Here is a 57,671-nt window from a genome sequence, read left to right on the forward strand (position 1 = left end):
GTTCCAAATGATCGTTGACGAAGTATCACCACCGGATGCAGATCCTGAAGGTGACTTCCAAATGCAGATTTCTCAGCTTGATTACAACTCTTATAAAGGTGTAATCGGTATCGGCCGTATCAAACGTGGTTCTGTTGTGCCTAACCAGCAAGTAACGATTGTTAGTGCTGATGGCTCTACGCGTAACGGCAAAATTGGTTCAGTACAAAGCTACCTAGGTCTTGAGCGTATCGAAACAGATAAAGCTTACGCTGGTAACATTGTAACGGTAACAGGTCTTGGCGAGCTTAAGATTTCAGATACTGTTTGTTGTCCTAACAACGTTGAAGCATTACCACCACTAAGTGTTGATGAGCCAACAGTAACAATGACGTTCTCTGTAAATAACTCTCCTTTCTGTGGTAAAGAAGGTAAGTTTGTAACCTCACGTAATATTCGTGAGCGTTTAGACAAAGAATTAGTACATAACGTTGCACTTCGTGTTGCTGATACTGACAACCCAGATAGCTTCCGCGTATCGGGCCGTGGTGAATTACACCTTGGTATCTTAATCGAAAACATGCGTCGTGAAGGTTATGAGCTAGCTGTATCTCGTCCAGAAGTAATCTTACGCACTGTTGATGGCGTATTAGAAGAACCGTATGAAACACTAACAATTGACTGTGAAGAAGAGCATCAAGGTTCTATCATGGAGCAAATTGGTCTTCGTAAAGGTGAACTTACTGATATGGCACCAGATGGTAAGGGCCGTATGCGTTTAGACTTTATGATCCCAAGCCGTGGCTTAATCGGTTTCCAAACTGAGTTCATGACGTTAACTTCAGGTTCTGGTTTACTTTACCATACATTCGATCACTACGGTCCGCACAAAGGTGGCGAGCTAGGTGTTCGTAAGAACGGCGTAATGATTGCAAATGCTACAGGTAAAGCACTTACTAACGCATTATTTAACTTACAAGAGCGTGGTAAATTATTCATCGGTCACGGTGTTGAAGTTTACGAAGGTATGGTTATCGGTATTCATAGCCGCGATAACGACCTTACAGTTAACGCCCTTAAAGGTAAGCAACTTACTAACGTTCGTGCATCTGGTACAGATGAAGCACAAACATTGACGCCACCATTGAACTACACACTAGAGCAAGCGCTTGAGTTCATCGATGATGACGAGTTAGTAGAAGTAACACCTGAGAACATTCGTATTCGTAAGCGTCACTTAACTGAAAGTGAGCGTAAGCGTGCGGGTCGTGCTCCAAAATCATAATCTATTAATTTAGAGTAATGGTTTAAAAGCCGCTGTATTGCAAAATACAGCGGCTTTTTTGTGGGTTAAAACAAGAGTTGTCAGCTATAAGTTATCAGCGGTCAGTTTAGTGATCTGACCCCGATAAAGTAGACACGGGGTTTTAATTCATTGATTCATATTGTATGGGGCTAACATTTCCAATCGTCCCATGCATTCGCACTGAGTTGTAGTAATTCTCAATATAAAAACGACTTTGTATTGTCATTTCGCTACGACTCAGTTCATTTAGATTACTCATCCATTCTTTTTTGTACTGAGCAAAAAAACTTTCTGAACAGGCATTATCCCAGCAGTTCCCCCTTCTCGACATGCTAATCGTTACACCTCGCTTGTTCAACCACGATATAGTCTCTTTAGCTCGATACTGGCTCCCTTGATCTGAATGAAACAGTAAACGTTGCCCGTTCGGCTTGCGCACATTCCAAGCCTTCTTTAGTGTTTTAATCACTAAAACCGCATTATTAATTCGACTTGTTGCCCAGCCCACAACTTTGCGTGAGTATAAATCTAAAATGACACATAAGTACTGCCAGCCTTCTTTACAGCGCACCTGAGTTATATCCGATACCCATACACTATTAGGCTCTTCAACATCAAATTGACGAGCAAGTAGATTCTCTGTCGTTATAAAACCCTGCTTTTTATTACCACTGGTGTAGCGACGCTTACCTGATTTAGAGCGATAACCTACGCTTTGTAATAAACGCTGCACTCGGCCTTTACTGCAATCATATCCGTCGGCTATGGCGGCTTGCCACAATTTTCTGTAACCAGGTATGCAGTGCTCTTCATTACTTCTTTTTATTAAAAACTGAAGTAAAAAATCATTTTTTCTTTCAACTGGATTCGACGACTGTTTCAACCATTTGTAATACCCAGCCTTAGAAACAGATAATAACTTACATAACTTGCTTACTGTTTTCTTCACCGTCGTGGTCTTATGAATATATTGAAACCTTATTCTTTTAGACTGTCGAAGTAGGCCCTCGCCTTTTTTAGTACGTCGTTCTCCAACTGTACGTCCTCAAGCTGCTTTTCAAGGTTACGAACTTGACGTTCAAGGTCTTTATATGACTTTTCTGGACCATGGTTTTTAAGTGGCTTAGGCTCTTTTCTTGAGGTCATTTTACTTCTCCAACTTGACAGCATATCGGGATGAATACCGTATTTATTAGCGGTCATTTTAACGGTACCGTGTGAGTCTAGTGATTCCTGCACCACTTTTCTTTTAAATTCCTCTGTATGTTTACGAAACGCTTTTACTTTCATGAGAACTGACTCCTAAATAGGTGTCTACTTTTATGGAGTCAGATCATAGAACGGCGCAGCTAAATAGGCTGGTCTAAGCTGAAAGTCAGTAGGCTATATAAACCTGCAACAATGCATAGTGGTAGTGCGTGTTGGTAGGGTGCTTTTTCGTTGGGTTTCGCTACGCTCAACCCAACCTACTTCTCAACTATTTATTAGTAGTTACTTTTTGGAAGTAGAGTGGCTTTTCCAAATACGTCTGTGTTTATAGTTCGTTCTATAGTGAAACTGCCACAATGTATTTATCTCTAAAAGCGCAGCGCCTCTTATTCTCTTTGTGAATAATTTACTTAAAAAATATTTGCACAAGGAGACGGGAATGAGAAGTAAAAGAGTCAGATCTTAATCAATCGATAATGCAAAGCATCTGTCATTGTTGGTAGGGTATTTTTTCGTTGGGTTTCGCTACGCTCAACCCAACGTTTTCAATTATTTTATTGGTAGTTACTTACTTTTTGGTAGCAGGGTAATTTTGCCAAAGACATCTGCGTCTATAAAACCGCGGTTTCTGTCGCCATTGACTGGCTGTACTTCGTGAGAGCCCATAAAGTGCTCGCGTACTTCGCTGCCATCGTTATCGCAATACGCGAGCATAAAACCAATGACTTGTTTTTCATTAAGCGTAATGGGCGTGTTTACAGCGCCTTCTTGGTAATCGTTAGGGTAGAGCTTTATAGCAACTTCCCAGGTGATGTTATAAGGGGCTTGGGTATTACGCTTCCAGTTACTTGTTAAGTGGTCGGTGTATAAATGGGCTTTTTTATCGGGGCCGTAATCGGCGGCTTGGTTATCAAGGCCAATATGATATGCCAACGCGGTATGGTTAAACTGGTGAATACCACCTGACGCGTCGCTATCGATAAAAATTTCCAGCGCATCGTCATCCCAATATTTTACGGTCGGGTCTGGGTGCGTATCAATAAGTACATCGTCAGTTATATCAGCTTGTAAATACAGGTAGTTTTTATCCCACAGCAGGCGGTAGCGGCCTTTAAAGTCGGCATCTGATGAGGGCAAGGTGCCATCCATTAAATGCGGCATATCATGCCACGTTGCTTTATCCCATGCGCTTTCAGATACGCCATCAATAGTAATAGGGGTCGATGTGTACGCTACATCAATGGCCATTACTGGGGCGCTTAATAAACAGCTTAAAACTAATGCGTGTTTTTTCATTAATTTCTCAATGTTAATATGTATTTAGATATTACAATCATCCTAAAACAGTTCAGCAATGAGTTACAGTGAAATACTTTCGCCTTCGTTTAAAATATATAAAGGTGTGGTTGAAGCCATTTTATTGTGCATATAAAGCAACCTTAACAGTGCTGAATGGCTTGTCCGGTCGCCCATTTTCCAGCTTGAGTTACCATAGCCCCACGGTATCATTACTTTACAGTTAAGATCACTAGCTGCATTTACAGCATCCTCTGGTGTGGTGTGTACATAACGATACCAAGTAGGGCTGTCTTCACTGTAATACGAGGCTATGGGCAGTAGGCATATGTCTATATCGCCATACTTTTGCTGAATGTCTTTAAAGTGTTTTGAGTAGCCGGTATCGCCTGCAAAAAACACGGTACTGCCGTTTTGCTCAAGCAACCAGCCATTCCATAGGTCTTTATCGTTATCTTCGTAAATAAAGGGCACCAATACACGGCTACTAAAGTGGTGCGCTGGTAGGGCATGAATCGTTAAATCATCAAGCTGTGTTTTTGCATACCAGGCCATTTCGCTAATGTTATAGCCACCAGTAGGGAAGTTGTCGGCCATACCTAATGGCGTTAAGTATCGAGGTTTATTACCAAGCTCTTCTATATCGGCTTTATTAAAGTGATCGTAATGAATATGCGAGTACATCACTGCACTTAAGTTTTTAAGCTCGTTTTGTGTAAGCCAATCGCCGGGTTGCCTGTAAAACCCTGAGGCTAACCTAAAGGCTAAATCAACAGGTGAGTCGAACTGCTCTTTTACAGGGTCAAATAGCACGTGTTGTCCGTTAGGTGTGCGAATCATAAATCCTGCGTGTCCTAGCCAGCGCACGGTAAAGCCCGTATTTAAATTAATTGGCTTTTGCTCAGCAATAAATTGGCAATCTTCAGCGTCTTGTTTGCATTGTAATTTAGGGCTTGGCGGGTAGCAGCCGGTTTCGCAGGTGGTGGGGTAGGTTTTTTTGCCAGGGTAGAGGTTATAAAAGCGTCCTTTTCGCTCGCCTGTTTGATGCTGCGGGGTAAGCGTGCTTTCCTCTGCAATCACCTCAATGCGATTAGCGGTTTCGCAAGCGCTAAGCAATCCACAAATAAATACAAGGCTGGTGGTTTTTAGTTTCATTGTTGCTATCTATTATTATTTTTATAAAAGTATAACAACATCAAAAGATTAACAAATAGTTCAAAGGTAACAAAACGTAACAACAAAAAAGCCTGCAATATGCAGGCTTTGTTAGGCAGATTTTAATTGATTAGCCAGCGCTATTCATTTGCTCTATAAACTTGTTTGAATCGGCAATTGATTTATTCATGTCGTTCATCAGTACTTGAATATCACGCTTTAAATTAGTGAATTCGCCTTTAATAGCGGCAACCGCTTGTGCGTTTAAGTTATGCTTTAGGTACAGTACGTTATCTTGTAAAGACGATAGCACTGGTTCCATTTTGCTTTCTGCACTGCGCATAGAGCGAAGTAACTGGCTAAATTGGCGTTGTGTAGCCGCTAGTTTTTTACTGCTTTCGCGTTTAAGCGACGCGCTTTTGTATTGCTCAAGCTCATCGCTCCATTCGTCAAATAAAGCTTCTGCTACATCTTCAACTTTATTAATATTGCTCGACACTTCATTAGCGGCTGCTAAGCTCGACTCATAATCGTCGTTAAGTTGATTGTAGGCATCTTGTAACTCGCCGCCATCAAAATTAATTAAGGTCGTTAGGCGCTCAAGTGCTGATTGAAATTCTTCTTGCGACTCTTCTTGTGAATCTTTGGTTTCTTCTACGCGGTCAATAAGAATGTCGCGCTTATGTACACCTACTTTTTCCATTGCAGAATAATAGGCCGACTGACAGCCCGATAAAGTAAGCGTAATGGCCAGTACCGAGGCGCTAAGTAATGTTTGTTTTTTCATTTGGATCCCTATTTACCAGTAAGTGCTGTAAATTATGGTGCTGATTGCTATCATAATCAAAATTCGATTAGCACAAGTCAATTGTATGAATGATAAGCTCTCCCTTTATAAACAGCAAGCTATCTCCTTTTTAAGGCAACAGCCAAGCTGGTGGATGCAGTACGTTAACCGCTGTATAGACGATCAAATTACAGTAAATGCGGGCTACCTTGCCTATGTTACTTTGCTTTCTTTAGTGCCTTTGATAGCGGTAGGCGTGGCAATATTTTCGGCCTTCCCGGGGTTTGAATCGACCCGCATAGCCATAGAAAGCTTTTTGTTTACTAACTTTGTACCTACCTCATCTGATGTTATTAAAGAGCATATAAGCTCCTTTGCTGGCAATGCGAACCAAATGACCGCGGTGGGTATTGGCTTTTTAGCGGCGATTGCATTGCTGCTTATACGTAATGTTGATGCCACGCTTAATCGCATTTGGCGTATTAAGAAAAAACGCCCCATGATGATCTCTTTTGCGGTTTATTGGATGGTATTGAGCTTAGGCCCCGTACTGCTGGGCGCAAGTATTGGTGTTACATCGTATATTGTTTCGTTAGTGTCGTTTGCCGATCAGGGCATTCCTGGGTTTAGTGGCTTTTTGTTAAAGCTGGTGCCTTATGGCTTTTCGATGATTGGCTTTTTAATGTTATACACTTTAGTACCTAACACGCCTGTATCTATTCGGGCTGCGCTACCTGGGGCTCTTTTTGCGGCAGTATTATTTGAGCTGACTAAAAAAGGCTTTGCGCTTTATATTAGCCATTTTCCTTCGTACGAAGTAATTTATGGCGCTGTTGCGACCATTCCTATTTTATTTGTGTGGGTGTATTTGTCGTGGGTGGTGGTGCTATTAGGGGCCGAATTTACCGCCTGTATAAGCCCTAATCATGTACCACAAACACCAGAGATAGACATTGATGAAGAACTAAAAACAGAGGAACGCAGTTAAATGCAAGGCTTAATACAACGTGTAAAAAGTGCCAAAGTAGAAGTTAACGACCAAGTTATAGGTGAAATTGGCCAAGGTATTTTATTGTTACTCGGTGTTGAAAAACCAGACGATGAGCAAGCCGCCGACAAGCTGTTGCATAAAGTAAGTAATTACCGAATATTTACCGATGAAAACGACAAAATGAACTTAAGCCTAAAAGATATAGGCGGTGAGTTACTCGTGGTGTCGCAATTTACATTAGCGGCTGATACTAAAAAAGGCATGCGCCCAAGCTTTTCATCTGCAGCCACACCTAGCCAAGCTAACGCGCTTTACGAGTATTTTGTAACTCAAGCTAAAGCGCAAGGTATCAGTGTGGCAACGGGAGAGTTTGGCGCCGATATGCAAGTGAGCTTGTGTAACGATGGGCCTGTTACGTTTAACTTATCGGTTTAATTACCAGCTTTAGTAACAATAATAATATGATTCACAAAGCCCGCAATTTTATGCGGGCTTACTTTTACGCCAAACACATTAAATAGTAATTGCTGTAACTGAATTAACTGCGACTCATGTTGCGATAAAAAGTTAATAAATAACGTGCCACCTGCGTTTAGCGCATCGTATATTTTTTGATAAAAAGCGCGTTCAAACAAAAATCGTGGTGCATCTATCTGGCTAAATAAATCAAGAATAATCCAGTCATGGCTATGTGCCTTGCTAAGTACATTTTGCGCGTCATCACACTGCACGTCACTTTGGTTTTTAAGAGCGAAAAAATCTGTATAGCAGGCAATTATATCTGCATTTTTTTCAACTGATGTTACGTGTGTCTGCGGGTAAGTGTATTGTAAGTAATTACGTATAGCGCCACCGCCAAGGCCAAGTTCTAACACATGATTTGGTGGTGCTAAGGTTTGCCACTGCTTAGCTAAATAGGTTAAATGTGGAAATAGTAAGCGCTGTGGATTGTTAAGCTCTATCACCGATTGCAACGTATCGTTAATCAGCAGCCAGCGAAGCTGCCCGAATTGGCGAACCTGTATGTGATCGCCTGCATATTTATGCCAGTAAACTAGTTGCCCAATATCTTGGCTGTGACTAATAAAGTGGCTACTCACTACACCCGTTAAAGGGTTTATAAAATCGCTCATAACATTAAGGGCCTGTTGACCTTTCAGGATTAAAGTTTGTTCAATCTAGGGGGCGATTTAATCGCGGCGCGAGATTTGTAACCTAGTGGGCTCGGTAACTGCTCCTGCGTTACTCTACTGGCTTACACCCATGTAGGCAACAAAGAGTAAATTTCCCCTAGGCAGAACCCTTCGCTCAGTGCATGTTCAATCTCTAAAGGCCCAGCATAAACTAGCTGATGCGATGGGTAAAACAGTTATTTTTTCGCTTGCTTACCAAAGTCGTATTGGCAGTGTTTAAAAGATGGAGTATGGTATTTGCCATAATAATTCCAACCAACTTAATCTTTAATTTTCTAATGTAAAAACCAATGTGCAGGTTAAAGAGTTATTCAGTTGGATTACATGCCGTAGCCTTTATTTTTTATTTACGGCAAAACAACAGGAGTATATATGTTTCAAGTAACTACACCGCAGAGCAGCGAAGACTGGCAAGCGTACTATCAATTACGTTGGGAAGTACTACGTGCGCCTTGGAATGAGCCTCGTGGCTCTGAACAAGATGATATGGAACAAGACTCAGAGCATCGCTTTATAAAAAATAACAACGGTGATGTGCTTGGTGTGGCCCGTTTACACTTTAACAACCATGAACAAGCGCAAGTACGTTACATGGCCGTAGCCGAAGGCAACCGTAATCAACATATTGGTAGCCGTTTATTACACGAGCTTGAAAAAATAGCATGGACGCAAAATGCAGGCGAATTAGTGTTATTTGCTCGCGAGCGTGCGCTTGAGTTTTATAAGCGCCATGGCTACGAGCTAAAAGAAAAAGCCCACTTAGCGTATGGCGATGTACAACATTTCAAAATGATTAAGCAAAAGCCTAGTGAGCCGGGTTGGTTTCGCCACCCTGATTGGACGCAAGTACTGCAAAATATTTGGCGTGAATCAATCCCAATTAGTGATGCAATGGGTATAAAAGTAGAAAGCTACACAGATTGGCAGTTTACAACGCGTGCTGATTTAGACGCTAACTTAAACCTACACAACACTATGTTTGCAGGCTCTATATACAGCTTAGCAACCTTAACCGGTTGGGGCGCAACGTACCTAGCGCTTAAAGAGGCAGGGCTTGAGGGTAATATTGTATTAGCCGATGCCACTATAAAATACTTAAAACCACTTAATACCGACCCACGCGGTTGTGTTGATGTGCAAACCTGTAAAGGTAAACTCAGAGAGCTGGAAACAACAGGCAAAGCAAGTTATGTAGTACCTGTTACTATATTTGATGGCAGCGATGTTGTTGCAGAGTTTGAAGGGGTGTTTGCCGTTAAAAAATAACGAGTAACGCTTTAATAAAAAAGCCAAGCACTTTATAAAAGGGCTTGGCTTTTTTTATGGCGTATTAATAAATTAGAGTAAATCAGTAAGTAATATACCTACACCAATACGCTCTACATCAGCGTTATAATCAATTAGGCTCTCACCGTAACCGTTAAAATATTGTGCGTAGCCACGCAAACGACCCCAAAGAGGGAATGACCAATCTAGTTGAAGTGCACCACGGTTATCTGAATTTAAATTGTTACGAGTCATAAAGCTAAACTCGTGATCGTGATAACGATACGCCCCGCCAAATTCAAAGTAACCCATGTATTTGTAAATATCTGGATTGTCGTCGCCATCGGCTTCTAATATATTGTCTTTTTCATCCTCGGCAATGCGATACCAAGGTTTAAAGCTAAATACAAAACCGCTCTTTTCCCATATAAAATCGGCGTAAATTCGGTTCCATGAACGAGAGTTTGGCTGGCTGCGGCCATTAGATTGGTGCGAAATACCCAGCGCTATGGCCATTTCGTCGCCCCAAAGTACGTTTTCTTGGTCTAGGTAGTTTACCCAAAATATTTCTGGTTCGTAGTTGGTTTCACGAAACGGAGAAGAAATCTCTGAGTTATAAATTTGCCAATACGACTGCAAGGTAAAGCCAAAAAATATGGCTTGGTCGTCATCTGCAAAATCATCGTACAGTGGCACTTTAATAGAAAGCTGGTATTTAGCCTCTAGGTTATCAAGGGGTTCGCCATTTTCTTCATCTGTTAGCTCGTCAAAGCCATCAAACGGGCGATCGTTAGGGTGCGAGACATACGATAAAGGTAAAATGTAGTTACGTTTATGCGGCGTAATTACGTTACGATTTTTTTTACTTACCTCTTCGCGAGCCTTGCGTTTATCAAGTGCGGTAAGTTGTTTGTTTTCTTCAAGGGCGGAACACTTTGTGCGCAGCTCGTCTAAGGTTTGCTTACCATCGCCACCAATTACTTCATTTAAAATACATTGCTTAACTAGCTCTATGTCGTTGTCTTGTTCATTTTTTTTAACCTCTTGTTGGGCAAAAGAGGGTGTGCTTAGTAAAGCCGTAACTGCAATCCAATAACGCCAGCTCATTGTTTATTCCTTTGAGAGTAAGGTAGATTTATAAATTATAACGTGTTTTTACATTTGTAACAGTGAACTTTCACTGAATTTACACTTATTTGATTACCTTACGTTTACACCGTTATCACAGATCAAAAAAAGCGGCATATAGCCGCTTATATTGTAAGTTAGTTAACTTACTCTCACGCAATGAGAAGGGGGAGTTATAGCGCGGTGCGTTATAACTCAAATACGTTAGTAAAAAACTTATAAAGTTCAGTGCCTTGGTTTACGCTTGCTGAGGCAAAATGCAAAATAGCAATTGCATCGCAATCAAGGCTTAATGTTTGTAGGGGCTGCTCAGTTAAATAGCGCTCCATGCGCAATATATGGGCTATTGGCTCACCTGCCTTTATGTGTGCGCCTAACGGGGCAACATATTCAACCATGCCGCCAATCGGCGCATAATAAGCAAAGTAGTCACCTAAATGGCACGCATAACGAGTCATCTGCTTAGGTTGATGCGCTGCATCTACCAATACATTTTTATGGTTCAAATAGCTTAAAATGCTGTTTGCATCGTCAAAGGCGGCTGCTAAATCTATTTTTTCTTGGCTGCCTAGCTCTACTGTAAAGGCCTCAACCTGTACATTAAAGTCCCTGCCTTGCGCACTAAGTGCATCACTTAGATGCCACCATGGGCAAAAGCTAGCTTCATCCATTGCGCCATCAAAGTCGCTTGGAATAAGCAGTACGTGTTCAATATTAAAATAACGTGCGCTGTCGCTCGCATATGTTGGACAGTACAGATGCTTACTTGAAATAGGCCCCGTGTGTAAGTCGAGCACGATATCGGCTTGATGCGCAAGCTTTTGCAGGTTAAGCGCAATGCGTTTACCGGTATTGAGTAAATAAGCTGGGCCGTTAAGTTTGGCATCTATTTCATCAAGCAGGGCTTTTTTAAAATTACTTTTTAAAGCGGCATCGTCGTACTGGCTATGCTCGTGTGCAAACTGGGTAACTAAATCACTATTGTAGTGATACATACGGTTCCAGTTAGTGCCAGTAATAGGGTCGAATCGGCCAAGGGTAAATTCCCCTGATTTTTGATTACAACCAATAGGGTTAGCATAAGGTACTAAGGTAATGTCGCCTTTTAAATTGAGCTGTTTTAACTGCTCTAGCAGCTGAAAAATAACCGCGTTACCTTGTACCTCGGCGCCATGCATATTGGCTTGAATATACACGCTTGGCCCGCTGCCATCGCCTTTTAAGCGATACACCGGAATAGTTAGGGGTAAGCCGTTTGCTACTTCCCCTACTACAATGTTTTCTTGGCTAATGGGTGTTGTTATGCTCATGTTTATTACCTTAAGTAGTGACTGGCATCTTCTGCTTGGCGCACACACGTGAGCTCGCCATTTTGTAACACGTATTCTGCAGCTAGTTCATGGCATAAAAAATAGGGCATGCTTTCGGTAAAACCATAGGCACCACATTGGCTAAACACCAGCCAGTCTTGCTCGTTTAAATCGCTTGGTAGGCTATGCTCGCCTAAGCAATCAAGGGCAGTACATAATGGGCCATATAAGCTCATTGCTTGTTCTGGCGCTGTTGATTCGCGCAGTAACGCCGCAGGAAAATCTTGGCTTGTAACAGCTGGGCGCAATAAGTGGTTAATACCACCGGTTAAAATAACTTGCTGTTGCCCGTAGTTTTGTTTGCACTCAACGACGGGGTTCGCGTAATGGCCGCATTCGCCTACAGCGTAACGGCCAAGCTCCATCCAAAGCTCGTCTACACCCGCATCTTTTTTAATTTTTGCCAGCGCGGTGATTAATCCATCCCACTCAAGTGTTGCATCGTTTGGTGTGTAAGGAATACCTAAACCGCCGCCTAAGTCTAAAATTTTCAGGTTTATATTTAAGTTATTAGCCAAGGTGGTAAGCGGTGCAATCATTTGCGACCACAGCTCGCTTAGCTTTTGCGTGCTAAGCATGTTGCCCCACTGAAAAATATGCAGACCATCAAAACTAAGTGCTGGGTAATCGCCAGTATTGAGCGCTTGCCATTCATCGCAACCAAGCCCAAACGGAGTAAGGCTGTCACCCCCTAATGGGTTTTTTTCACCTTCTGGCCAGCGTAATTGCACACGCAGTAATACTTGCAGCTGCGTATTTTGCAGCTGCGCTTGCTGGTTTAACCAACGTACTTGATTGAGGCTTTCGGCAACAAAAATACGCACGCCGCGCTCAATAAAGTGTTTAATTTGTTTAGGGCTCTTTGCAGGCCCTGTGTTGAGCACGCGCTGTGAACTAATACCTTGTGCAAGGACTTGTTCAAGCTCACCTTTACTTGCTACGTCAAAGTTAAATCCGGCGCTGTCTAGGCATTGAATAACCTTAGAAAGCGGATTGGCTTTTACCGCATACCAAAGCTTTACATCGGTTTGCGCAATTAAACGGGTAAGGTGTGCGTTTAGTTTGTCTAAGTCGTAAACAAAAAAAGGTGTATCAAGTTGCTGAGTAAGTGTATTTACGGCGGCCTTGATAGGCGTGCTCAAAAAGCTCATTATCGTAAAACCTCTTCTAGCAATAACGATGCATCGCTTTGCTCGTCGCGGTATTTAACAATGAGTGGACATGACATGCTTAAGCCTTGCTCACGAGCCCATTCGTTAGACGCAGGGCGAGAGCCTGGTATTACAATAGCGTACTCTGGAATTGGCTCGCCTTTATCTAGCTGGCGCTCGTTAACACAGTCGTAAACCGGAATAGTTGCAGATAAACGCACACCTGGGGCAAGTACCGCGCCTTTTTTAACCACTACGCCTTCAACAATGACACAACCTGCGCCAATAAACGCATCGTCTTCAACCACGACTGGGCTTGCCCCAATTGGCTCAAGTACACCACCAAGTTGAACAGCTGCGCTTAAATGTACATTTTTACCAACTTGTGCACATGAACCCACTAATGCGTGGCTATCAACCATAGTACCTTCGTCGATGTATGCGCCAATATTTACGTACGCTGGTGGCATAATAATAGTGCCTTTAGCTACGTAGGCACCGCGGCGAACACTGGTGCCACCTGGTACCATACGCACGCCATCGTCAGTGCTAAATTCTTGTGGTGCAAGGTTATGCTTATCAACAAACCCGCCTGCAAACTCGGTGTTAGTGCCATTTTTAAAGGCTTCTAAAATGCCTTGTTTTACTTCTACGTTAGCTTCCCATTGGCCGCTTTCGTTTTGTGATGCTGCGCGTACTGCGCCCGATTCTAAATTATTTAGTAGTTCTAACCAGCTCATTATAAAAACCTGTGTTTAATGCCAAGATAAAATGGTGTCGTTTGCAGTGGTAATGCAATCGGTTTGCGTTAACTCAAGATGCGTTAAAGGTGGACGCAACAGTGGGCTATTTAAACGCCCTTGCTGGTGCATTAGCACTTTAACGGGAATAGGGTTTGCTACAGCAAATAGGCTATTGATAGCGCGAGTCCACTGAGCAAATAAATTGGGGTGTTGACCGCTTAGGCTGCGCTTTACAAATTCGTGTGTTTGCAAAGGCCATGCATTGGCCGCAACCGAAACTAAGCCTTTTGCACCTGCTTGGGCAAAGTAGGGCATAAGTGCATCGTCGCCACTGTATAGCGCTAAATTAGGCGCGGCTTGTCGGTATGCTTCAAATTGGGTGATGTTGCCACTGGCTTCTTTTAAAGCCCACAGTTTTGGGTGCGCTTTTAAGTTTTCAATGGTTTCGATAGGAATGCTTACACCGCTGCGCCCAGGTACGTTGTACAACATACACGGATGCACGCTTTCGTTTAATAAGCTTTCGTACCAATGTGTTTGACCTACAGCCCCTGGTTTTGCATAAAGAGGCGAGCCTAATAAGTAGCTGTGAATAGGTAATTGGTTACAGTAGCTAACCCATTCTTTTTGTTGGGCCAAATTACTACCACCAACAGCAACCATAAGCGGTACACTGGATTTTAATTGGCACACGTGCTCAACAATGCCTTGCTGCTCTTTAAGCGTAAGGGCTAAGCCTTCACCTGTGCTACCGAGCAGTAAAATACCGTTGTGTGCCGCTTCTTGTTCGCTAACAAGTGTTGTGAGCGTGTCGTAGTCAACATTACCTTGTTGATCAAACGGCGTAACAAGCGCTGTCCACAGTGCGTAGTCGTCTAAATTGAAGTTGTGAATCATCTCTTACGAACCTATAAGGTGTTCGAGATATTAAGGAGGCTGTATGATGTGAGCCGCATTAACGTCGTTCGAACAGTATTCGAAGAGCGAATGGGCTTAAAATAATAGGGCGCACGGCCTTATTATTTAAGACCAGAAGCTCTCCACCAAACTAATAAGCTGCTCTAAAACAGCTATTGGTGACAGTCGCTAGGATTCAACCTAGTCGCCCGAAGTAATTGCTTCGCAAAAGCGTTTACCTCTCGGCGGTATTCCCCTCACATATGCTCACTGGAGTTTGCGCTCCTAACATACGCTACCTGAATAACGCACCTCTTCTAGCCCTTTGTATTTTGTTTAACCGCAAAAGGTTTAACAAAATACAATTTAAATAGGGTAATTGCGGCGATTAAAACATTTTAGCCGTCTAGGTGTCAAGTTGCAGGATACAGATTAGTTCATCGAAAATGTGGGTGGTTACGTATTAGCTGCTTTTCTCGTAAACTAACCCTATGAGCAGTGATGAGGTATTTAATAAGTATGGAAAAATTTAGCGATATTTATAAGCGAGCAGTAGAGCGAAAAGGTTCTGAAAAAATGCTTAAGTTATTACTCGCAAAACCCTTATCTAAAAAAGCATTAAGCGCATTAAGTGACGACGATTGGCTTGAAGAGTTTACCCGTAAAGTATTTCAAAGCGGGTTTTACTGGTCGGTAATAAACAGTAAATGGCCAGGTTTTAGAGAGGTTTTTTGGCAGTTTAGTGTTGATAAATTACTTATGATGCCGCCCGATATGCTCGAGCAAAAAGCAACTGATGAGCGCATTATTCGTAATTATAAAAAGGTAAAAACAATTCCTGAAAATGCCTACATGATCCACGAAATAGCACAGCAACATGGCAGTTTTAGCAAGTTCGTAGCTAACTGGCCAGGCGATGACATTATTGGTTTATGGGCGCATTTAAAAAAACACGGCGCCCGTTTGGGTGGAAATACTGGCCCGTATGCCTTAAGAGCGCTTGGTAAAGATACTTTTTTACTTTCGCGAGATGTAGTCACATCTACATCACATTAATGCTAATCTCATCTTTGATGAATCTCTAATTTGTTACTATAGTTTAACTTAATATGTAATTTACATTACCCACATGTTGAGGATTGTTATGGTTTCTATAGTGATAGTAGATATAAATATGGGGTCACTACCATCTTTTGATGGGGAACTGAAAAATATATCTAAAAACCAACAGATACGCTCAATTAACTTTCAGCACGAACACATTTCAGAGAAATTTCCGTTATTAGCTAGTGCCACCCGTCTAAAAGAATGTCTAGAAGTAAACCTTTTTCTTGAATATAGATACAAAGGGAAATTTCTTCGGCCCAAGAGAGGGGGGCAAAAAAATTTATTAGGCGGTGTAACAGTAAAAACAATTAAGAGTATTGCCAACTCATTAAAAATTTTTCTTAACTGGCTTGAAGACAGAGGAATTGATTGGCAAGACTTATATACCGTAGCAGAATCTGAAAAAACTAAGGAATGGCTCCCACCATATCAGTTTCGGGCTCACTTAATTGATCGCGTTAAACGAATTGAACTATCACTTAATACGGCTAACCTTTATGTCTCACATGTTCGTCAATTCTACGAGTGGGCTTGGCAAACAAAACGTATTGAAAAATTGCCATTCAGCTATAGCAACAAAATAATTAAGAAAAAGCGTTCGAGCTCTGAGTTTGATTTAATATTTACATCTTTTAGTAATAATCTTGGCATTGTTGTTCAAACCAATGATTTAACTATCCCCAAAAAACACCAACAGAAGAAAATGATATTAAATGATAGTTTGTCTCCTTTTAGTCAAAAAGAACTATGGAGCTTCTACTCATCTGATTACATGCAATCTAAATCACGTAAATTGTGGGCTGATTTAGCTTTGTTGTGTGGTTTGAGGGCTTTTGAAGTTACTTTACTTAACGAATCTCAGATCGTTGATACGAACCTTGATGAAACCAAAGTGTATGCTGTTGATATTGTTGGTAAGTTCAACAAGCACAGGAAAGTACTAGTCCCACGTTCTTTAATGACTCGCTTATGGGTCTATAAAAATTCTGGTGAACGCCTGAATCGTTCAGCAAAATGGGATGATCATAATAGTTCGATTGATAAACCATTATTTATCAATCGTTCAGGCAAGCGCTTAAATGAAGGTTCAATTACTAATATAACTTCGATAACAGCAAAAGAATTTTCAAGTAGTAAGGTGAAATTTACTCATTCATTCCACGATTTACGTGCTACTTTTGCAACATCATTAGCTCGTTTTTTATTAGAAAATGATTTACCACTTGGCTTTATTCAGTACAAGCTTATGACGTTATTGGGCCATTCCAACTTTTCTACTACGGAGAAGTACATCAACTTGGCGCGAACTGTTACTTACGATAAACACATGCAATCTTGGGTACTAGATATCTTTGGAGATCTTGAGCAAGAATTGAGTATTGAAGCAACGGAATTGGAAGTAGGTAACTTATAGAATGCGGTTAATCTTTACTAATACGGACAAAAATATAAAGCTAAACAAAGTCTTAGCTAATAGTGAGTGCTTAGCTAACGATATTTATACTTGTCATCAGCGATATATGAATGACAAAGTAAAATGGAAAAAGACAGAAAAAACAATAGCTAGTCAAATAAGATATATAATAACTAGTTTTGACGAACTTCTTGATATTCTGAACCAAGATGTCAAGTATAAACTGTTAACCAAAGGGCTTGAGGCATTAAAAGATCCCGAAACATGGAATCACATTGAATATGCATCGCTACGGACAGGTAAAGGAATAAAAAATGCGTTTATCACCTTGGCGAGGCTTTATAATAACAGTCTTGAATTGCATCCACCAAGCAAGGTCAATCTTAAAGGCTACATCACAGACATAGCCAAATTATATACCGCCTCTGAATTACTTTTTAATGACTATCATGCTTTCTTATCGCGTTTATTAGGTAGTGATAGAGATCAACAAACACTACGCCGAATCAAGGCATCCACTCATGCTACGCTAATTCAATTAATTAAAAATAGCAGTTGTCGTAAGTTACTTGCTCAGCATGGCTTAAAGGCTTTTGCTATAGATGCTGAGTTATTGAAAATGGCGAGTAAAGCAGAAAGATATAATCAGATTCATTTTCAATTAATGCTCTCAAACTATGGAATCAATGTTTTTGAACAAAAGTTAATCTATATAAGAAATGATTACCAAGTAGATTTTACTGATTTGTTTTTAATCTCTTCCTCGCTGTTTAAGGATATCGATTGCTATTCAAAAATTATAGGGATCACAGTTGATCAACATCTTAAAAGCAGTACTGTGAGAGATAAGTTTTCAGCTTTTAAGCGCGCACTACCTATGCTTCAATCCGCATTATCGGCCTCACAGAATAAGCAACTGATTAATAATGGGATAGTTACGATTCTTGATACTGAAGGTCTACTCAAAAAATTACACGATGATACGAAACTTCCTAGATGGGTATTTTTATTATTATATGATGTTTGTCGATGTAATTATCCAGATAAAACACCAGAATTATTCTCGTTTAGAGATAACTTCCTCTTATTCCCTGGTGTAGATAAAAACAGAGAGCTCCAGTGCGATTTTACTCCAATAAAAGCAATCTCTGAATATATGTATCATGACTTTGTTCAATTGTTAGATGACTTCAAAGCTAATATAGAGCAAAAAAATATTGTAATGACTAGTGTTTACCACAACTATCAACAAATAAAGTCTTTGTTCAATAAATTCAGTAACACCTTCACACAAGTACATCTAGATATATTGGTCCAATACGGTATTAAAGGGTTTTCCGTTAATAATGGTCTCGTTCAAAAACACTTATTAGCAGAGTTACAATCAAGTGTTAATAACAACTCATTCAATCGCAAAACAGCTAGAACTTATCGTTCTAGCTTCATATGGTTAATGCATGAATTCGGCATTCCGTTCTATGATATTTATCCAATCAAATTAGCCAAGACAGTAAAGCATAACCAACAGCTCAATATCGATGGCTTCTATACTGAAGGACAATGTAGGGAGTTAGCTTTTCATATTGAGAAGCTATTGGGTAATGACAACACCAGTCTCTATCATAAGATATTATTACATTTCGGTAAGATAATTTTAAAAACAGCTTGGAACATTACTCCTTTACTTAATTGTGAGTGCGAGGATATTGTTGAAGTAGTATCTCCACTCACTAATAAAGCTGAATATGCGGTGGTACTTCAAAAAGGACGTGCAGGATATCGAAATGATACTTATTTATTTGATAAAACAAATTTAAAAGCCGACGCGCTAAAAAGTGCTATTTCAGATTTACTAATTGTTCGTGATGAGTTAACTCGGGATTTAAGAAATCGAGCAAAGCATAAGAATTTTGTATTTATCTACCCTCGCAATGGTCAAGTTCTAAACCTTGAATACCCATCTGTTAAACAACTATCGACAATACTTAAAAATGCAGGTTGTCGTATAAACTTCGTCGCACAAAAGATCCGTACAGGTGGTGTTAACCACATATATCGAAAGCTGAATAAAGACCTCAAGAAATGTACAGATATAACAAATCATTCATTTGATACTTTTGAATCAAGTTATCTACGTATCGATCCTGACCAGTCCCGCTACTCACTTAATCAAGCAATAAAAGTAATGGGTGACTACTTCACGGGAAAAGAAATATCATCTGAAATTCACATAATTACCGATGAATCTGCCAGCAAGCATCAAGAAGTACCATCAGGTACTTGTGCAGCTCAAGCTAATAACAAAGAAGCAAACCGTTACGATAAAGAGCATCGAAAAATTCATCAAGCCATAGGACATAAAGATAGCAAGTTATGTGCAGACTTTTTAAGTTGTATATGGTGTAAATACTTTCGAGTGGTTATTGATGCGGAACACATATGGAAACTATTGAGTTATAGGAATTATATTTTGTTAGGTATGGAAATGTCTGTTGTGGATTATGATGTTAGCAATCAGCAGAGTGCGAGTATCAACATTCTAAAGCAGCGCGTAGATGACATTATCAATAATTTAAGAGAACGAAACAAAAAAGTAGTAGATGATGGATTCATGTTATTAGAAAAGCAAGGAATGCATCCTGATTGGGAGTTCGCTTGCCCATCAATGACAGTGATCAAGGAAAATAGTAATGGCTGATCTTAACGATATAATTACTCTTGCCATTACCGTTGATTCTACTATTTCAATCAATCCACTATCAAAGGTTGAAATAGAAATGCTATCAAATTTAGTTGTATGGGATAAGAAAACACCTGGCAATAAACCGATGTACTTTGGGGGTAGTTACTTTAAGCAAGCTGATACAGATAAAAATGCTATTATAATTGATACAGGCTTAGCAGAGTTTGATTTTGAACTAAAAGCAATAATGATATCTGCATTGCATTTCGGTACTGTTGAAGGTGGTACACCTTATAAATGGCGTTCAGTAGCTGAACGGATTCGCAAATTAAAAACATTTTGTGTGTTTCTTCAATCCAAAAAATACACAAGCTTCCGAGATTTAAACAACACACAAGAACTTAAGCTGCGCAATATAATTCAAGACTTTATATGTTTGCCCAAGTTACAAGGAGGTTTGGAGCATAGTAAATATAGCTCGGCAGCTAAAGCAGTTCGTGACGCTTTAAACTTCCTGCATGTCTATGGCGTAATCAGTAAAAATCCCTTATCAGCATTAATCGATGAACTTACTATTATCAAAATCAATAAGCATGAGGAGGAACATAGGTTAAAACACTCAATAATTCCAACCACAGTGATGAAATCAATCCTAGCGACCTCTACTGAATACATTGAAAAGGTAAAGGGCGACATTGACAGCTTTATTGACATACATACGAGAGCTAATCAGAAAATAAAACTAAGCAAAGCAAAAGAAACACGACACCTTTTAATTACAAAAAATAAAAATTTAATTGCTGAATTAAGAGCAACTAGAAATTGTATAAAAAACCTTAACCTCCACGTTTATACTTTAGTCTTGGCGTTCACTGGAATGCGTGATAGTGAAGTATATGCATTGAAAAATCACTGTCATTCAAAAAGAGTTGAAACGGGAGAGCTTGTATTTACAGTAAGTAGTCATTTATCTAAAACAACCGAGGGGTTTATAAAGCTCGACTGGGTAGCCAATCAAATTGTTTATGAAGCTATCGATCTGTTAAGTAGGGTTAATGAGATTTATAAGGAAAGAGCAAAACTAATACTCAAATATCACAAAAATATTATGTCAGATAACGAAATCAATAAATTTGAACAAGGCATTAAAATTAATCGTTTATTTGGGGTTCAGCACACTTGTAATACAGCCCGATTTATTCATGCACCTAGAGGATCTGATAATGTTAACGGCTCTATATCGTTAGATAAACATAAAGTTAGAGTGACAGCTCATGATATAGCACAACTTGAAAAAATGGGTTGCAACTATCAATCTATTAGCCACAACAGCGGTAAACGGGGAGTAAAGTATAAAGTCGGTTGTTTTTTCAACGTCACAGCTCATCAATTTAGACACACATTTGCTTGGTTTATTATTGCGAATCGCTTGGGAGATTTAGACGATATAAAATATCAATTTAAACATCTAAAACAAGCTATGTCGTTGGTTTACTCCAAACGTGGTTATGAATCATTAAATGATTTACACACTGTAATTGAATACTTTGAAGAGCTAGTGAATAAGCAAGCTATTGAAGATATTGTTGAATCTGCAAAGAAAGAGCAAGTTGCAGGAGGGGGTGGTGAGAGACTTTCTAAACTTCTTACAAAGCTTAATTCAAATGAAGAACGCGTTATTTTCACTACAGCGCAGCAGCCTCATTTTAGTAATACTCAAGAATTAATAGATTTCGCGACTAAAAACAGCGATAGCGTTAGGGGATTACCGCACGGCTATTGTACAAAAGGTGCTGAATGCAAGATCAAAAATGCATCAGATCCTTCACACTGTTTATATTGTGATACCTATTATGTTACTCCGAGGCATTTACCTTATTGGAAAGCAATTAAACGTAGCTGCGAGCAAAAAATTGAACGTATTCAATCACTACCCGACAAAACACGTTATCAATCATTTCTAACCGGATTAGAAGACAACCTAAATGCAGCAAACGAAATCATTAATAAGCTCATGTTAACTCCTAATACCAATATTAAATAAACCAAAGAGAACTGATATGTCTACCCGTGAAAAATTACTGTCTTGTGTAAAAGAGCTTAAGCAAAATAACGAGCTGATAACCATTACGAATGTTGCAAAAAAATGTGGCGTTTCGCACTCTTTAATATATAACCACCATCCAGATATTAGAGAAATGATTAATAAACTAAAAAAAGAACAAAAAAAACAAGAGTTATTGGAACAGCAAAAATCACAGACGGACGCGTTACTTAGGCGCAATGAAAACCTTAAAAAGAAATTATTTCAAGCCAAAAGAAATGATGATAAAGAGACTATTGCTATGTTGATGACCCATATCCAAGAGATATATTCAATGTATGATTCCTTATTAGAGGAACGCAATGCATTTGCGAATAGGCTTTTAGAATTAGAAAATAGCTAATCATTAAATTAACATTCTTAAGTCAAGACAATATTTGAGGTTGCATTTTGAAGATTAAATGTAAGGTCACTATGTGCTAAGACATCTCTAAATTGACCTGAATTTCGGCAAAGAGCGAAAAGCGGTTTTTGATAAAACTTCTTACCTGCCCTATGTTGCTTATTAGCGCTTGCTTTCTGTAGGTAAAACAATTTAAAGTTTGAATGATTTAGAATCATATAAAGCAAGGATTAGCTTTTCTCTTCTCTTTTTAAAGTTCCTTGTCCAAAAATAAACAGGCGATGTATGGCAATTAAACATGTAATTATTCATGTTGTAAAACGTGACAAAGATGGTGAACGACTTTCAAAGCAACTCAGGAATAATGAGAATAGCACGGAAGGAATGACAGCACAGCTAACGGACGGATTGTTGGAACTTTTTTCAAATGCTCATCTCAATATCGGCGAATTTGGTGTAGATGGTGATAATGAAGTTGAACCTGCCTTTGAGCAGAAACTAAAAAAGTACTACGACGATGAATGTAAATGTTCTGACTTTGTTGCTATGACAAAAGAATTGGCGAACAAATATGAAAGTGTCATCTTAGGTGATCAACTACATTCTGTTAAAGGCGGTTATCTGGTGTTTTATCAATATGAAAGAAACGATGATGATTGGTTGGCTGTAGCTATTTTGAATAAAACCGAAGGCATCGATGTAGCCGCTAATCTGGAAGTAGTAGCCAGTGAAATCTTAGATTTGAAAAGGCTTCATTTAGGAGCCGCTATCAACCTTACTCAGTGGAAAAGTGAATTGAGCACAAGATATGTTCGCTTCCGAACAGGCTTAGCAGCCGAGGTGAGAGATTATTTTGAAAAATTTATCGGGTGTCAAAGAGATAAGCTGGCAGCAACTGTTGAAACCAAGAAATTAAAAAGTGCTATACAAGATTATGCAAAGAACGCTTGTGGCATGGACGATGATGTCGTGTCACAAAAAGTTGCACAAGCGCATGATTACATTAAAGAGCAACAAAAACTTGGGAATCAAGTCCAATTGAGTCATGTATCAAATCATGTTTTTCCAGATCGTGCAGATGAATTCGCTAGGCAGGCGAAAGAAATACATGATTTGCCTGAAGAGCTTGCTATTGACGCAAAGGTACTAAAAAGCTACAAAAAACTTTCTGGTAGAGGAAAGGGTATTGCGATTAGCTTTGATAGAGATATGCTAAACACCACTGTAAAATATGACGATGGAGAGCTTACCTTTTCAGATATCCCTGACTCTTTGCGTGCAGCGATTGAAGAAGAGCTAGAAGACGATCTTGGTCAAGATAACTAATGAGCACCCAAACTCTCGACGCATATGCCGCAGTTTTCGCTGCACTTGATGAAAAAGAACTTCAAGACGGTGAATTTAAAGGATGGCTTCGCCTTACACCACAACTAAAAGATAAGTTGGTGTTACTAGCTGATGCGGGGTTAACTACAGGTTCTTACGATTTTAATAAAGATGGGAAGCACGTTTCTAGCGCAAACCTTAGCCAACTTAAGCCAGCACACTTTGAAAATAATATACGATTTTACATCGAGCTAACCGCACAACAAATCAAGTCAGACTATGCAATTTGTTGTGAATGGAATGAACTTCTGGCTAATGAGCTACGTGTAAAATCACCAGTTCAATATATTTTTTTCACTAACACTAGTACGTTATTGACACCAAATAGTGGAGACGAAAAATATGTTAATTATCTGAATGTGCACAAGGTCTATGAGTTTGTAAAAGAGTTGGCTGAATCTACGGAAGGTGGAGATAGTACCATTTTCTATGAGCGACCTTTGAATTTCGAGTTTGTTTTGAAGGAGTCTGATTTAACGCACTCGATTGACCTTGATGCCCTTAAGAAGCTGCTGAGTAAAGATTTACATAAAGAAGCAATCACTTGCTTAATGTGCAGGGAGTTAGTTTCGTTTCTAAAAGATAATACGTTGAGGCAGCGGTTTAGCTATTTGATACAACATATGGACTCTTTGGTGTCGAATGTGCTGTTAAGCTACCAAAGCTATGTAGAAAATTACACTTTTGATAAAGTGCGTAAGGAATATTTGGAAAAGCGTACTGAGTATGTAAGCAAGCTTCATGGGGTCTTTGACAATATAGCGACTAAACTTTTATCCCTTCCGGCGGGTATTTGGTTTGCAACCACTCAAATAAAGGAAATTGAAGTAGGAGGCTTAGAAACGATGGCATTCGCAAAAAATGTGTCTGTTATTGTTACAGTGTCAGTATTAGCGGTATTACTAATTTTTAATTTGTTCGGTCAATTTTCAACAATTAGTACTATGAGTAAGGAATATCTCGGTGTATTTGATGCATTAGCTAAAACTTACGAAGATGAGGCTCCGGAGATAGGAAAAGCCAAAAGCAATATTGAAAGTGCGCAGACCCAGGTTGAAATCAAATTATACATTGCTATATGCGCAACACTTTCTCTTGTTGGATTAACAATTTGGATGTTTTGTAGAGCTTATAATTAATAACAAGACCCCCTTCTAACTACCATTTTCTCAAAGTAGTGGTGCTTTCATAGTGTCTAGTGATGTGTGATTTTTCAATCAATGGAGTCAGAGTTTTTGATTTTAACAATACTATTTAACGACTGCTTCTGGCACAGAGCTTTCCTTCGTCTCTAACGAGTTTATGTCCAAAAACGAGTTTGTATGGACGTCTGCTTCTCGCTCTAAGCTGCACTTCGAAAAAGTGCAAAAAGAAAAAGGCTCCCCCTTTTGGGGTAAAAAAGTTTCTGAATGGCTTAGGGCGTAAAGCGGATATTAGCGATTTAACCACAGATAGCTTCTTAGAATCTAAAGCCACATAATACATACAAAGATAAGTCGGTAAATGCAGCTATTATTTTCTGCATTTACCATCTTCAACTGAATTTAGAAATTAATGTGAATGACCATGTTCGTTCTTGAACATTTTTTCATCTTTAACATCCATAACTTTGCCAGCTTTACTTATGATAAATAGAAGCGTTTGATTATTCTGCGTATTTGTCGCTTTCAGCAGAACAGCATCACGAGTTTCCTCTACAACAGTAAAGTTGTCCTTAGTAACTTTGTTCCAAGAGCTATCTAGTTTGCCAACTGACATACCTTTATCTTTAAATGTTAAAGCTTTAGCAGAGGTTTGAGCTGCTTGTATAATTTTACTTTTTTCAACCTTTCCATGACCTTCGGAATGAGCCATTACAGAAGTCGTAAATACAATTATTGTAATAGCAGCTAGTTTAATTAGTACTTTCATTTTGTTTCCTTATTAAAGTTTATTTAAGACCTTCAATAACGTAATCGCCATTGAAGATAAGTTGAATGCTAATATCTTGTTTAGTTGTATTTTTCCAATACCAACCATGAGAACCATCAAATGGGACTGTAAAGCTACCTTTCATCTCATTTACTGTGGCAATTGCATATGATTCAAAATAGCCTGTAGTGTCTCCTTTAGGCTCTCCATGTAAATCAACAAATAACTCTGCGCCATCAGTTGTCCATTCATAGGTTGCTTTTTGAAATTGCTTCATATCAAGTTTGTACTCGATACCTTCACCTGCGGGAACAGTAAGGATCACAGAGTCTTGTTCACCATCAGAGTACTGTTGCGCTGAGGGCGTTGAAGCCTCATCATTAAATACCGTTAAGCCAAGCTTTTCACCAATACCAGTAGGGTCAATGTTGTACTCCGCTGGCAAAATGAATAAAACAAGTGTAATTATCGCTACCAAGAATGAAAGAATTGTCGCTTTGATTAATGAGCGACTGGTTTTATTTGATTCCATAAATATATATCTCATAATAATTAACTAACAAAATATCCGGTTAGTTGCATACCAACTAACATGAAGCCACCACACATTAATGCTGTATTTGTAGCTTTGGCAAAACGGTTGAAGCTTTCGAATTGACGCCAAAAATTAATGGCTAGAAGAATAAACGCCAAAGCTAAGAATTGACCAATTTCAACACCAATATTGAAAGATAATAAGTTTGTAGCAAGCCCTTGCGACGGCAACTCAAATTCTTGAATTTTGGTTGCTAGACCAAACCCGTGGAACAGGCCAAAAATAAGCACCGCTTTTTTAGGGTTTGGTTGCTTTCCAAAGAAGTGTTTGAATCCACCTAAGTTATCAAAGCCTTTGTAAACAACTGATAAGCCGATGATTGCGTCGATTAGATAAGCATTAACTTGAATATTGGCAAGTACTCCACCCATTAACGTTAAGCTGTGCCCAATCGTGAACATACTGACATAAAGTAAAACGTCTCGACTGCTGCGTAAGAAAAACAATACACCGACTAAGAACAACAGGTGATCATAGCCCGTTACCATGTGCTTTGCGCCTATGTATATAAACGGCAGAACTTGCACACCCGTATTATTTTGTAAAAAGTTGCGTGTACTATCATCAACCCCATGTGCGAAGGCTTCAATTGAAGCCATCGACAGTAGAATCAATAACGGGTACAGCAAATAAGAAAATTTGAATTTTCCAAACATTTATTTACCCTTTATTTTCTAGTAATTGATTGTCATTTTGCTCAGCCAGGCTTTCGTCTTTTGAATGCAATAGACGATATAACGCAGGTAGAACAAATAACGTTAAGATTGTTGAAGAAATCACTCCTCCTATTACGACAGTAGCTAACGGCCTTTGCACTTCTGAGCCAATACCCGTATTTAACGCCATAGGTATAAACCCTAGTGAAGCGACTAATGCAGTGGTTAAAACTGGCCTTAATCTGGTTAAAGCCCCCTTAATAATGGCAGTTTCTAAATCATAGTTTTTCTTAACGAGATCTCTAATAAAGGAAACCATGACTAGGCCGTTTAATATCGCTATACCCGATAAAGCAATGAAGCCTACTGCCGCTGAAATAGAGAATGGAATGTCACGAACTATTAAAGCGAATATTCCACCTGTTAATGCCAGTGGCACGCCTGTAAATATAATCAATGAATCTTTCAATGAACCTAATGCAAGTAATAGCAAACCAATAATTAAGACTAATGTTACGGGGACAACTATGCTTAATCTTTGCGAAGCTGATTGTAGTTTTTGATATGTGCCGCCATACTCAATCCAATAACCAGCAGGCAATTGAACATTAGCATCTATGGCTTGTTGCACATCTTTAACAAAGCTACCTAAATCTCGTCCGCGAACATTAGCTGTAACCACAACTCTGCGTTTACCATTCTCACGATTCACTTGATTTACGCCTAGAGCCATTTCGATATTCGCTAATTCCTGTAGTGGTAGATAGCCACCGCTTGGCAAGGTAATTGGTAGCTGTGAAAGAGCATCTACATCTTGTCTTTGCTCCTCTGGTAAACGAACCACTATGTCGAAGCGCTTATCACCGTCGTAAAACTTACCTGCAATCTCACCTCCCATAGCAACAGCAACTTGATTTTGAAAATCAGAAATACTTAAACCATACAATGCTAATTGTTCACGTTTAGGGTCGAAAGTTAATACAGGTAAACCTTTAGTTTGCTCAACTTGAATATCACGAATGCCTTCAACACCTTGAATCGACTTTTCAAGCGCTTTTCCAAGCTCCGTTAACGTATCAAAATCGTCTCCAAACACCTTAATAGCAAGCTCAGCACGTACTCCTGCTAATAATTCATTGAAGCGCATTTGAATCGGTTGTAAAAACTCGTAACGGTTTCCCGGAATTGGTGTTACTAAAGCTTCGAGCTCTTTAACAAAATCTGCTTTAGGTTTATCTGGATCAGGCCATTCACTACGAGGTTTCAGAATTATAAAATTATCGGCTACACTCGGTGGCATAGCGTCCGTTGCAACATCTGGCGTCCCCACTTTTGCAAAAACGCGTTCAACCTCAGGTAATGACTTTATTCTGTCTTCTAGCACCTTTTGCATTTCAATAGATTGGGTAAGCGACGTGCCAGGTATACGTAAAGCGTGCATAGCAATATCACCTTCATCTAGATTTGGTACAAACTCGCTACCTAACTTAGTACTCATAACACCGGCAACAGAAACTAAAGCAACAGCACCAATTACCACCACCCATCGAGCTTTTAGTACCAAGGATAAAATAGGCTTGTAAAGTGAAACACTGGCTTTCATGATCACGTTTTCTTTTTCAACGACTTTACCTTTGAAGGTTAATGCGATTGCAGCAGGTATGAAGGTGACCGATAGGATCATTGCACTAACCAGCGCAATTACAACGGTAATCGCCATAGGGTGGAACATTTTCCCTTCTACACCTGTTAAAGCAAAAATGGGAAGGTACACAGCAGTGATAATAAAGACACCAAACAGTGCCGGACGAATCACTTCTCGTGTGGCTTCGTACACAAGCAGTAAGCGTTCTTTTACTGGCAATGCATTACCATTAGAAGCTTGGCTTAAACGGCGAAGGCAGTTTTCAACAATAATAATGGCACCATCTACAAGTAAACCAAAATCAAGCGCCCCTAAACTCATTAAGTTAGCACTGGTACGAGTTTGGATCATGCCTGTTACTGTCATAAGCATGGCAAAAGGAATTACAAGCGCTGTTAAAAATGCTGCTTTAAAATTACCTAGCAGCAAAAACAACACAACAATAACCAAGATAGCACCTTCAATAAGGTTCATTTTTACTGTATCGAGAGTTTTGTTAACCAATTTAGTTCGGTCATAAACGGCATTAACAACAATACCCTCAGGTAGAGATTTATTAATCTCTTTTAATCTTTCACCTACGCCTTTGGCAACCTTTTGGCTATTTTCACCTATTAACATGAAAACAGTACTTAATACGACTTCGCGGCCATTTTGTGTCGCCGCACCAGAGCGAAGCTCCTTGCCTTCGGTTACCTCAGCAACGTCTTTAACACGAATAACTCGGCCACTAGATGACGGTAAAGGAATATTTGCTAGTTGCTCAACAGTTTCAATTTGCCCCGGTAAACGAATCAACCATTGCGCACCACTTTTCTCTATAAACCCAGCCCCTTTGTTTTGGTTATGTTGATTAATAGCTTCAATTAAATTCTGCTGAGAAAGGCCGAACATTAATAACTTATCAGGGTTCAAGGCGATAAGTATTTCACGCTCATATCCACCGATAGGGTTTACCTCGACAACGCCTTCAACTTGCATAAGCTGCGGACGGATAACCCAGTCATGAACAGTTCTTAGATCTGTAGGAGTGATCTCACTACCATCTTTGTTAGTTGCCCCTTCACGCGCATCAACCGTAAACATAAAGATTTCCCCAAGCCCAGTAGAAATAGGGCCTAATTCAGGCTCTAAGCCAAAAGGGAGCTCAGATTTAGCGGCGCCTAAACGCTCGTTAACCAACTGCCTTGCAAAATAAATGTCAGTCTCATCTGTAAATATAGCAATTACTTGAGATAGGCCGTACCGTGAGACTGAACGAGTATATTCAAGGTTTGGCACACCTGATAGAGCTGTTTCAAGCGGGAATGTCACCCTTTGCTCTACTTCCAGAGGGGTATAGCCGGACGCTTCTGTATTAATAACTACCTGAACATTGGTAATGTCAGGTACAGCATCGATGGGCAGTTTTTGAAAGTTCCAAACGCCCAACATACCGACAGCAAAAACAAAAATGAGTATTAATTTGCTTCGCTCTATGGAAAATTTTAAAATCGAATCCAACATATCTTCAATTCCTTAGTGGTCGTGTGATGCGCCAGACTTTTCAATGTCAGCTTTAATGATGTAACTATTCGTTGTCACATATTCCGTTCCTAAAGGAATACCACTAAGTACTTCTACCCATTGGCCTGATTTACGACCGAGCTCTAACATACGCACTTCGTATTGGTCTTCGAACTTTCCGTAAACTACCGTAAAGTCACGAAAGCCTTGCAAGCTTTCTGCTTTAACCGCCATATCAACGGTATAGCTATCTACTAAAACTTGTCCTGTAACAAACTGACCTTGGCTAAATTGGTTATCTGAATTATCGATAACAGCGCGATAGACTTTGGCTTGTTCAGAGGTCAATTGATAAAGTGTGTCTGATAGTGATGTCTTTACTGCATCTTTAAAGCCCGGAATATGAATATCTACTTCAGTACCTAATGTGATCTTGCCCTGATCCATAGGGTAAACATTTAACTCAGCAACTAGCTTTTTGGTATTAGTAATGGTTAATAAAGTTCGACCAGAAGATTGCTCACCGATACCGACGTTTTGTGATGTAACCACACCATCTATTGGCGCAATCACTTTATATAGTTGTAAGCTTTCATTTGCCTCTATAGTCATCAAAACCTGCCCCTCTTTAACCGGCTTACCTAACTCAGTATTAAGCGATTTAATTTCTCCCGGAAAACGTGCTGAGATATTGCGAATAGCATTTGGTGGCAGAGTAAGCTCGCCATAAACCTTTAAGCGCTCTTCCATTTCTCGACTAGCAATAATTTCTGTTTCAATCCCCATTGACTCAGCCATGACATCAGCTATTTGTGTACGGCCTTCGTAATTGTCATAAGACCACTGATAAGTTTTACCTTTATACTTTGCCGTTACTGTCACGAGGAACGAGTGCGGCTCATAAATTTCCATGTCACCACGAAGATAATTGTTCTCAAGATAGAAGTTAATATTGTCAGTGCCATCTCCTAAACGAGAAAGTTTAACGTTTAAATCAACATCGTTTGGGTTTATAGCGCTCCCAGCCTTAGTTACAAAAACACGAAACTCTGGTGGTACTCCCGTTTCAAAAATGGCAAGCTCGATAGCAAAGTCACCATTACGAAGCATACGACCATTATTAGGTCCTTTTTCTACTTCTTGTACAGCTTCAACATTATTTTGTGCACATGTGACAGGGCTATACATAGATAGCCCTAACCCTATTTGAGTCAACGCAATTACAGCGGCAATAGATTTAAGTTTCATCATTTTCTCTCTTACATTGACACAGATGTGCCTGTTAATCGTTCTAATTCGATATTAAATAACTGAATATTGGTATACGCATCAATCAAGTCCGATTGTGCTTTCACTAACTCTTGTTGTACGACGTGCCAATCGGTATAACGATAGCTGCCGAGGCGATATGCTTCTTCTGCCTTTTTGCTAGCTTCTTCAAGGTATGGAATAGATTTGTTTGTTAAAGCGTCTATAACATGACGATTGTGTTTAAGTTTATGAGTCAGCAATAATGCTTGTGTTGAAATACGCTGATAAAGCGCATCTGATTTAGCTTTACTTTGGTTTTGCTTAGCTTGAAGAGAAGATATTTGACCTCTATTTCTATTATTTCCTCCTAATGGAATTGAGATCCCAGCAGTAAATGCAAAGTCATCTACCGCTTCATTTCTTCTAATACCAGTAGAAATAGACCATGATGGTTTTTGTTCGACAATCGCCAAGTCAATTTCGGATTGCATCACATCTTGTTCAATCAAAAAACGTTTTAGCTGTGGATTAGCCTTTAAACCTTCTAAAGCGGTATTTAGGTCCTTTAAGCTTGGAATATTCGCTAAATTACCATTGACTGCAAAACGAGTATTTCCTTCCCACTGTGCTGCAAGTTGAGACTTAGAAGCTTCTATTTCATGCGCTAAATCTTCCACTTCTAATTCAACTAGTGATAGCGCAGCTTTTGCTCTTAACTCATCAACAACAAAAGAGCTACCTGCTTTAACTTTACGTTTAATTTGCTCGAGAGCTTGTTGAGATTGTCTCTGTGCTAATTTTGCCAAATCCAATTTCATAATCTGTGAAAGCAACTTGATATAGATACGAGCCGTCTCTGATGCAACATCAATCGCTTTGACTTGTTGTTCAATAGACGCAGACGATACCTTGGTATTTGCCAACTTTACTCGCGAGTCAATGTGGTCTTTTTCTAACAGCCAAGAAATACTGAGTGTAGTTTGTAGGCCCTTAACTCCCGAGTAACTACCTGTACCAAACGCATCTTCAGCAAAAGCGTTAACTATCATAGGAGTGCCAACACTTGCTTGTTCAACTAATGCTAATGCCGATTCTTTTTTATAAATGTAAGACCTTAGTTCTGGATGCTTTTTAAGCGATAAACCTATCGCTTCATTTAATGAAATTGTATTTTTTGCATGAGCAGATAACGTAACGCTAAACAAACCGATACAACTTAACACCCTAAAAAACCGACTTGCAATCGGTTTTTTAGTTGGATTTTTTCTAAAAAACATAAGTTTACCCTTTTAGACTTACTACCCATAAAACCGACCTTAGATCGGTTTTAAAATTAAAAAAAATAAGCCACTTAGTGACCAAAGAAGGTTTCCATAAAGTGATGAATACCATCGATTGAAGCTGAAGAAACAATCACTAAAACCATAACTAACGAAAATGTTATACCTTTGTGAATTGGTTCAAGCTTCAATTTATCAAGCAGAAAATATATACGCTGCTCTAGTACATCCGCACCAAAATTTACCACTAAGCTTTTATTTTTTAATAGATCGCTTTGCGCATTAAGCTTAGCAACTTTTACTAGTGTACTGGCCACAAATAGTTTTGAAGTACCGCTTTTTATTACTGCGTTGTCGGCTTCTTGCTCCATTGCTAAAATCATATGTAGCTTCAGCCTTTGTGCTATCGGTTTTATAAAAAATAAACATAACAGGGTAAAAAGCCACTTCTTCGCAGGATCATTTGTCGTAATATGTGCCCTTTCATGTTTAATAACTACGTCGTACTCTTCACAAGTGGTTTGCTCAATAAGGGCAGTAGTGACAAAGCACTTTTTAGTAAAGAAACCACTCGTAAATGCAGATGCATTATCTGATTCTATTTGGTATATATCCGTTTCTATATTCGTTGAAAAGCACATCAATGATTCGATTTCTCTTTTGTGGTTCCATAAAAGGCGCCCTTGACTTATTAAGACATACATTACGAAAAACAGCGCAACGCCAACGGTAAAGCCATGCCAGCTAAACCATTCAAAATGAGTCATATGGTGCCAATGTAAAAAAGCAAAATCATATAGGCTATCCCCGGTGTGGTAGGCCTGAAGTATTAAAATTGCTAGTACAAAGCTGAGGGCCCAAGGCAATGATACAACTGTCCAAAGCAAGAACTTACGGGACTTAACTTCAATTTTTATAATTTGCTGACCAAAGAGCGAAAAAATCGCTGACAAAGAGACATTTGCCACAATAAAGGTAATTGAAAAGATAGCTAATAAATTAAAAAAAACAGACATATTTTTAAGCTACTCTTTTTCACTGTTGAGTTTTTGCTTTTGCTCTTCGATAAGTGATTCTAACTTATCCAACTGCTCAACATTGAAGTCTTTAGAAATTGAAGTAAAAGCTGCTATGAGGCTATTATCGTCTTCTGTTATAAAATCGCTTGTTACCGATTTAATAAGCTGGCCTATTAACTCATGCCTTTCAACTCTAGGCTGATAATGAAATGCATAGCCAATTTTCTCTCTAGACAAAAGCTCTTTCTTAAACAAACGATCTAACGTGCTTTGGTAAGTATTCAGACTTCCACCACGTAGCTTTTCAAAATGGGTATAGACTTGCTTCACATCTGAGGACTTATGCTGCCACAAATATTGAAGTACTAATTTTTCTAATTCACCTAACTTCATATGAGCCTCAATTTAAAACCGATTAATGATAGGTATTAAATCAAAAGTAAAACCGATGTTCAATAGGTTTTATTTAAATAATTCTGAAAAATAATACTTTAGTGAACAATTTGTAATTAACATACCATTGAAAAATTTGATTTATGAGCTTAAAGACCGAGCCGGAAAAGGCTTCTAAAGTGATACGAATTTACCTTTTCGCTCCAATAAGACCCCGAAAAGTGGCTCGTATAGCTATCTAGGTTAATGCTTTCAAAAAGCAGAAGTATATTTCCGATAACTATCTTTGAAGCCCTAGAAACGGAAGTTTACTTCCGTTTTGTACTTTAAGATTATAAGCCGGTATCTAATGAAAGCTCGGAAGTCCAACTCGTTTCTGCCCCAAAACGAGTTAACGTAAATGCTCTAAGGGCAGCTTTGAGCGAAAAGCAGACATTGACCGTTAATCGTTTCAACGACGGCAATTAGCCATACGTTGCATGTTTGCTCCCTTACTGGTTTTACGATATCCAAAACCGACATAACGACCATTAAGCAAATACCAAAGTAAAATAGGTATGTGCTCCAATCATATAGCCAAAGAGGATAAAGCGTTAATAGCACTGCTACAGGCCCTAGAATGCTGAAGACAGCTCTGGTATGGTTTTTATTTTTGTGCCAGTTGTATAAGTTTACCAATAGTTCCAAAGATGCAAAAATAGGTAAAAGCGTATTTACAGCTATTCCTTCGAAGTGAGAGAAGAAGCCTAGTCCTAATGCCGATGCAAGTGACCTTAATGCAGGGAGGCAGGCCGTGCCGCTAGCCAAACGCCACTAGAGCCTACTCTGTCTAATATTTTATTTATCATTTGAAAGTCTATTGGTTGATATTACCATCATTCTAAACTCCGTATACAAGTACGGAGTCAATCATTTTAATGAGTCAATTATGGGGCAATGTGTTGGATCTTCGTTTTGCATACAGGTATTTGTCATACCCACAATTACTTTCTCTAAACGTTGAAGGTCATTAATTTTGTCTCGAATGATTGCTAACTTTTGTCGGTTTAATAGCTCAACTTGAGCGCAGTTGCTGTCCATAGACATTAGCGATTTTATTTCTCTTAACGTAAAGCCGAGCGCTTTGGCTTTTGTGATAAACCTAAGTTGTCCTGCTATTGATTCGTCATATTGTCTATAACCAGATATTGGTTTTTCAGGTTGTGTAATCAGTCCTTCTCGTTCATAAAAACGAATGGTTTCTACATTTAAATTTAATGATTGTGCTAATTTGCCAATGGTTTTCATTATTGCCTTTGTGAATACTACTAATCTAAAGTTATATTTAGTTCAACTATCTAATGACTTGATAATGCCACAGACTTCAATTGTACCGTCAGACCCGCAAGAGCTTGCCATTAGTTTTAACTCTTTTTTGAGTGCATTCAATTCCTTCATTCGTTGATTAACTAAAGTTAGTTGCCGATCAATTAATGCATTTACACTAGAGCAACTCTCCTCTGGCTTGTTTTTTAATTCAATGAGTCGCTTAATATCATTAAGCGGAATATCTAAACTTCGACAATGCTTTACGAACTCTAGCTCTTTAAATGCCTTATTAGAATACAACCTGAAATTCCCTTCAGTGCGATCAGGATCTGACAGCAAGCCCTCCTTTTCATAATATCGGATGGTTTGTACTGAATACCCCGATGTTTTCGATAACTCACCAATTTTCATAAAATTTCCAAATAAACTTGACCCTATAGTCACTATAGGATTTATAGTTAGAGCATACAAGTTAATCGGAGATGAAAATGAGCGATTGTGGGTGTGAAGTTGAGCTAAAAGATAACCAGCAAAAAACGGTGCTTTATTGGCTTCTGGCTATCAATGCCTCGATGTTTGTTTTTGAAATTGGCTTTGGTTGGTTATCAGAATCAACGGCTTTAATTGCAGATTCGTTAGACATGCTAGCGGATGCAATCGTCTATGCAATTGCACTATACGCGGTGGGAAAGTCAATCCAACATAAGGCTAATGCTGCTTTAGTGAGTGGCTATTTCCAACTGGGGTTAGGCGTGCTAATTCTAATGGATATTGCTAGAAGGCTGTATGGTGAAAGTGAGCCTCACTCTTGGTTTATGATTGGCGTAGGCATGGTTGCTTTAGTTGCAAATGTGATTTGTCTCATCCTTATTCGAAAGCACAACAACGATGAAGTACATATGAGAGCTAGCTGGATATTTTCAGCGAATGATGTAATTGCAAATCTTGGTGTCGTTATCGCAGGCATACTCGTTATGGTGCTGAAACAGCGTTGGCCTGATATCGTCATTGGTAGCATCATTTCAATGTTAATTCTTCGAGGCGCTTACCGAATACTAAGCGATGCTAAACAAGAATTAGCTGTTGCTGAGAAAACACGTTAAACACCAAATGAAGATAAACAATCAACCTTTGGTTGTTCAAAGTAAGGAAACATCAATGAATAGCAAATATCTAGAAAAAACCAAGATAGTAAATTTTGAACACTCTACAATTCAATCATTAATTTCTGAGCGTAATTGGCAAGAACTCGATGACTTCAACAAAATTGGTGCAGCCTACCAATTTGTTAAAGATGAAATATTATTTGGTTACAATGAGAGTGATGATATTTCAGCAAGCAGTGTTTTAGCCGATGGTTACGGACAATGCAATACCAAGGGTAACTTGCTGATGGCTTTGTTACGAGGATTAGGTATTCAATGTCGTTTTCACGGCTTTACTATTGAGCAGCGATTACAAAAAGGAGCTATTCCAACTTATGTATTTTGGTTAGCACCTAAATATATCATTCATAGTTGGATTGAAGTTTATTTCAAGGATCGTTGGATAAACTTAGAAGGCTTTATATTAGATGAACAATATTTAAGTTCACTACAGCACAAATTTAGTCAAATAAAAAACGAATTTTGTGGTTATGGTGTTGCAACAAAGTGTTTCTCTTCGCCAGATACAGATTGGCGTGGTCAAGATACCTATATACAAAAAGAAGGTATTCATGATGATTTTGGTGTTTATAATTCCCCTGATGAGTTTTATCTCGAAAAAGGAACTAACTTATCAGGAATCAAACGTTGGATGTATCAACGAGTGATCCGTCACTTTATCAATTTTAACGTAGTCAATGTAAGAAATTTAAAAGTTCTTGAGGTGGAAAATGCACAATCATAGCCATAGCCATTCGCATGGAAAAGACGACCGTATAGGTTGGACATTTTTCCTTAATGTTTCATTTACTATTATCGAATTTATTGGTGGTTGGCTAACCAACAGTACCGCTATTATGGCTGATGCTGTACATGACCTGGGTGACAGTTTATCTATAGGATTCGCTTGGATACTGAGTCGTTTCTCGGATAAAGAAGCATCCGATAGATTTAGCTATGGCTATCGTCGTCTTACCCTGTTTGGCGCATTAATTAACAGTATTGTATTAGTTATTGGTTCTGTCTGGGTGCTATTTGAAGCAATACCAAGATTATCTAATCCTGAAATGCCAATGGCTGAAGGAATGTTGGGTCTTGCATTACTTGGGGTTGCTGTTAATGGGTATGCAGTATTTAAACTAAAAGCGGGTAAAACGCTGAACGAAAAAGTACTTACGTGGCATTTGCTTGAAGACGTACTTGGCTGGGTTGCAGTCCTAATTGTTTCTATCGTGCTGCTTTTTGTAGATCTACCAATATTAGATCCTTTGCTTTCTATAGGCTTTACACTGTTTATATTGTTTAACGTTTTGAAAAACCTGAAAACAACATTGGCACTATTTCTTCAAGCTACACCTGATGAAGAAGTGCAGAATAATATTGAAAAAGCGATAAAGGCTATACCTGAAATTAATGGGATTCATCATATGCACTTTTGGTCATTAGACGGGGAAAGTCACGTATTAACTGCTCACCTAGAGTTAGCCCATAACTTTGAGGTTGATAAATTAATTAGGCTAAAACAACAAGTGGCTAAGGAACTTTCTTCTTATAATTTATCTCATACAACCATTGAGTTTGAGTTTCCTCAAGAAACTTGCCGTGACGAGCATGAAAAACATGCGCATGGCTAGTTTAGAAAACCTTTTTTTGATATTATAATTTTTCATATTTAAGTAGGTGTTTATTTTGAAATTCAATGTTGCGTTAAAAATACTATTAGTCGTTTCGATTGTTTTGCAATCGTTAACTGCTGTTGTATCCGCAACACCTGAGAATCACCAAATAGATATAGAGCACCTTCAAATTCAACATGATCATGCAGATGATCGAAATGTCTCAAATGATAATGTAGGTGATGAGCAGCATAATGAAAAAGATTGTCATCACTGCGGTCATTGCAGTGGCAGCCACTTATCTTGGATTTTAGTCAGTAATTCAAATACCACGGGCAAACTAAACATTATCAATAAAACGCCTTATCAAATTGATCAAACAAGTACCTTTCTTGAAGCGATACTTCGTCCGCCTATTTCTTAATTAGATTAATTTTTAATGACCTATTTATCCTTTAATAATGGATAAAGGTTTCGTGTTTATTAATTTTAAAATTAAGAATTTTTATGTATATATATTTAAAAAATGCAGGTTTAACCCTGTCTTTATGTATGGCTGTGAGTTTTTCAGTTGCCACTTATGCCAAACAGAAAAGTATTTCATGGCTAGATAGTCAAATAAATAAAGATCCCGAAGTTGTTGCGGCTAAAGAGTTACTTAATGCAAGTAATCATAGAGCCAAGAGCTTAACTAAAGCCGTATATAACCCAGAGCTTGAAGCAAGCTATGAAAAAGAGGGTGATTTTGATAATTATTCTATTGGTATCAGTCAAACGATTGATTTTTGGGATAAGCAATCAGCAAATAAAAGCATTGGTGAAATTGGTGTTTATGCAAACCAGCAACAATTGTTATCTCTACTCGATTCTAAAAAGGCTAACGCTTTAACTGCAATAGTTAATTGGCAAGCAGCAAAAAAGGTGGCTCAGTTACTTTCAGTAAGAGAAAATCAATTACAAACGCTCGTTGGAATTATTGAAGATAAGCGAAAAGCAGGACTTTTAGAGCCACTTGACGCTGAACTGGTTTATTTAAACTTGTCCCAAGTTTTCAGTGAAATATCTGAGTCGCAAATTGCTTTGAAAAATGCAGAGGTAAATGTTCAGGAGTTATTGCCTGATTGGACGCCTAATACTACCAATTTGTTTTCATTTACTTTTGGAGCAACAAACTATTCATTTAACTCTCAGTGGGTTGAGGAACATCCAAAAGTTAAACTCGCTAGAGCGCAATGGAAGATAAAACAATCTAAAGCTCAACTAACCACTATGGAATCTAAAGCCAATCCAACCATTGGAGTTAACGCAGGGAAAAGTGGAGATGAAGACTTGATTGGCGTGACTTTCTCAATGCCTTTAAATATCAGAAATAACTATTCAGATACTGTTAAAGCCGCTTATTCAGAAGCAATTGCAGCAGAGGCTAACTTTCGGTCGGTTTATCGAAAGCAGTCATTTGAAGCAAAAGCTAATTATGAATCGCTTATTGTCAGTAAAAAATATTATGAGCAATGGCAAAAACTGACAAAAGGCAGATTAGATAGCAGCGAAAACTTATTAAATAAGCGCTGGGAAGCTGGTGACATTAATACTTCTGACTACTTACTTGCATTAAATCAACGTGCGGAAGGGCTTCATGCAGGAATACGTTTGGAAAATCAATTCAAGCTTGCAGAAATATCCTTCATTTTAAGTATGGGTCAGTTATCCAAATTTGAGATTTGAGCGCTTTGTTTTTTCAGTAGCGAAAAACGAAATCTTAAATTTATTAAAAATATAGGTTACAAAAATGAATACAGTAATTAGTAAAAAATTTTTAGCCGTAGTAATTAGCTGCCTGTTAGTTGGGTTTACTACAAATCATGATGCTTTTGCACAGTCGTCAGATGGAACTGGTTCTGTCACAAACGTTTCGAAACAAGAAGAAAAAGAACATCAAGATGAGCATGAACACGAAAAGGGACATGAAGAAGATAAAGGTGACCATGACGAGCACGGCCATGAAGGTGGTAATAAAGAGGGAGAAGAAGGACATGAAGAAGGTATCACTATTGATCCAAAGAAGATGTCGCTTGCTAACATTAAAGTGGAAAGTGTTAAGCCTGAATATCAATTTAGCTCCGTATATGCACCTGGCGAAATAAAAGCTAATGGCTATAAAAGTTATGTGGTATCACCACGTACAGAGTCAGTCATTATCAGTCGCCATGCAGCGCTTGGCGAGTATGTAGAAATAGGTCAGAAGTTAGTTACATTATTTAGTGAAGCAATGGCACAAGCACAAGCTGACTATTTAATCGCTTCAACCGAATGGCAACGTGTAAAAAAGCTGGGTAATAAGACGGTGAGTGAAAGTCGATTATTACAAGCTGAAACAACATACAATGCGAGCTATGGCAAGCTCATTGCTTTAGGGTTAACTGAAAAAGCAATAAATGGTATTTCTAACAAAGACATTAAAGCATTTGGACAATATGCATTAACGGCGCACCGTGAAGGTGTCGTGCTTCAAGACGACTTTATCCAAGGGCAACGTGTTGATGCTGGGGATTCAGTCATGTTGTTAGCTGATGAAAAACAACTATGGGTTGAAGCAAAAGTTTCTCCAAATAAAAAGCTAAATTTATCAATTGATTCTCCTGCGGTACTTAAATTAGAAGGCCAGAGTTACAATGCCAAAGTTATCCAAGAAGCCCATACAATTGATCCCGTAACTCGTACAAGAATTATTAGATTGGGGGTACAGAATGCTGATGATAACCTTCATTCAGGTATGTTTGTAAAAGTTTACTTTCAGTTTGCCACAAAGCAGAAAGTGATGGCTGTGCCAGAAGAAGCATTGATCCGCAGCGCAGATGGTGATTGGACCGTATTTGTCGAAGACCACCCTGGAGAATTTAAAGCTGTAGAAGTAGAACTAGGCCGAGCCTTAGGTGATTTTAGGGAAATCATTGGCCTTGATAGTGGGACGCGAATTGTAACCAAAGGCGCATTTTTTGTTGCTTCTGAAATCGCTAAAGGCGGATTTGATCCGCATAACCACTAAGGAGCAAGACTATGTTTAATAAAATAATAGATTGGTCTGTTAATAATAGACTCCTGATTTTGATTGCGCTGTTTGCCACAATTGTCGGCGCAATTATGGTTATACCAAAACTAAATTTAGATGCCTTTCCTGATGTTACTAATGTTCAAGTTGCTGTAAATACTGAAGCGCCAGGACTAGCTGCTGAAGAAGTTGAACAACTCATTACGTACCCCATTGAAGCGGTCATGTATGCCTTACCTGATGTAGAACAAGTGCGCTCAATTTCTAAAACAGGCTTGTCTGGCGTCACGGTTGTTTTCAAAGAAGGCACCGACATTTACTTTGCAAGACAACTTGTATTTGAGCGTCTTCAAGCCGCAAAAGAACTGATACCAGAAGGTGTCGGCACACCCGAAATGGGGCCAAACACCTCAGGGCTAGGCCAAGTATTTCAGTACCTTCTTATTTCAGATAAAGATGCAGGCTATGATGCTATGGCACTCAGGAGTCTCAATGATTGGGTAGTAAAATTACTCGTTATGCCTGTCGATGGTGTTACTGATGTACTCTCCTTTGGAGGTATTGTTAGGCAGTACCAAGTAAATGTAGATCCATCTAAGCTTCTTTCTTATAACCTAACGCAAGAAGACGTTGTTGGTGCCCTAGATAACAACAATGCCAATGTTGGCGGATGGTATATGAACCGTGGGCAAGAGCAGCTTGTTATTAGAGGTGCAGGTTGGTTTGAAAGTGGTGACGCTGGTATTAGTAATATCAAACAAGTTCCCGTCAAAACAGTTGATGGGACAGTTGTGACGGTTTCGGATATTGCTAAAGTTGAAATGGGCAGTGAAATTCGTCAAGGTGCTGTCACAATGACGCGCAAAACCGAAGACGGTAAAGTCGAAAATTTAGGTGAAGTTGTCTCTGGCATTGTCTTAAAACGCATGGGGTCTAATACTAAAGCCACCATTGATGGTATCAATGCAAGAATCCCATTGATTAATCAAGCATTGCCTAAAGGTGTTCGCTTTGAACCATTTTATGATCAGGCTGATTTGATTGAAAAAGCCGTTGATACAGTAGTTGATGCACTATTACTAGCATTTATTTTCATCTGTATTGTATTAGCACTATTTTTAATGAATATACGTGCAACCTTCCTTGTCCTAATATCTATTCCAATTTCAATTGGTATCGCGTTAATGATCATGGCTTGGTGGGGCATTTCTGCAAACCTTATGTCATTGGGTGGCATTGCCGTAGCCATTGGTATGCTAGTTGATGGTTCAGTCGTGATGGTTGAAAACATGTTTAAGCATTTAAATAGACCAGACTCTACCCATTTAAAAACTGTAAAAGAAAGAGTGCCTAGTGCTGATACTGATCCACATGATGTAGAACAAGATGAGCATGGTATTAAGTTACGTCTTCAAAATGCGGGTAAAGAAGTGGCTCGTCCCGTATTTTTTGCAGCTTCTATTATTTTAGTCGTATTTACGCCTTTATTTAGCTTTGAAGGTGTTGAGGCAAAGTTATTTCAACCTATGGCAATAAGCATCATTTTAGCTGTTATATCTGCTATTGTGGTTGCGTTGTTTGTTGTACCCGCTTTAGCTACTTATTTATTTAAGTCAGGTGTAAAAGAGAGGGAAAGCTTTGTTCTTAGGCCATTAGACAAACTCTACAGAAAAGGGCTTACATTCGCACTAAAACGCACCAAATTAGTCATTTCAGCCGCACTTATATTAGTTTTCTCTGCCTTTGCATTAGTTCCATTAATTGGTACTGAATTTGTACCTGAGTTAGAAGAAGGGACGATAAACTTAAGAGCAACGCTTGCACCTTCTTCCAGTTTAGATACCGCGCTCACTGTGGCACCAATTCTAGAAGAAAAACTAATGGCTTTCCCTGAAGTAACCTATGCATTAAGCCGAATTGGTCGAGCAGAAATAGGTGGAGACCCAGAGCCTGTGAATAACATCGAAATTTACATAGGGTTGAAGCCTGTTTCTGAGTGGACCAGTGCATCTAATCGATATGAACTTCAAGGAAAAATGGAGAGATCTTTAGAAGAATTCCCTGGGTTGCTACTCAACTTTTCTCAACCTATTGCGACTCGTGTCGATGAGCTACTATCTGGTGTTAAGGCTCAGTTGGCGATAAAGTTGTTTGGGCCTGAACTTGAGGTACTGGCGGCTAAAGGTCAAGAAATAGAAACAGCAATTAAAAACATTGAAGGTGCAAGGGATGTTGCATTGGAGCAAATTGCTGGTGAAGCGCAATTGGTGATAAGTCCTAACAGGCAAGAACTATCACGCTTTGGATTGTCTGTGAGTGACATAATGGAGGTTGTGCGTGATGGTATTGGTGGTGTTGAAGCCGGACAAATAATCAATGGTAATGAACGTTATGATATTTACGTTCGCATAGAGGAAGAGTACCGAAGTAACAAAGAAGCTATTGCTGATATTCGGCTTCAATCACCTACTGGTGCTTGGGTGCGGCTGGGTGACGTAGCCTCAGTCTCATTTGAGTCAGGCCCACCACAAGTTAGACGCGATGATGTACAACGAAGAGTCGTTATCCAAGCAAATGTACAAAATCGAGATATGGGAAGCGTGGTTGCCGATATCAGAACGGTAATTGCTGAAAAGGTTGACTTACCTTCAGGTTATTCTGTTTCGATTGGCGGCCAGTTCGAAAGTCAAAAACGTGCTCAAAATAGGTTAGCTATAGTTGTACCTTTATCGTTAGCACTAATCGCACTACTACTTTACTTTGCCTTTGGTTCTGTTGGTCAAGCTATGCTGATATTGGTCAACGTGCCGCTTGCTGTAATTGGCGGAGTTTTCTCCTTATATTTATCTGGACAATACTTGTCTGTACCAAGCTCCGTTGGCTTTATTACCTTATTTGGTGTAGCGGTATTGAATGGGGTCGTTATGGTAGAAAGTATCAACCAACGTATTAAAGACGGTCTAGAAGCATCTAAAGCCGTTTTTGAAGGCGCTACTTCAAGATTAAGACCTGTACTTATGACTGCTATAACATCAGCTTTAGGTTTGATACCGATGTTAATGTCTAATGGTGTTGGTGCAGAAATACAGCGCCCATTAGCGAGTGTTATTGTTGGCGGCTTGGTAACTGCAACACTGTTAACATTATTTGTTTTACCTGTTTTATATCGCTGGTTTTCAGAGAAAAAAATAAAAGAGCTATCCAGATAAAATTACTGTGAACTCTAACCCCACGCTAAAGTCACGTTTAGCGTGGGGTTATTGAGTAGATGAACGAAAAGAAAGATTAGATTTAACAATAAACTAATAGTCATGACTGCTTTGTCGGAATATTTGTCGTTAAACAGGCCAAAGCTAACTTCCGCTTTCGTATCTTTGCAGTCTTAATCTCTATGTGTCTCAAGGTCGGATTATGGCACAGACTGTGTGAAAACTCTGATCACCTTTTGGTCTAAGTATGTTCTGCTTATGATCTATTAATCTATACATTTAGTTCACTTAATATACTGATATTTATATAATTAGACTATTGATTCAGTTGAGGGTTGAGGCAGTATGTCAAAGTTTATAAGCGGTGAAAGTCGTGACCAATCAACGTTATTTCCAGAATCGTTGGAAGATTACGTCAGTGAAGATAATACGGTCAGAGTGATTGATGTTTTCATTGAGGAACTAAATCTAGCTGAATTGGGGTTTAAAGGATTAACTTTAAAGTCCACAGGCCGCCCTAAGTATCATCCTGCCACATTATTAAAACTGTATCTTTATGGTTACCTCAACCGTATTCAATCATCCCGCCGATTAGAAACCGAATGCCAACGCAATATTGAACTGATGTGGCTACTTGGTAAGTTGGCACCCGACTTTAAAACGATTGCTGATTTTAGAAAAGACAACGGAGATGGTATAAAAAATGTGTGCAAAACGTTTGTTGAAGTCTGCCGTCGTCTGAATATGTTTGAGAAACCAGTTGTTGCCATCGATGGTAGTAAGTTTAAAGCTAGCAACAACAAAGGCAATAATTTTACGCCAAGCAAAGTTAAATTCCACATCGACCGAGTCGAAAAGAACATTGAACGTTACCTTGAATTACTTGATGAAGCCGATAAAGAGCAAGCTAACGTCACAAAAATTAAAGCCACAAAAGATAGGCTAGCTGACTTTCGCAGCCAGTTAAAAAAACTACACGAGATTAAAGAACAAGTTGAAGCTCATCCTGACAAGCAAATATCCACTACTGATCTTGATTCACGTTTAATGAAAACTCAAGGTTTTACAAGAGTTGTGAGTTATAACGTGCAAAGTGCGGTTGATACCAAGCACCACCTTATAGTGGCGCATGAGGTGACCAACGTGCCAGATAGAGGCCAGCTTGCGTCAATGACAAAACTCGCACAAAAAGCATTGCGCAAGGAAGATATAAGGGTATTAGCAGATAAAGGTTACTTCAGTCAGCCCGATATAAAAGATACTATCGATTTGGGTGCAGAGCCAATCATGCCCAAGACGGATACATCGTCCTCTGAAAAGAAAGGGATATTTAACCGCTCACTCTTCAAATACGATGCAAATAAAGATATTTACTTATGCCCCGCTGGTAATGAACTTCAAAATCGAATGCAGATATTTGAGCAAGGTAAATACCTTGATGTTTACTTCAATCACATTGCTTGTCGAGATTGTAAAATAAGAAGTCAGTGCACTAACTCTAAAAAAGACCCTAGGCGAATAAGGCGGTGGGTGCATGAGATTCTGACAGAAGAAATGCTTCAAAAGCTAAAGAATGAACCTGAATTGATGCTTCATCGCAAGCAAACTGTTGAGCACCCCTTTGGCACAATTAAACTCTGGATGGGAGCTACCCACTTACTAACACGAGGTTTAAAAAGCGTGAGTACAGAAATAAGTCTTCATGTTCTGGCTTACAACTTCAGAAGAATGCTCACAATTATGGGAGTTAATGGTCTAAGTAAAGCGATTAGAATAGCGTTGCTATAGCAGTTTCGCTCGCGCGGAGAAAATTGTGATACTGAGAAAAAATCGATCGCAACCATCCTAGATGGTTTTAAACTAAGAACATACCCAAGACAATTTATTAAAAATTAGTTTTTACACAGTCTGGGCACATAGCAGAAGCAATCTATTTAATTTAAGAATGTCTTCGGCTACGATGAACGATAGAGTAAATATGGTGGTTTTAGGGAATGAGTAAGTTTTTCTGACACCGATTAATGCCGATAACTATTACTGAGTTCACTTATTAGCTTTTAGTGCAGTTGAAAATTAGCTTTTAATGCAAAATTAATAAAATTTACAGCATGACATTCCTTCCCTTTGTTTGCTTAAAGTAGTCATGAAGGGCTCATTATCTGCAATGGCGAGTAACTATGCGAATCGTATTTTTGTGTATAAGAAGGCGCTTTACGTCTATTTATCTTCCATAATCTCTTTCAACGTAATGCGCTTTAGCTTTGGGCCATCTGGGTAGCCTTTTGCTAACAAGTCCTCTAATACTCCGCCAGTGTAAAAGGTGTAGCCATTTTCTTCATCAATAGGGAGCTCATACGTAGAGCCAGATATTTGGGGCCATACCCAGTAATTTTCACATGGTGATAGGCGAGGTAATACCATTGAGCCTGAACTCACTCTCCAAGCATCGTTATCTTTCCATGAACAAAATAAAAGATAGCATGCTTTATCATCCATTGTTTGGAATGTTAGAACAACCCACCCATCTGGTTTGTGTTTATTAGCCATTACTCTTATCCCGCATTTGATCAAATGAAAATTGAATACAGCCTAACTCTTTACCTCAAAATTTTTTTGATTCTAGCAATACTCATTTTTACACTGACAAAAAAACGATTGTGAGCTATTACTAGTTTTTATAACTCAAGAAAATGCTCGTATATCCTAGTCTAATTCTATCCTTAAACGCTCAGCATTTTTATATCTACACCTTAAATTTAGTTATATTTCCTCGTGTAACTGAAATCGATGTTGTCTGTAGAGATCTACTTGAGGTAAATTCTAGCGTATTTACCGTAATTCACTTAACCCCAAAGCAATAGCCTCTTGCTGAAAGCGGCCTGATATATTAATAATTCGCTCATAGGCGTCGGTTAAAAAATGCTCCTCTGTCGCTTCAGATCTATTGCTCATAGCTGGTTGCTCAAAAAAGTCAGCAAAGTTATCAAAATCGAACTGGGTTTTGGAAGGTTTTTTACTTTGTTTATTAAAAGTCATTTTACTTAAATCTTTATCTTCAGTAGGCTCTTCAGCAGTAGCTTTCATCTTTTCAAACTTAACTACATCAGCTTCTAATGGAACATCTTGATTAACTCTAAACGCGTACTCTAAAAGCTTAGGTTCGGCGGGCATGTACATAATAGCTTCTTGGTTTTTAGAGTTTGTTATCCTCAATATACGGCCCAATATTTGTCTAAAATGCATTTCTGTTTTTATGTTTGTAAGGTGACAGCAAACCTGTAAACGAGGAATGTTTGTACCTTCGCTAATCATACCAACAGAAATAATCCACTTAGTTTGTGCATACCTAAACTGCTGAATAATACTTGTAGGTTCATTTTCTCGGTAGGTTACAACAGTGCTATCCTCGTCAAAGTGAGTTCGCATTAACATAGAGATTTGATGGGCATGCTCAACAGACGATGCAACAATTAATCCTGCTGCATCGGGGTTTTTCAATCTGATTGAAGTAAGCTTTTTTTGAGCTGAAGAAACCATGTATTTTATTACCGCTTCATTTTCAATAACTTCTTGATAAGAAACGCCAGAGTCGGTTAATAACGCTTTAAAGCTGTTAAATGTCTTGGTTTCAGCGTCATCCACAACTGTAATGCGGCTATTATCAACAGCTACTATTTGTGGAATCCGACAAACATTATCTCCAATAGCCTCAGAAAGCCCGTAAACGTAATCACACGCTATTTTATTGTTAGGCTGTTGATATGATGAAAGAACAATAGGAGCAGCGTCAGAGCGCCAAGGAGTGCCTGTTAAGGCTAATGTGTACTGTGCTTTATTTTGAATGTTAAGAATTATCTGCTCACCCCAAGCATTGGCGTTGTCAATATTAGAGCCAGCACAATGATGAATTTCATCAAATATTACAAAAACACGATATCGTTCAAATAGCTGCCAAAAGTGCACATCTAAATACTGTAAGCTTTGATAGGTTAAAGCTCTACCTTTAGCGCCAATAAGCCCATCAAATCGTTCATTCGTTTTTAGCTGTAAGCTTTCCTTAAAGTCTTGAGAAACAATAGATGACGGTGAAAAACAAATAATCACATCGACCATATTATTTTTTAATAACTGGTTAGCTAATTCCGAAGCCATTAAGGTTTTACCCGCCCCTGGAGTTGCCAAAGCTAAAAAGTGGCTATCTCCATTCTGATATTGTGCAAGCGCTAAATTAATACATTCGGCTTGCCATAGTCTTAGTTTCATATTTTCTCTAATGCTTCGTTTTGCTTCAGTAAGCCTTCAATTGCTCTAATTTTGCCAAGTATTCTGGTGTTGTTGTCTCTGGCTTTGTTATATTGGGGCTGAAGTTCATCTACTAATTCGGGTGACTCCAAATAAAGCTCTTTATATGCCTCAGATTCACCCATATTCAATAATAGCTCGGCTTTGTAATGATTTAACTTACTAAGTAACAGCGCGTATTTATCATCCGCCTTTTCTGTAGTTGCAATAGGTATGGCACTAGCTAAGTGAGTAATTGTCTCAACGTTAAAGCTCTCAGTTTTATTGAATCGCGTAAATCCTTTTTTATTTGATACCACCTTTTTCAGCCAGCCTTTTTTAACAAGCTTGACCAATTCGGCATATATACTTCGCCTAACTGCTGTAGGTACTAAAGAAGAATCACTTTTTAATGCTAAGTACGCCGAGCGTACATCGCTTGTTGTAAAGTTATCAAAATTTGGTGCAACAATAATTTGAGCTACGAGAGGGTCAAATTTCAAAGTAAATCCTAATAAACTTCTTATAATAATGGGTATTATAGGGCGTGGTAGTTAAGCCCTCAACATGAAAATCTAATCATTTTGCCTTGAGGAAAATCAGGTGAGTGATTTAGTTAAACATTTTGGTGAAAAGCTACGAGAAAAACGCAAAGAAGCAGGCTATTCGCAAGAAGGTTTTGCCGCCTATGTCGGTATAGAGCGCGGTAATTACGGAAAAATGGAAAGAGGCAATGTTAATATTAAGCTCGAAACCTTATATAAATTAGTAAACGCATTAAATTGTGAGTTTGAAGAGATACTACCGGCAAGGCAAAAGTATAAAATTGACCTAGATTAACCAAAAACTACTTGGTACCAATATATTATTAATTTTTTAATTAATTAGGGTATATTAATCACTATTACCTCAGGAATATAAATAAGCGAGTGAGTTGCTTTTAGTAAAAAAATCACCTTAAACTCATTGGCTAATAAGGACTTAATTTACATGTTTGAACAAACCTTTAAAAATATCGACGACATTTTCCATAAAGACGCAGGCTGCTCTAGTGAACTAGACTACACCGAGCAATCGTCGTGGATGCTATTTTTAAAATATCTTGATGACTTAGAGTTTACTAAGTCTCAAGAAGCCGAGTTAATGGCGGAAGATTACCAATATATTATTGATGCAGAGTACCGTTGGAGCTCATGGGCCGCACCTAAAACTGCTAATGGTGAGTTTGATCACGATAACGCCTTAACCGGTAGCGACTTAATGGATTTTGTCGATGGCGAGTTATTCCCTTACCTTAAAGGTTTTAAGTTACGTGCTAAAAGCCCAGACACTATTGAATACAAAATTGGTGAGATTTTTAGCGAAATCAAAAACAAAATTCAAAGTGGTTATTCACTGCGTGACGCGCTCGAAAAAGTAGATGAACTTCGCTTTCGCTCACAAGAAGAAAAGCACGAGCTTTCTCACTTGTACGAAGTAAAAATCAAAAACATGGGTAACGCTGGCCGTAACGGGGGCGAATACTACACACCACGCCCATTAATCCGCGCCATGATAGACATATTACAGCCACAAATAGGCGAAACCATATACGATGGTGCAGCAGGCTCGGCAGGTTTCTTATGTGAAGCTTATGACTACCTTCGCCAAGGCGGTGCCAGTAAAAAGCAGCTTTCAACCAGCGACTTAAAAACTTTGCAAGAAAACACTTTCTACGCCAAAGAGAAAAAGTCGTTAGCGTACGTTATCGCCATTATGAACATGATTTTGCATGGTATTGAAGCACCTAACGTTATTCACACCAATACGCTGGGCGAAAACCTACAAGACATTACCCCAACCAACCAGCACGATATTGTATTGGCTAACCCGCCATTTGGCGGTAAAGAGCGTAAAGAAGTTCAGCAAAACTTCCCGATTAAGACCGGTGAAACTGCCTTCTTGTTTTTGCAGCACTTTATCAAAATGCTCAAGCCTGGTGGCCGTGCCGCTATTGTTATTAAAAACACCTTCTTATCCAATACCGATAACGCCGCCATTGCCTTGCGTAAAGAGCTATTAGAAAACTGCAACTTACACACCGTGCTAGATTGCCCAGCAAAAACCTTTTTAGGCGCAGGGGTAAAAACTGTGGTGTTGTTTTTTACCAAAGGCGAACCAACACAAAAAACATGGTTCTATCAGCTAGACCCTGGCCGTAGTTTAGGTAAAACGAACCCATTAAACGATAACGATTTAAAAGAATTTATCGAGCTACAAAAGGGCTTTGAAGACAGTGCTAAGTCTTGGTCATTGGCGACGTCTGAACTAGATGATGCAACTTGGGATTTATCGGTTAAAAACCCCAACCAAGCAGAAGAAGCGCCCCTGCGTGAACCGCAAGCCATCATTGAAGAAATTATTGCGCTGGATAAAGAGAGTGAAGCGATTCTGAGTAAGATTCAGGAGTTGTTGTGATGGCTCTTTCTACGAATACAGATTGGAGGTATGGAGTACTGGAAGATGCTGTTACTAAAGGCTCCTCCAATATTTCACACGGTAAAATAAAAGACGATGATGGACCTTATCCAGTTTTCGGTGCTAAGGGCTATATACAGAATATTTCTTTCTACCAACAAGAAAATGACTACATAGCAATAATTAAAGACGGTGCAGGGATTGGTCGTGTTTCAGTGCATCCTGCAAAGTCATCTGTATTAGCTACAATGCAATACCTATTACCAAAGGAAGGCTTTGACTTACGTTTTATCAAATATTTTCTAGAGTCTTTAGATTTTGAGGAATATAGAACAGGAAGTACGATTCCTCATATATATTTTAAAGATTATAAATCTGCACCTTTCCCTTTAATTTCTGTCCCCGAACAAAAACGCATCGTCGCCATTCTCGATCAAGCCTTTGCCGATATAGAACAAGCCCGCGCCAAGACCGAGCAAAACCTCAAAAACGCCCGCGAGCTGTTTGAAAGCTACTTGCAGCAAGTGTTTAGCCAGCGTGGTGAGGGATGGGTTGAGAAAAAACTAGAGGAATTATTAGATATCGGTTCTAGTAAACGAATTTACGAGACTGATTGGGCTCGCGAAGGTGTCCCTTTTTTTGGTGGTAAAGAGATTGTTCAATTAGCAAAGTATGGCACTGCTACCAGCAATGCATATATTTCTGAAGAAAAATATTTGGAGTACGCATCAAAATATGATATGCCGAAAAAAGGTGATATTTTGATGACAGCACGTGGAACCATTGGAGTTGGCTACATTGTTAAAGACGGTGATAAGTTCTATTACAAAGATGGAAATATTATATCTCTTCGACCTAAAGAATTTACAAATTCGCAGTTCATTTTATACGCGTTTAAATCAAGACAAATTATTGAACAGATCCAAGGACTTTCTGGAACAACAGTCAATCACTTACCCTTAAGAAAAGCGAAAGAGATTCTTCTAAATACACCAGATTTCGATGCGCAAAATGTCTCTGTTCTAAAAATAGAAAAAATGGAAGCTAATTACCTTCGTTTAGTACGTATCTATGAAAGAAAATTACGATCAATCGACGAACTCAAAAAATCCATCTTACAAAAAGCCTTTTCAGGTGAGTTAACCAAAGAAAAAGAAGGAGCGGTGGCCTAATGTCACAAGCAAGGATGCGTAACGAAGCCGACACCAGAGCTGATTTAATCGACCCTAAGTTAGTCGCTGCCGGTTGGGGTGAAGTTGATAACAGCTTTATTCGGCGTGAGCTTATTTGCCCTGGCCAAATTATGGCCGGAGGTAAACGCGCTAATAAAGTGCCGTGTGATTATGTGCTGGTATACAAAGGCCGAAAGCTTGCCGCCGTAGAAGCAAAAAAAGAAAGCCTAACTTATAGCGAAGGTGTGCGCCAAGCCAAAGACTACGCAAAGCGTCTGCAATGCCGTATTGCGTATGCTACCAACGGCCATGATATTTACCAGATTGATATGCTTACAGGCATTGAGACGCTAGTAAATGAATACTTATCACCGCAAGAGCTTTGGGAGCTTACCTTTGAGCAAAAAGGTGATACACCAGAAGCCTCTTTTACCACAGCTTGGCGTGATGCATTTTCTACCATTCCCTTTGAAGCCAAAGGCGATTGGGCACCGCGTTATTATCAAGAAAATGCCATTCATAATGCCCTTGAAGCCATTGCTCAGGGCGAACCACGAATTCTGTTAACGCTTGCTACAGGTACAGGTAAAACCTGTATTAGCTTTCAAACCGCATGGAAGTTATTTCAAACCCGTTGGAGCCTAACCGCGCAAAAAGACATTAGCCTTGCGAAAAAGCGCCCACGTATTTTGTTTTTGGCCGACCGTAATATTTTAGCCAATCAAGCGTTTAACGATTTTGGCTCATTTGGTGAAGACGCCATTGTGCGCATCACCCCTGAAGATATTCGTAAACGAGGCGGCGTGCCGAAAAATGCTAGCGTATTTTTTACAATTTTTCATACCCTTATGTGTGGGCCTAAAACCGAATTAAAAGAAGCCACAACAGAAGAAGATGAAAATATACCACTCAAAAAGGCAGAAAACCCGTATTACGAACAATACCCAGTTGATTTTTTTGATTTGATTATTATTGATGAATGTCACCGTGGTGGCGCAAATGATGAAAGTGCATGGCGTGATATTCTTAATTACTTTGCCCCCGCTGTACAGCTAGGCTTAACCGCCACACCAAAACGTACCGATAACGCCGATACCTATGGTTACTTTGGCGAACCCGTTTACAGCTATACCCTGAAAGAAGGCATTAACGATGGCTTTTTAACGCCATTTAAAGTATTACCCATTGTTGGCACTATGGATGAGTACAAGTACATAGAAGGGGATGGTGTTGTTGTAAAAGGCGATCCTGAGCCTGGTAAACTGTATAAAGAAGGTGACTTTAACCGCATTATTACCATACCTAAGCGCGAAGAGCGCCGTGTACACTATTGGATGGATCGCTTTAATCCTAAAGAGAAAACCATCGTGTTTTGTGCAACACAAGTTCATGCCGGTATGGTGCGCGATTTTATTAATCAGTATGCAGTAAAAAAAGGCTGGACTACCAATACTAACTATTGTGTTCGTGTTACCGCTAACGATGGCGTAGCGGGTGAAAACGATTTAAAAACCTTTTGTGATAACGAAAAAACCATTCCGACAATTTTAACCACGTCACGCAAACTCTCTACAGGCGTAGATGCACGTAATGTACGCAATATTGTGCTTATGCGGCCTTGTAATAACATGATTGAATTTAAACAGATCATTGGCCGTGGCACTCGCACATACGATGGCAAAGACTACTTTACCATTTACGACTTTGTAAAAGCGCACCATAACTTTGCTGACCCAGCTTGGGACGGTGAACCAATACCCAACAAAGTATGCCCAGAGTGCGGCACAACTCCATGCCAATGTGAAGACACTGGCGGCGATGGTGCCGGTGAAAAGAAACCATGCAAGGTATGTGAACAAAAACCGTGTGTTTGCGAAAAGCCAGAGCCTGAAGGCTGTGAAAAATGTGGCGAAAGACCATGTGTGTGTGAAAAGCTCGAAATAAAGCTCTCAGACGGCCGTACACGACAAATTAAGCATATATCTTCAGCAATGTACTGGAGTGCTGAAGGCAAGCCCATTACAGCTAAAGAGTTTGTTGAACGTATGTTTGACGACTTACCACGCTTTTTTGAAAACGAAGACCAACTACGCGAAATCTGGAGCGACCCAACCACTCGCGAAAAGTTATTAGAAGACTTAACTGAAGCGGGTTACGACAGTGAAAAACTCGACAGCATGAAGGCCGTAATTGATGCTCAAGACAGCGATGTATACGATGTTTTATCGTACGTAGCGTATGCCTCAGAGGCACAAACACGCACAGAACGAGCTCAACAAGCAAAACCTAAAATAAATTCAGCGTTTAGCGACTATAAACAACAAGAGTTTATCAACTTTATATTAAGTAAATATATTGAAGATGGCGTTCAAGAACTCGCACCTAAAAAAATGCGCAGCTTAGTAGAGCTTAAATACAACACTATTAACGACGCCGCCATTGAGTTTGGTTCGCCAGCCGCGATACGCGATACGTTTATTGGTTTTCAGAAGTATTTGTATGTAAGGTAATTAGCAAGAAACGTATATAGCTAAGTGCATTTACTTCTTCGATTATTAGCTTTTGTTTTTTGCATTTAACCTTGATTAATTTACAAAGAATAAGTGAACTTTAGTCTGCTGAGTTCAGTAATGAGGGTAAAGAAATGGCAATGATTGATACACATAGAAGAAGTGTTGCGCGTAAGCAAGACGAGGCTATTCGTTTATCTGAGCAAAAATCAAAAGAGTACGCAAAAATTGCTGGGTTTAATAATAAAATTCAAGCTGCTACACGCCAGATGAATTCGTCTAAATCAGCTACAACGATTAATAATAAGCTAAAAGAAATTAATAGAAACCATGAAAGCATAAGTAAATTAGAAAAAAAAATTGTAGAGCTTGAAAGGAAAATAGTTAAAAAAAATAAGGAACTCCAAGCTGAAAAGAGTAAGTTAGACAAAGAAGAACTGAAAGAAAATAAAAAATTACAACAACAGCAGAGTAAACTTCAAAATGAGCAAGTTAAAGCTCTTAATACGGTAAACAGAACTCTTTTAGAGCATTCAAATGCTATTGATGCTCTCAATGAGCTGCCAGAAGAAATTACTGTACTTTTCTTTGCATCAAATCCTAGAGATCAAGGGCAGTTAGGCTTGGATGAAGAAGTAAGGTCTATTAAAGAAATGATTGCTAAGTCTCGTCATCGTGACGTAATAAAACTTGAGTCATGTTGGGCTGTAAGGCCAGGGGATATACTTCAGAATATTAATGAATATCAGCCTACGATTGTTCACTTCAGCGGACATGGTAGTGACAACGATGAGCTTGTTCTTATGGACAATAATTCGAATACCAAACTTGTTTCTATGGCCTCTATTGTTCATGCGATGAGTGTAGCTAATGAAAGTTTAAGATTGGTTTTTTTCAATACATGTCATTCACACAACCAAGCTAGTAACGTTATTGAACATATTGAGTGTGCGATTGGCATGAATACATCAATCACAGATAACGCAGCTCAAGTATTCTCAGCACAATTTTATTCATCACTTGGCTTTGGCTTATCAGTCGAAAAGTCTTTTAATCAGGCTAAAGCAGCTTTAATGCTTGAAGGTATATCAGAGGAAAACACGCCAGCTTTGTTTGTAAAAGCTGGCAGTAATGCCTCGGAGGTTTGTATTGTCGCGGAATAAAGTCAGTTACGAGTAGTTATAATTATTCGGAGCCTTGTCTTGATGTCCTAAATAAGCATTGATAGACGGTGCAAGGGTTACGTGTTGGTTCAGGTTAACCTTTTACCTCCTCCGTCTAAATAATTAAATGTGTGTGAGGCTAAGCCATCATAGTATCTACTTAATAAGCAGACTTTATTTAACAACCAATAAAATATATGAAGTGAGACTAATTTTGATGGAAACCTTTGAAAAACTATATCAGCGAGCTATCGAAAGAAAAGGTGGTGAAAAAGCATTATTAAATTTAATAAGCAAACCTTTAAGTACTGATAAGTTACTCAATATCCCTAGTGATCGAGTGTTATCTGAAATGACTAAGAAGGTTTTTCAATCAGGATTTGTCTGGTCCGTTGTTGAGAAAAAGTGGGAGTCATTTGAAGATGTATTTTGGGGATTCGATATTGAAAAATTAATTATGATGCCTGATGACATGCTTGAACGTAAAGCCAAAGATCCTGCAATTATACGCAATTATAATAAAGTAAAAACGATTCGGGAAAATGCATTCATGCTAAAAGAAATTAGTGATGAATATGGCTCTGTTGGAAAATGGCTTGCTGAATGGCCTGATAAAAACATCATTGGTTTATGGGCATACTTAAAAGCTAATGGTAGCAGGTTGGGAGGCAATACTGGGCCTTATGCTCTACGTAAACTAGGTAAGGATACTTTTATACTTAGCAAAGACGTAGAAGCATACTTTAGAAGCTATGGACTAATAGACGGGGGACTTACTACTAAACGAAGTTTAAATACTATCCAAGAAACATTTTTAAAATGGCAGTCCGAATCAAAGCTTAGTTTGCAAGAGATAAGTCAAATTGTTGCGTATTCGATAGGCGATAACCATGTTGGTTATCCTAAATAACTCGGATTAAAAATAGTAACATTGGTTCTGAAAAATAAAGTGAAATTAAATAATGCCTTCATTTTTACAACAGTTTTTGTTACTGAGGCTAAAACCGCATTAAACAAGGCTGGTAACATTTTAAGTAAATTTATAGATGTGATTAGATCTTTAGAAAGTTACCTAAGAGCGCACAAAATTATAGATGGCGGCCTGCAAACTAAAAAATCACTCACTGCCGCACAGGCGTTTTTTAACGAAATGCAAAAGCAAAGTGGTTTGAGCCTGCAAGAACTTAGCTTAATTGTGGCTTACAGCGTGGGCGATAATCGCGTAGGCATAAGCCAACAAACAGAGGATTAACCATGAAACTAGTGCCAAGATACACAGACATAGCAGATAACTTCGCAATAGAGGACAGTCCATCAAGCGTTGCTGCCCCGCAATTGCTGCTGTGGAACGAAGCGTTAGCACAGCTGTTTAATATAGATGTTGAGCCAGCGCTGCGCGCCAGTACTTTTGCTGGTAACGAGCCACAACCGGTAAATGCTGTAGCGCTTGGCTATTCTGGGCATCAGTTTGGGCACTTTTCGCCGCGCTTGGGTGATGGGCGAGCGCACTTACTGGGTGCTATCAGCGATGATAAAAATCAGCTGTGGGATATTCAGTTAAAAGGCTCAGGCGCCACGCCTTTTTCAAGAGGAGGCGATGGACGATGTGCACTAGGCCCCGCTATTCGCGAGTATATTATGAGCGAGGCTATGCACGGCTTAGGGATTAAAACCACGCGGTGTTTGGCTGTTGTAGGCACAGGTGAAGCTGTTTATCGTAATCCGCCGCAACCAGGCGCAATTGTTACCCGCTTAGCAAGTAGCCATATTCGCGTTGGCTCGTTTCAGTATTTAGCAACTCAAGGTGATGTAGAGGGATTAAAAAAATTAGCTGATGTAGCCATTGAGCGTCATTACCCAAGTATTCAATCAGCAGGGGCTCAGCGCTATTTAGACTTTTTAGCAGCCGTTATAAATAGTCAGCTAGCGCTGGTTATTAGCTGGATGCGAGTAGGCTTTATTCATGGCGTTATGAATACTGATAATACCTTGATAAG

The 57,671-nt window shown here is 39.2% G+C and carries 49 protein-coding genes, 2 pseudogenes and 1 riboswitch (2 of these 52 only partly in view); of the genes and pseudogenes, 27 read left to right on the forward strand and 24 right to left on the reverse strand.

Annotated elements, in window-relative coordinates; translation table 11 throughout:
- Positions 1-1,264: the 3' portion of a translational GTPase TypA gene (gene typA, locus VOI46_RS00950; protein WP_004589455.1), read on the forward strand. 560 nt of this gene lie to the left of the window's left edge; the window shows 1,264 of its 1,824 coding nt (coding positions 561-1,824); the start codon falls outside the window, past its left edge; its stop codon occupies positions 1,262-1,264.
- 142 nt (positions 1,265-1,406) lie between these two features.
- Here the strand turns inward: typA and VOI46_RS00955 are convergent.
- The 4 genes from VOI46_RS00955 to VOI46_RS00970 all read right to left on the reverse strand — a co-directional run bounded on the left by VOI46_RS00955 (position 1,407) and on the right by VOI46_RS00970 (position 5,732).
- Positions 1,407-2,575 (reverse strand): IS3 family transposase gene (locus VOI46_RS00955; RefSeq protein ID WP_324738072.1). Its coding sequence is split into 2 segments (ribosomal slippage): positions 1,407-2,305 and positions 2,305-2,575, totalling 1,170 coding nucleotides; the frame shifts between segments, so codons are not numbered across the junction.
- 483 nt (positions 2,576-3,058) lie between these two features.
- On the reverse strand, positions 3,059-3,790 hold the full coding sequence (locus VOI46_RS00960; protein WP_324738123.1) for a CBM9 family sugar-binding protein: 732 nt from the start codon (positions 3,788-3,790) through the stop codon (positions 3,059-3,061).
- Between the two features lie 63 nt (positions 3,791-3,853).
- Positions 3,854-4,945 carry an MBL fold metallo-hydrolase gene (locus VOI46_RS00965; protein WP_324738124.1) on the reverse strand — a complete coding sequence of 364 codons (1,092 nt, stop codon included), beginning with the start codon at positions 4,943-4,945 and terminating at the stop codon, positions 3,854-3,856.
- Between the two features lie 130 nt (positions 4,946-5,075).
- Positions 5,076-5,732, reverse strand: a complete 657-nt coding sequence (locus VOI46_RS00970; protein WP_004588426.1) for a DUF2959 domain-containing protein — start codon at positions 5,730-5,732, stop codon at positions 5,076-5,078.
- An 85-nt stretch (positions 5,733-5,817) separates the two neighbouring features.
- Here VOI46_RS00970 and VOI46_RS00975 point away from each other — a divergent pair, with 85 nt between their 5' ends.
- Together VOI46_RS00975 and dtd are read left to right on the forward strand one after the other, a co-directional pair.
- The gene (locus VOI46_RS00975) at positions 5,818-6,720 is read left to right on the forward strand and encodes a virulence factor BrkB family protein (RefSeq protein WP_029773504.1); all 903 of its coding nucleotides are present in this window, start codon (positions 5,818-5,820) and stop codon (positions 6,718-6,720) included.
- A complete protein-coding gene (gene dtd / locus VOI46_RS00980; protein WP_004588424.1) occupies positions 6,721-7,158 on the forward strand; it encodes a D-aminoacyl-tRNA deacylase in 438 nt (145 codons plus the stop codon).
- Here dtd and VOI46_RS00985 read toward each other — a convergent pair.
- Entirely contained in the window at positions 7,155-7,856 is a 702-nt protein-coding gene (locus tag VOI46_RS00985) for a hypothetical protein (RefSeq protein ID WP_004588423.1), read from the reverse strand. The genes dtd and VOI46_RS00985 overlap by 4 nt on opposite strands.
- Positions 7,857-8,288: 432 nt before the next feature.
- Between VOI46_RS00985 and VOI46_RS00990 the strand changes: the two genes are divergently transcribed.
- Entirely contained in the window at positions 8,289-9,182 is an 894-nt protein-coding gene (locus VOI46_RS00990) for a bifunctional GNAT family N-acetyltransferase/hotdog fold thioesterase (protein ID WP_004588422.1), read from the forward strand.
- 72 nt (positions 9,183-9,254) lie between these two features.
- Here VOI46_RS00990 and VOI46_RS00995 read toward each other — a convergent pair whose 3' ends face one another.
- The 5 genes from VOI46_RS00995 to dapA form a co-directional block, all read right to left on the reverse strand.
- Positions 9,255-10,289 carry a phospholipase A gene (locus tag VOI46_RS00995; protein ID WP_004588421.1) on the reverse strand — a complete coding sequence of 345 codons (1,035 nt, stop codon included), beginning with the start codon at positions 10,287-10,289 and terminating at the stop codon, positions 9,255-9,257.
- A gap of 209 nt (positions 10,290-10,498) precedes the next feature.
- On the reverse strand, positions 10,499-11,620 hold the full coding sequence (locus VOI46_RS01000) for a succinylglutamate desuccinylase/aspartoacylase family protein (protein ID WP_004588420.1): 1,122 nt from the start codon (positions 11,618-11,620) through the stop codon (positions 10,499-10,501).
- Positions 11,621-11,625: 5 nt separating this feature from the next.
- Entirely contained in the window at positions 11,626-12,831 is a 1,206-nt protein-coding gene (locus VOI46_RS01005) for a PLP-dependent decarboxylase (protein ID WP_004588419.1), read from the reverse strand.
- Positions 12,831-13,571, reverse strand: coding sequence for a 2,3,4,5-tetrahydropyridine-2,6-dicarboxylate N-succinyltransferase (locus VOI46_RS01010; RefSeq protein ID WP_004588418.1), 741 nt, complete (start codon positions 13,569-13,571; stop codon positions 12,831-12,833). The genes VOI46_RS01005 and VOI46_RS01010 overlap by 1 nt, the downstream gene beginning before the upstream one ends.
- A gap of 15 nt (positions 13,572-13,586) precedes the next feature.
- Positions 13,587-14,471: a 4-hydroxy-tetrahydrodipicolinate synthase gene (dapA, locus tag VOI46_RS01015; protein WP_004588417.1), complete on the reverse strand. Its 885-nt coding sequence runs from the start codon at positions 14,469-14,471 to the stop codon at positions 13,587-13,589.
- Between the two features lie 128 nt (positions 14,472-14,599).
- Positions 14,600-14,796: riboswitch (Lysine riboswitch) on the reverse strand.
- Positions 14,797-14,990: 194 nt separating this feature from the next.
- Between dapA and VOI46_RS01020 the strand changes: the two are divergent.
- From VOI46_RS01020 to VOI46_RS01050, 7 genes and pseudogenes are all read left to right on the forward strand, one after another.
- A pseudogene (locus VOI46_RS01020) lies at positions 14,991-15,506 on the forward strand (DNA-3-methyladenine glycosylase I); the annotation flags it as partial.
- Positions 15,507-15,615: 109 nt separating this feature from the next.
- Positions 15,616-16,992, forward strand: a complete 1,377-nt coding sequence (locus VOI46_RS01025) for a tyrosine-type recombinase/integrase (protein WP_004588415.1) — start codon at positions 15,616-15,618, stop codon at positions 16,990-16,992.
- A gap of 106 nt (positions 16,993-17,098) precedes the next feature.
- Positions 17,099-19,690: a hypothetical protein gene (locus VOI46_RS01030; protein ID WP_232424004.1), complete on the forward strand. Its 2,592-nt coding sequence runs from the start codon at positions 17,099-17,101 to the stop codon at positions 19,688-19,690.
- On the forward strand, positions 19,683-21,719 hold the full coding sequence (locus VOI46_RS01035) for a hypothetical protein (RefSeq protein WP_004588413.1): 2,037 nt from the start codon (positions 19,683-19,685) through the stop codon (positions 21,717-21,719). Before VOI46_RS01030 ends, VOI46_RS01035 begins: the two co-directional genes overlap by 8 nt.
- 16 nt (positions 21,720-21,735) lie before the next feature.
- Positions 21,736-22,122 carry a DUF6262 family protein gene (locus VOI46_RS01040; protein WP_004588412.1) on the forward strand — a complete coding sequence of 129 codons (387 nt, stop codon included), beginning with the start codon at positions 21,736-21,738 and terminating at the stop codon, positions 22,120-22,122.
- A gap of 285 nt (positions 22,123-22,407) precedes the next feature.
- Complete coding sequence (locus VOI46_RS01045; RefSeq protein ID WP_004588410.1) at positions 22,408-23,448, forward strand: nucleoid-associated protein; 1,041 nt, start codon at positions 22,408-22,410, stop codon at positions 23,446-23,448.
- Positions 23,448-24,647: a hypothetical protein gene (locus tag VOI46_RS01050; RefSeq protein ID WP_004588409.1), complete on the forward strand. Its 1,200-nt coding sequence runs from the start codon at positions 23,448-23,450 to the stop codon at positions 24,645-24,647. The genes VOI46_RS01045 and VOI46_RS01050 overlap by 1 nt, the downstream gene beginning before the upstream one ends.
- Positions 24,648-25,059: 412 nt before the next feature.
- Here VOI46_RS01050 and VOI46_RS01055 read toward each other — a convergent pair whose 3' ends face one another.
- From VOI46_RS01055 to VOI46_RS01105, 11 genes are all read right to left on the reverse strand, one after another.
- Positions 25,060-25,419 (reverse strand): DUF6488 family protein, encoded by a 360-nt coding sequence (locus VOI46_RS01055; RefSeq protein WP_004588408.1) that lies wholly within the window; start codon positions 25,417-25,419, stop codon positions 25,060-25,062.
- Positions 25,420-25,438: 19 nt separating this feature from the next.
- Positions 25,439-25,951 carry a hypothetical protein gene (locus tag VOI46_RS01060; RefSeq protein WP_004588407.1) on the reverse strand — a complete coding sequence of 171 codons (513 nt, stop codon included), beginning with the start codon at positions 25,949-25,951 and terminating at the stop codon, positions 25,439-25,441.
- 20 nt (positions 25,952-25,971) lie between these two features.
- On the reverse strand, positions 25,972-26,670 hold the full coding sequence (locus tag VOI46_RS01065) for a HupE/UreJ family protein (RefSeq protein ID WP_004588406.1): 699 nt from the start codon (positions 26,668-26,670) through the stop codon (positions 25,972-25,974).
- A 4-nt stretch (positions 26,671-26,674) separates the two neighbouring features.
- Positions 26,675-29,821, reverse strand: coding sequence for a CusA/CzcA family heavy metal efflux RND transporter (locus VOI46_RS01070; RefSeq protein WP_004588405.1), 3,147 nt, complete (start codon positions 29,819-29,821; stop codon positions 26,675-26,677).
- A gap of 12 nt (positions 29,822-29,833) precedes the next feature.
- Positions 29,834-31,072, reverse strand: coding sequence for an efflux RND transporter periplasmic adaptor subunit (locus tag VOI46_RS01075; protein ID WP_324738125.1), 1,239 nt, complete (start codon positions 31,070-31,072; stop codon positions 29,834-29,836).
- 8 nt (positions 31,073-31,080) lie between these two features.
- On the reverse strand, positions 31,081-32,349 hold the full coding sequence (locus VOI46_RS01080; RefSeq protein WP_004588403.1) for a TolC family protein: 1,269 nt from the start codon (positions 32,347-32,349) through the stop codon (positions 31,081-31,083).
- Positions 32,350-32,423: 74 nt separating this feature from the next.
- Positions 32,424-33,368, reverse strand: coding sequence for a M56 family metallopeptidase (locus VOI46_RS01085; protein ID WP_004588402.1), 945 nt, complete (start codon positions 33,366-33,368; stop codon positions 32,424-32,426).
- Between the two features lie 9 nt (positions 33,369-33,377).
- Positions 33,378-33,764, reverse strand: coding sequence for a BlaI/MecI/CopY family transcriptional regulator (locus VOI46_RS01090; protein ID WP_004588401.1), 387 nt, complete (start codon positions 33,762-33,764; stop codon positions 33,378-33,380).
- A 405-nt stretch (positions 33,765-34,169) separates the two neighbouring features.
- Positions 34,170-34,571 carry a MerC family mercury resistance protein gene (locus VOI46_RS01095; protein WP_239978102.1) on the reverse strand — a complete coding sequence of 134 codons (402 nt, stop codon included), beginning with the start codon at positions 34,569-34,571 and terminating at the stop codon, positions 34,170-34,172.
- A 102-nt stretch (positions 34,572-34,673) separates the two neighbouring features.
- Complete coding sequence (locus tag VOI46_RS01100; RefSeq protein ID WP_004588890.1) at positions 34,674-35,051, reverse strand: MerR family transcriptional regulator; 378 nt, start codon at positions 35,049-35,051, stop codon at positions 34,674-34,676.
- A gap of 42 nt (positions 35,052-35,093) precedes the next feature.
- Positions 35,094-35,483 (reverse strand): Cd(II)/Pb(II)-responsive transcriptional regulator, encoded by a 390-nt coding sequence (locus VOI46_RS01105; protein ID WP_004588889.1) that lies wholly within the window; start codon positions 35,481-35,483, stop codon positions 35,094-35,096.
- Positions 35,484-35,560: 77 nt separating this feature from the next.
- Between VOI46_RS01105 and VOI46_RS01110 the strand changes: the two genes are divergently transcribed.
- From VOI46_RS01110 to VOI46_RS01145, 8 genes are all read left to right on the forward strand, one after another.
- Positions 35,561-36,175: a cation transporter gene (locus VOI46_RS01110; protein WP_004588888.1), complete on the forward strand. Its 615-nt coding sequence runs from the start codon at positions 35,561-35,563 to the stop codon at positions 36,173-36,175.
- A 55-nt stretch (positions 36,176-36,230) separates the two neighbouring features.
- Positions 36,231-36,962, forward strand: a complete 732-nt coding sequence (locus VOI46_RS01115) for a transglutaminase family protein (protein WP_004588887.1) — start codon at positions 36,231-36,233, stop codon at positions 36,960-36,962.
- Positions 36,949-37,851 carry a cation diffusion facilitator family transporter gene (locus VOI46_RS01120; RefSeq protein WP_004588886.1) on the forward strand — a complete coding sequence of 301 codons (903 nt, stop codon included), beginning with the start codon at positions 36,949-36,951 and terminating at the stop codon, positions 37,849-37,851. The genes VOI46_RS01115 and VOI46_RS01120 overlap by 14 nt, the downstream gene beginning before the upstream one ends.
- 55 nt (positions 37,852-37,906) lie before the next feature.
- Entirely contained in the window at positions 37,907-38,257 is a 351-nt protein-coding gene (locus VOI46_RS01125) for a hypothetical protein (protein ID WP_004588885.1), read from the forward strand.
- Between the two features lie 83 nt (positions 38,258-38,340).
- Complete coding sequence (locus VOI46_RS01130) at positions 38,341-39,558, forward strand: TolC family protein (RefSeq protein ID WP_004588884.1); 1,218 nt, start codon at positions 38,341-38,343, stop codon at positions 39,556-39,558.
- A 64-nt stretch (positions 39,559-39,622) separates the two neighbouring features.
- Positions 39,623-40,879 (forward strand): efflux RND transporter periplasmic adaptor subunit, encoded by a 1,257-nt coding sequence (locus tag VOI46_RS01135; protein ID WP_002962258.1) that lies wholly within the window; start codon positions 39,623-39,625, stop codon positions 40,877-40,879.
- Positions 40,880-40,890: 11 nt separating this feature from the next.
- Positions 40,891-44,091 carry a CusA/CzcA family heavy metal efflux RND transporter gene (locus tag VOI46_RS01140; RefSeq protein WP_004588883.1) on the forward strand — a complete coding sequence of 1,067 codons (3,201 nt, stop codon included), beginning with the start codon at positions 40,891-40,893 and terminating at the stop codon, positions 44,089-44,091.
- Positions 44,092-44,436: 345 nt separating this feature from the next.
- Positions 44,437-45,879 (forward strand): IS1182 family transposase, encoded by a 1,443-nt coding sequence (locus VOI46_RS01145; protein ID WP_324738126.1) that lies wholly within the window; start codon positions 44,437-44,439, stop codon positions 45,877-45,879.
- Positions 45,880-46,308: 429 nt separating this feature from the next.
- Here VOI46_RS01145 and VOI46_RS01150 read toward each other — a convergent pair whose 3' ends face one another.
- The 3 genes from VOI46_RS01150 to VOI46_RS01160 form a co-directional block, all read right to left on the reverse strand.
- Positions 46,309-46,638, reverse strand: a complete 330-nt coding sequence (locus tag VOI46_RS01150; RefSeq protein WP_004588150.1) for a hypothetical protein — start codon at positions 46,636-46,638, stop codon at positions 46,309-46,311.
- A gap of 282 nt (positions 46,639-46,920) precedes the next feature.
- Positions 46,921-48,354: a DEAD/DEAH box helicase family protein gene (locus VOI46_RS01155; RefSeq protein ID WP_004588151.1), complete on the reverse strand. Its 1,434-nt coding sequence runs from the start codon at positions 48,352-48,354 to the stop codon at positions 46,921-46,923.
- Positions 48,351-48,875, reverse strand: coding sequence for a hypothetical protein (locus tag VOI46_RS01160; RefSeq protein WP_004588152.1), 525 nt, complete (start codon positions 48,873-48,875; stop codon positions 48,351-48,353). The genes VOI46_RS01155 and VOI46_RS01160 overlap by 4 nt, the downstream gene beginning before the upstream one ends.
- A gap of 100 nt (positions 48,876-48,975) precedes the next feature.
- On the opposite strand from VOI46_RS01160, the gene VOI46_RS01165 reads away from it, so the two are divergent.
- From VOI46_RS01165 to VOI46_RS01200, 8 genes and pseudogenes are all read left to right on the forward strand, one after another.
- Complete coding sequence (locus tag VOI46_RS01165; RefSeq protein ID WP_004588153.1) at positions 48,976-49,212, forward strand: helix-turn-helix transcriptional regulator; 237 nt, start codon at positions 48,976-48,978, stop codon at positions 49,210-49,212.
- Between the two features lie 150 nt (positions 49,213-49,362).
- Positions 49,363-50,829 (forward strand): N-6 DNA methylase, encoded by a 1,467-nt coding sequence (locus tag VOI46_RS01170; protein ID WP_004588154.1) that lies wholly within the window; start codon positions 49,363-49,365, stop codon positions 50,827-50,829.
- Positions 50,829-52,001, forward strand: a complete 1,173-nt coding sequence (locus tag VOI46_RS01175) for a restriction endonuclease subunit S (protein WP_004588155.1) — start codon at positions 50,829-50,831, stop codon at positions 51,999-52,001. The genes VOI46_RS01170 and VOI46_RS01175 overlap by 1 nt, the downstream gene beginning before the upstream one ends.
- Positions 52,001-54,511, forward strand: a complete 2,511-nt coding sequence (locus tag VOI46_RS01180; protein WP_004588156.1) for a type I restriction endonuclease subunit R — start codon at positions 52,001-52,003, stop codon at positions 54,509-54,511. Before VOI46_RS01175 ends, VOI46_RS01180 begins: the two co-directional genes overlap by 1 nt.
- Before the next feature lie 140 nt (positions 54,512-54,651).
- On the forward strand, positions 54,652-55,674 hold the full coding sequence (locus VOI46_RS01185) for a CHAT domain-containing protein (RefSeq protein WP_324738127.1): 1,023 nt from the start codon (positions 54,652-54,654) through the stop codon (positions 55,672-55,674).
- 217 nt (positions 55,675-55,891) lie between these two features.
- Positions 55,892-56,584, forward strand: a complete 693-nt coding sequence (locus tag VOI46_RS01190) for a DNA-3-methyladenine glycosylase I (RefSeq protein WP_004588158.1) — start codon at positions 55,892-55,894, stop codon at positions 56,582-56,584.
- Positions 56,585-56,734: 150 nt separating this feature from the next.
- Positions 56,735-56,926, forward strand: a pseudogene (locus VOI46_RS01195) (3-methyladenine DNA glycosylase); the annotation flags it as partial.
- Between the two features lie 2 nt (positions 56,927-56,928).
- Positions 56,929-57,671, forward strand: partial view of a protein adenylyltransferase SelO family protein gene (locus VOI46_RS01200; RefSeq protein WP_004588160.1) — the 5' portion only. Its footprint extends 664 nt past the window's final position; only the first 743 of its 1,407 coding nucleotides appear in the window; its start codon is at positions 56,929-56,931; its stop codon lies off the right edge, out of view.

It is taken from the genome of Pseudoalteromonas sp. CuT4-3, assembly GCF_035666335.1.
GTDB lineage: Bacteria > Pseudomonadota > Gammaproteobacteria > Enterobacterales > Alteromonadaceae > Pseudoalteromonas > Pseudoalteromonas atlantica.

What these genes read in the sequence shown, in the direction of transcription:
- VOI46_RS01035 (WP_004588413.1), top strand. Translation starts at nt 19,683, where the DNA reads ATGGCTGATCTTAACGATATAATTACTCTTGCCATTACCGTTGATTCT.
- VOI46_RS01050 (WP_004588409.1), top strand. Translation starts at nt 23,448, where the DNA reads ATGAGCACCCAAACTCTCGACGCATATGCCGCAGTTTTCGCTGCACTT.
- VOI46_RS01070 (WP_004588405.1), bottom strand. Translation starts at nt 29,821, where the DNA reads ATGTTGGATTCGATTTTAAAATTTTCCATAGAGCGAAGCAAATTAATA.
- VOI46_RS01190 (WP_004588158.1), top strand. Translation starts at nt 55,892, where the DNA reads ATGGAAACCTTTGAAAAACTATATCAGCGAGCTATCGAAAGAAAAGGT.
- VOI46_RS01060 (WP_004588407.1), bottom strand. Translation starts at nt 25,951, where the DNA reads ATGGAATCAAATAAAACCAGTCGCTCATTAATCAAAGCGACAATTCTT.
- VOI46_RS01045 (WP_004588410.1), top strand. Translation starts at nt 22,408, where the DNA reads ATGGCAATTAAACATGTAATTATTCATGTTGTAAAACGTGACAAAGAT.
- VOI46_RS01100 (WP_004588890.1), bottom strand. Translation starts at nt 35,051, where the DNA reads ATGAAAACCATTGGCAAATTAGCACAATCATTAAATTTAAATGTAGAA.
- VOI46_RS01155 (WP_004588151.1), bottom strand. Translation starts at nt 48,354, where the DNA reads ATGAAACTAAGACTATGGCAAGCCGAATGTATTAATTTAGCGCTTGCA.
- VOI46_RS01000 (WP_004588420.1), bottom strand. Translation starts at nt 11,620, where the DNA reads ATGAGCATAACAACACCCATTAGCCAAGAAAACATTGTAGTAGGGGAA.
- VOI46_RS00960 (WP_324738123.1), bottom strand. Translation starts at nt 3,790, where the DNA reads ATGAAAAAACACGCATTAGTTTTAAGCTGTTTATTAAGCGCCCCAGTA.
- dtd (WP_004588424.1), top strand. Translation starts at nt 6,721, where the DNA reads ATGCAAGGCTTAATACAACGTGTAAAAAGTGCCAAAGTAGAAGTTAAC.
- VOI46_RS01025 (WP_004588415.1), top strand. Translation starts at nt 15,616, where the DNA reads ATGGTTTCTATAGTGATAGTAGATATAAATATGGGGTCACTACCATCT.
- VOI46_RS01115 (WP_004588887.1), top strand. Translation starts at nt 36,231, where the DNA reads ATGAATAGCAAATATCTAGAAAAAACCAAGATAGTAAATTTTGAACAC.
- dapA (WP_004588417.1), bottom strand. Translation starts at nt 14,471, where the DNA reads ATGATTCACAACTTCAATTTAGACGACTACGCACTGTGGACAGCGCTT.
- VOI46_RS00975 (WP_029773504.1), top strand. Translation starts at nt 5,818, where the DNA reads ATGAATGATAAGCTCTCCCTTTATAAACAGCAAGCTATCTCCTTTTTA.
- VOI46_RS00985 (WP_004588423.1), bottom strand. Translation starts at nt 7,856, where the DNA reads ATGAGCGATTTTATAAACCCTTTAACGGGTGTAGTGAGTAGCCACTTT.
- VOI46_RS01185 (WP_324738127.1), top strand. Translation starts at nt 54,652, where the DNA reads ATGATTGATACACATAGAAGAAGTGTTGCGCGTAAGCAAGACGAGGCT.
- VOI46_RS01175 (WP_004588155.1), top strand. Translation starts at nt 50,829, where the DNA reads ATGGCTCTTTCTACGAATACAGATTGGAGGTATGGAGTACTGGAAGAT.
- VOI46_RS01090 (WP_004588401.1), bottom strand. Translation starts at nt 33,764, where the DNA reads ATGAAGTTAGGTGAATTAGAAAAATTAGTACTTCAATATTTGTGGCAG.
- VOI46_RS01180 (WP_004588156.1), top strand. Translation starts at nt 52,001, where the DNA reads ATGTCACAAGCAAGGATGCGTAACGAAGCCGACACCAGAGCTGATTTA.
- VOI46_RS01010 (WP_004588418.1), bottom strand. Translation starts at nt 13,571, where the DNA reads ATGAGCTGGTTAGAACTACTAAATAATTTAGAATCGGGCGCAGTACGC.
- VOI46_RS01140 (WP_004588883.1), top strand. Translation starts at nt 40,891, where the DNA reads ATGTTTAATAAAATAATAGATTGGTCTGTTAATAATAGACTCCTGATT.
- VOI46_RS01040 (WP_004588412.1), top strand. Translation starts at nt 21,736, where the DNA reads ATGTCTACCCGTGAAAAATTACTGTCTTGTGTAAAAGAGCTTAAGCAA.
- VOI46_RS01145 (WP_324738126.1), top strand. Translation starts at nt 44,437, where the DNA reads ATGTCAAAGTTTATAAGCGGTGAAAGTCGTGACCAATCAACGTTATTT.
- VOI46_RS01005 (WP_004588419.1), bottom strand. Translation starts at nt 12,831, where the DNA reads ATGAGCTTTTTGAGCACGCCTATCAAGGCCGCCGTAAATACACTTACT.
- VOI46_RS00990 (WP_004588422.1), top strand. Translation starts at nt 8,289, where the DNA reads ATGTTTCAAGTAACTACACCGCAGAGCAGCGAAGACTGGCAAGCGTAC.
- VOI46_RS01065 (WP_004588406.1), bottom strand. Translation starts at nt 26,670, where the DNA reads ATGTTTGGAAAATTCAAATTTTCTTATTTGCTGTACCCGTTATTGATT.
- VOI46_RS01080 (WP_004588403.1), bottom strand. Translation starts at nt 32,349, where the DNA reads ATGTTTTTTAGAAAAAATCCAACTAAAAAACCGATTGCAAGTCGGTTT.
- VOI46_RS00970 (WP_004588426.1), bottom strand. Translation starts at nt 5,732, where the DNA reads ATGAAAAAACAAACATTACTTAGCGCCTCGGTACTGGCCATTACGCTT.
- VOI46_RS01075 (WP_324738125.1), bottom strand. Translation starts at nt 31,072, where the DNA reads ATGATGAAACTTAAATCTATTGCCGCTGTAATTGCGTTGACTCAAATA.
- VOI46_RS01150 (WP_004588150.1), bottom strand. Translation starts at nt 46,638, where the DNA reads ATGGCTAATAAACACAAACCAGATGGGTGGGTTGTTCTAACATTCCAA.
- VOI46_RS00995 (WP_004588421.1), bottom strand. Translation starts at nt 10,289, where the DNA reads ATGAGCTGGCGTTATTGGATTGCAGTTACGGCTTTACTAAGCACACCC.
- VOI46_RS01170 (WP_004588154.1), top strand. Translation starts at nt 49,363, where the DNA reads ATGTTTGAACAAACCTTTAAAAATATCGACGACATTTTCCATAAAGAC.
- VOI46_RS01130 (WP_004588884.1), top strand. Translation starts at nt 38,341, where the DNA reads ATGTATATATATTTAAAAAATGCAGGTTTAACCCTGTCTTTATGTATG.
- VOI46_RS01105 (WP_004588889.1), bottom strand. Translation starts at nt 35,483, where the DNA reads ATGAAAATTGGTGAGTTATCGAAAACATCGGGGTATTCAGTACAAACC.
- VOI46_RS01030 (WP_232424004.1), top strand. Translation starts at nt 17,099, where the DNA reads ATGAATGACAAAGTAAAATGGAAAAAGACAGAAAAAACAATAGCTAGT.
- VOI46_RS01055 (WP_004588408.1), bottom strand. Translation starts at nt 25,419, where the DNA reads ATGAAAGTACTAATTAAACTAGCTGCTATTACAATAATTGTATTTACG.
- VOI46_RS00965 (WP_324738124.1), bottom strand. Translation starts at nt 4,945, where the DNA reads ATGAAACTAAAAACCACCAGCCTTGTATTTATTTGTGGATTGCTTAGC.
- VOI46_RS01085 (WP_004588402.1), bottom strand. Translation starts at nt 33,368, where the DNA reads ATGTCTGTTTTTTTTAATTTATTAGCTATCTTTTCAATTACCTTTATT.
- VOI46_RS01110 (WP_004588888.1), top strand. Translation starts at nt 35,561, where the DNA reads ATGAGCGATTGTGGGTGTGAAGTTGAGCTAAAAGATAACCAGCAAAAA.
- VOI46_RS01120 (WP_004588886.1), top strand. Translation starts at nt 36,949, where the DNA reads ATGCACAATCATAGCCATAGCCATTCGCATGGAAAAGACGACCGTATA.
- VOI46_RS01135 (WP_002962258.1), top strand. Translation starts at nt 39,623, where the DNA reads ATGAATACAGTAATTAGTAAAAAATTTTTAGCCGTAGTAATTAGCTGC.